General features: G+C 51.5%; 59 protein-coding genes (1 of these 59 cut by a window edge). 28 read left to right on the forward strand and 31 right to left on the reverse strand.

Annotated features, from left to right (window positions below):
• Positions 1–244: 244 nt before the first annotated feature.
• From E5987_RS00665 to mtnA, 5 genes are read right to left on the reverse strand one after another with little or no spacing between them, the layout of a single operon-like run.
• Positions 245–778, reverse strand: a complete 534-nt coding sequence (locus tag E5987_RS00665; RefSeq protein ID WP_237178667.1) for an MFS transporter — start codon at positions 776–778, stop codon at positions 245–247.
• A gap of 21 nt (positions 779–799) precedes the next feature.
• Positions 800–1,303, reverse strand: coding sequence for a hypothetical protein (locus E5987_RS00670; protein ID WP_160334156.1), 504 nt, complete (start codon positions 1,301–1,303; stop codon positions 800–802).
• 5 nt (positions 1,304–1,308) lie between these two features.
• Complete coding sequence (locus E5987_RS00675) at positions 1,309–1,572, reverse strand: hypothetical protein (RefSeq protein ID WP_160334157.1); 264 nt, start codon at positions 1,570–1,572, stop codon at positions 1,309–1,311.
• Positions 1,544–2,248 carry a class II aldolase/adducin family protein gene (locus E5987_RS00680; RefSeq protein WP_237178668.1) on the reverse strand — a complete coding sequence of 235 codons (705 nt, stop codon included), beginning with the start codon at positions 2,246–2,248 and terminating at the stop codon, positions 1,544–1,546. The genes E5987_RS00675 and E5987_RS00680 overlap by 29 nt, the downstream gene beginning before the upstream one ends.
• On the reverse strand, positions 2,202–3,296 hold the full coding sequence (mtnA, locus tag E5987_RS00685; protein ID WP_160334158.1) for an S-methyl-5-thioribose-1-phosphate isomerase: 1,095 nt from the start codon (positions 3,294–3,296) through the stop codon (positions 2,202–2,204). Before mtnA ends, E5987_RS00680 begins: the two co-directional genes overlap by 47 nt.
• A 142-nt stretch (positions 3,297–3,438) precedes the next feature.
• Here mtnA and E5987_RS00690 point away from each other — a divergent pair, with 142 nt between their 5' ends.
• Together E5987_RS00690 and E5987_RS00695 are read left to right on the forward strand one after the other, a co-directional pair.
• Complete coding sequence (locus E5987_RS00690; RefSeq protein WP_160334159.1) at positions 3,439–6,108, forward strand: bifunctional acetate--CoA ligase family protein/GNAT family N-acetyltransferase; 2,670 nt, start codon at positions 3,439–3,441, stop codon at positions 6,106–6,108.
• Positions 6,109–6,214: 106 nt separating this feature from the next.
• Positions 6,215–6,970: an enoyl-CoA hydratase-related protein gene (locus E5987_RS00695; protein WP_160334160.1), complete on the forward strand. Its 756-nt coding sequence runs from the start codon at positions 6,215–6,217 to the stop codon at positions 6,968–6,970.
• Here E5987_RS00695 and E5987_RS00700 read toward each other — a convergent pair.
• Positions 6,967–7,419, reverse strand: coding sequence for an acyl-CoA thioesterase (locus tag E5987_RS00700; protein WP_160334161.1), 453 nt, complete (start codon positions 7,417–7,419; stop codon positions 6,967–6,969). The two genes, E5987_RS00695 and E5987_RS00700, sit on opposite strands and share 4 nt — an antisense overlap.
• Before the next feature lie 152 nt (positions 7,420–7,571).
• Here E5987_RS00700 and E5987_RS00705 point away from each other — a divergent pair, with 152 nt between their 5' ends.
• The 10 genes from E5987_RS00705 (at position 7,572) to rapZ (ending at position 15,661) form a co-directional block, all read left to right on the forward strand.
• A complete protein-coding gene (locus E5987_RS00705; protein ID WP_202074509.1) occupies positions 7,572–8,300 on the forward strand; it encodes an amino acid ABC transporter ATP-binding protein in 729 nt (242 codons plus the stop codon).
• 118 nt (positions 8,301–8,418) lie between these two features.
• Positions 8,419–9,399 (forward strand): KpsF/GutQ family sugar-phosphate isomerase, encoded by a 981-nt coding sequence (locus tag E5987_RS00710; protein ID WP_160334163.1) that lies wholly within the window; start codon positions 8,419–8,421, stop codon positions 9,397–9,399.
• Complete coding sequence (locus E5987_RS00715; protein WP_160334164.1) at positions 9,399–9,929, forward strand: KdsC family phosphatase; 531 nt, start codon at positions 9,399–9,401, stop codon at positions 9,927–9,929. The genes E5987_RS00710 and E5987_RS00715 overlap by 1 nt, the downstream gene beginning before the upstream one ends.
• Positions 9,930–10,514: an LPS export ABC transporter periplasmic protein LptC gene (gene lptC / locus E5987_RS00720; protein WP_160334165.1), complete on the forward strand. Its 585-nt coding sequence runs from the start codon at positions 9,930–9,932 to the stop codon at positions 10,512–10,514.
• 96 nt (positions 10,515–10,610) lie between these two features.
• Entirely contained in the window at positions 10,611–11,204 is a 594-nt protein-coding gene (gene lptA / locus E5987_RS00725; protein WP_160334166.1) for a lipopolysaccharide transport periplasmic protein LptA, read from the forward strand.
• Positions 11,201–11,968 (forward strand): LPS export ABC transporter ATP-binding protein, encoded by a 768-nt coding sequence (lptB, locus tag E5987_RS00730; protein WP_160334167.1) that lies wholly within the window; start codon positions 11,201–11,203, stop codon positions 11,966–11,968. Before lptA ends, lptB begins: the two co-directional genes overlap by 4 nt.
• Before the next feature lie 5 nt (positions 11,969–11,973).
• Positions 11,974–13,311, forward strand: coding sequence for an RNA polymerase factor sigma-54 (gene rpoN, locus E5987_RS00735; protein WP_160334168.1), 1,338 nt, complete (start codon positions 11,974–11,976; stop codon positions 13,309–13,311).
• A 43-nt stretch (positions 13,312–13,354) separates the two neighbouring features.
• Positions 13,355–13,840: a PTS sugar transporter subunit IIA gene (locus E5987_RS00740; protein ID WP_160334169.1), complete on the forward strand. Its 486-nt coding sequence runs from the start codon at positions 13,355–13,357 to the stop codon at positions 13,838–13,840.
• A gap of 6 nt (positions 13,841–13,846) precedes the next feature.
• Positions 13,847–14,785, forward strand: a complete 939-nt coding sequence (hprK, locus tag E5987_RS00745; protein WP_160334170.1) for an HPr(Ser) kinase/phosphatase — start codon at positions 13,847–13,849, stop codon at positions 14,783–14,785.
• Between the two features lie 15 nt (positions 14,786–14,800).
• On the forward strand, positions 14,801–15,661 hold the full coding sequence (gene rapZ, locus E5987_RS00750; RefSeq protein WP_160334171.1) for an RNase adapter RapZ: 861 nt from the start codon (positions 14,801–14,803) through the stop codon (positions 15,659–15,661).
• A gap of 10 nt (positions 15,662–15,671) precedes the next feature.
• Here the strand turns inward: rapZ and mutY are convergent, their stop codons facing one another.
• Both mutY and E5987_RS00760 read right to left on the reverse strand, forming a co-directional pair.
• Positions 15,672–16,652 carry an A/G-specific adenine glycosylase gene (gene mutY / locus E5987_RS00755; protein WP_160334172.1) on the reverse strand — a complete coding sequence of 327 codons (981 nt, stop codon included), beginning with the start codon at positions 16,650–16,652 and terminating at the stop codon, positions 15,672–15,674.
• A gap of 63 nt (positions 16,653–16,715) precedes the next feature.
• Positions 16,716–18,002 (reverse strand): solute carrier family 23 protein, encoded by a 1,287-nt coding sequence (locus E5987_RS00760; RefSeq protein ID WP_160334173.1) that lies wholly within the window; start codon positions 18,000–18,002, stop codon positions 16,716–16,718.
• Between the two features lie 177 nt (positions 18,003–18,179).
• Between E5987_RS00760 and E5987_RS00765 the strand changes: the two genes are divergently transcribed.
• Positions 18,180–19,808, forward strand: coding sequence for a peptide chain release factor 3 (locus tag E5987_RS00765; protein ID WP_160334174.1), 1,629 nt, complete (start codon positions 18,180–18,182; stop codon positions 19,806–19,808).
• A 20-nt stretch (positions 19,809–19,828) separates the two neighbouring features.
• On the opposite strand, the gene hydF is transcribed toward E5987_RS00765, so the two are convergent.
• From hydF to E5987_RS00810, 9 genes are all read right to left on the reverse strand, one after another.
• Positions 19,829–21,058, reverse strand: coding sequence for a [FeFe] hydrogenase H-cluster maturation GTPase HydF (gene hydF / locus E5987_RS00770; RefSeq protein ID WP_160334175.1), 1,230 nt, complete (start codon positions 21,056–21,058; stop codon positions 19,829–19,831).
• A 94-nt stretch (positions 21,059–21,152) separates the two neighbouring features.
• Positions 21,153–21,845, reverse strand: coding sequence for a cytochrome b/b6 domain-containing protein (locus E5987_RS00775; protein ID WP_160334176.1), 693 nt, complete (start codon positions 21,843–21,845; stop codon positions 21,153–21,155).
• Positions 21,838–22,188, reverse strand: a complete 351-nt coding sequence (locus E5987_RS00780) for an iron hydrogenase small subunit (protein WP_160334177.1) — start codon at positions 22,186–22,188, stop codon at positions 21,838–21,840. Before E5987_RS00780 ends, E5987_RS00775 begins: the two co-directional genes overlap by 8 nt.
• A gap of 16 nt (positions 22,189–22,204) precedes the next feature.
• A complete protein-coding gene (locus tag E5987_RS00785; protein ID WP_160334178.1) occupies positions 22,205–23,557 on the reverse strand; it encodes a [Fe-Fe] hydrogenase large subunit C-terminal domain-containing protein in 1,353 nt (450 codons plus the stop codon).
• A gap of 233 nt (positions 23,558–23,790) precedes the next feature.
• Positions 23,791–25,134, reverse strand: a complete 1,344-nt coding sequence (locus E5987_RS00790) for a coproporphyrinogen III oxidase family protein (protein WP_202074505.1) — start codon at positions 25,132–25,134, stop codon at positions 23,791–23,793.
• Positions 25,135–25,166: 32 nt separating this feature from the next.
• Positions 25,167–27,035: an AMP-dependent synthetase/ligase gene (locus tag E5987_RS00795; RefSeq protein WP_160334179.1), complete on the reverse strand. Its 1,869-nt coding sequence runs from the start codon at positions 27,033–27,035 to the stop codon at positions 25,167–25,169.
• Positions 27,036–27,230: 195 nt separating this feature from the next.
• Positions 27,231–27,782: a hypothetical protein gene (locus E5987_RS00800; RefSeq protein ID WP_160334180.1), complete on the reverse strand. Its 552-nt coding sequence runs from the start codon at positions 27,780–27,782 to the stop codon at positions 27,231–27,233.
• A gap of 67 nt (positions 27,783–27,849) precedes the next feature.
• Positions 27,850–29,679: an ATP-binding cassette domain-containing protein gene (locus E5987_RS00805; protein ID WP_160334181.1), complete on the reverse strand. Its 1,830-nt coding sequence runs from the start codon at positions 29,677–29,679 to the stop codon at positions 27,850–27,852.
• On the reverse strand, positions 29,676–30,827 hold the full coding sequence (locus tag E5987_RS00810; RefSeq protein WP_160334182.1) for a type 1 periplasmic-binding domain-containing protein: 1,152 nt from the start codon (positions 30,825–30,827) through the stop codon (positions 29,676–29,678). The genes E5987_RS00805 and E5987_RS00810 overlap by 4 nt, the downstream gene beginning before the upstream one ends.
• Position 30,828: 1 nt before the next feature.
• Here E5987_RS00810 and rsmI point away from each other — a divergent pair, with 1 nt between their 5' ends.
• Entirely contained in the window at positions 30,829–31,737 is a 909-nt protein-coding gene (rsmI, locus tag E5987_RS00815) for a 16S rRNA (cytidine(1402)-2'-O)-methyltransferase (RefSeq protein WP_160334183.1), read from the forward strand.
• A gap of 46 nt (positions 31,738–31,783) precedes the next feature.
• Positions 31,784–32,971 carry a polyphosphate kinase 2 gene (ppk2, locus tag E5987_RS00820; RefSeq protein WP_160334184.1) on the forward strand — a complete coding sequence of 396 codons (1,188 nt, stop codon included), beginning with the start codon at positions 31,784–31,786 and terminating at the stop codon, positions 32,969–32,971.
• Positions 32,972–33,083: 112 nt separating this feature from the next.
• Here the strand turns inward: ppk2 and E5987_RS00825 are convergent, their stop codons facing one another.
• The 4 genes from E5987_RS00825 to E5987_RS00840 all read right to left on the reverse strand — a co-directional run bounded on the left by E5987_RS00825 (position 33,084) and on the right by E5987_RS00840 (position 35,419).
• Positions 33,084–33,551 carry a YbhB/YbcL family Raf kinase inhibitor-like protein gene (locus tag E5987_RS00825; RefSeq protein WP_160334185.1) on the reverse strand — a complete coding sequence of 156 codons (468 nt, stop codon included), beginning with the start codon at positions 33,549–33,551 and terminating at the stop codon, positions 33,084–33,086.
• A gap of 10 nt (positions 33,552–33,561) precedes the next feature.
• Positions 33,562–34,017, reverse strand: coding sequence for a CBS domain-containing protein (locus tag E5987_RS00830; protein ID WP_160334186.1), 456 nt, complete (start codon positions 34,015–34,017; stop codon positions 33,562–33,564).
• A gap of 152 nt (positions 34,018–34,169) precedes the next feature.
• Positions 34,170–35,030 (reverse strand): tRNA 2-thiocytidine(32) synthetase TtcA, encoded by an 861-nt coding sequence (gene ttcA / locus E5987_RS00835; protein ID WP_237178669.1) that lies wholly within the window; start codon positions 35,028–35,030, stop codon positions 34,170–34,172.
• On the reverse strand, positions 35,030–35,419 hold the full coding sequence (locus tag E5987_RS00840; protein WP_160334187.1) for a dihydroneopterin aldolase: 390 nt from the start codon (positions 35,417–35,419) through the stop codon (positions 35,030–35,032). The genes ttcA and E5987_RS00840 overlap by 1 nt, the downstream gene beginning before the upstream one ends.
• A gap of 55 nt (positions 35,420–35,474) precedes the next feature.
• Between E5987_RS00840 and E5987_RS00845 the strand changes: the two genes are divergently transcribed.
• Positions 35,475–35,666, forward strand: a complete 192-nt coding sequence (locus E5987_RS00845) for a DUF2905 domain-containing protein (protein ID WP_160334188.1) — start codon at positions 35,475–35,477, stop codon at positions 35,664–35,666.
• On the opposite strand, the gene E5987_RS13255 is transcribed toward E5987_RS00845, so the two are convergent.
• The gene (locus E5987_RS13255) at positions 35,640–36,746 is read right to left on the reverse strand and encodes a tRNA nucleotidyltransferase/poly(A) polymerase-related protein (RefSeq protein WP_160334189.1); all 1,107 of its coding nucleotides are present in this window, start codon (positions 36,744–36,746) and stop codon (positions 35,640–35,642) included. The two genes, E5987_RS00845 and E5987_RS13255, sit on opposite strands and share 27 nt — an antisense overlap.
• A gap of 20 nt (positions 36,747–36,766) precedes the next feature.
• On the opposite strand from E5987_RS13255, the gene E5987_RS00855 reads away from it, so the two are divergent.
• Entirely contained in the window at positions 36,767–37,360 is a 594-nt protein-coding gene (locus E5987_RS00855; RefSeq protein ID WP_160334190.1) for a 5-formyltetrahydrofolate cyclo-ligase, read from the forward strand.
• Here E5987_RS00855 and E5987_RS00860 read toward each other — a convergent pair.
• Positions 37,338–38,636, reverse strand: a complete 1,299-nt coding sequence (locus tag E5987_RS00860) for a tryptophan--tRNA ligase (protein WP_160334191.1) — start codon at positions 38,634–38,636, stop codon at positions 37,338–37,340. The two genes, E5987_RS00855 and E5987_RS00860, sit on opposite strands and share 23 nt — an antisense overlap.
• 115 nt (positions 38,637–38,751) lie before the next feature.
• Positions 38,752–39,945: a methionine adenosyltransferase gene (gene metK / locus E5987_RS00865; RefSeq protein ID WP_160334192.1), complete on the reverse strand. Its 1,194-nt coding sequence runs from the start codon at positions 39,943–39,945 to the stop codon at positions 38,752–38,754.
• A 216-nt stretch (positions 39,946–40,161) separates the two neighbouring features.
• On the opposite strand from metK, the gene E5987_RS00870 reads away from it, so the two are divergent.
• From E5987_RS00870 to dksA, 6 genes are all read left to right on the forward strand, one after another.
• Entirely contained in the window at positions 40,162–41,058 is an 897-nt protein-coding gene (locus E5987_RS00870; RefSeq protein WP_160334193.1) for a lysophospholipid acyltransferase family protein, read from the forward strand.
• Between the two features lie 77 nt (positions 41,059–41,135).
• Entirely contained in the window at positions 41,136–41,987 is an 852-nt protein-coding gene (dapF, locus tag E5987_RS00875) for a diaminopimelate epimerase (protein WP_160334194.1), read from the forward strand.
• Complete coding sequence (locus E5987_RS00880) at positions 41,987–42,676, forward strand: DUF484 family protein (protein ID WP_160334195.1); 690 nt, start codon at positions 41,987–41,989, stop codon at positions 42,674–42,676. The genes dapF and E5987_RS00880 overlap by 1 nt, the downstream gene beginning before the upstream one ends.
• A 7-nt stretch (positions 42,677–42,683) precedes the next feature.
• On the forward strand, positions 42,684–43,910 hold the full coding sequence (locus tag E5987_RS00885; protein ID WP_160334196.1) for a class I SAM-dependent rRNA methyltransferase: 1,227 nt from the start codon (positions 42,684–42,686) through the stop codon (positions 43,908–43,910).
• Positions 43,911–44,219: 309 nt separating this feature from the next.
• The gene (locus E5987_RS00890) at positions 44,220–45,344 is read left to right on the forward strand and encodes a CobW family GTP-binding protein (protein ID WP_160334197.1); all 1,125 of its coding nucleotides are present in this window, start codon (positions 44,220–44,222) and stop codon (positions 45,342–45,344) included.
• A gap of 181 nt (positions 45,345–45,525) precedes the next feature.
• Positions 45,526–45,975 (forward strand): RNA polymerase-binding protein DksA, encoded by a 450-nt coding sequence (gene dksA, locus E5987_RS00895; RefSeq protein WP_160334266.1) that lies wholly within the window; start codon positions 45,526–45,528, stop codon positions 45,973–45,975.
• A 58-nt stretch (positions 45,976–46,033) separates the two neighbouring features.
• Here dksA and E5987_RS00900 read toward each other — a convergent pair whose 3' ends face one another.
• On the reverse strand, positions 46,034–46,240 hold the full coding sequence (locus tag E5987_RS00900; RefSeq protein WP_160334198.1) for a heavy-metal-associated domain-containing protein: 207 nt from the start codon (positions 46,238–46,240) through the stop codon (positions 46,034–46,036).
• 108 nt (positions 46,241–46,348) lie between these two features.
• Here E5987_RS00900 and argB point away from each other — a divergent pair, with 108 nt between their 5' ends.
• Both argB and slmA read left to right on the forward strand, forming a co-directional pair.
• Positions 46,349–47,245: an acetylglutamate kinase gene (gene argB, locus E5987_RS00905; protein ID WP_160334199.1), complete on the forward strand. Its 897-nt coding sequence runs from the start codon at positions 46,349–46,351 to the stop codon at positions 47,243–47,245.
• A 12-nt stretch (positions 47,246–47,257) separates the two neighbouring features.
• Entirely contained in the window at positions 47,258–47,851 is a 594-nt protein-coding gene (slmA, locus tag E5987_RS00910) for a nucleoid occlusion factor SlmA (protein WP_160334200.1), read from the forward strand.
• Positions 47,852–47,917: 66 nt separating this feature from the next.
• On the opposite strand, the gene E5987_RS00915 is transcribed toward slmA, so the two are convergent.
• The 3 genes from E5987_RS00915 to gpmA are packed head-to-tail and all read right to left on the reverse strand — an operon-like array spanning position 47,918 to position 51,610.
• Complete coding sequence (locus tag E5987_RS00915; protein WP_160334201.1) at positions 47,918–49,444, reverse strand: S41 family peptidase; 1,527 nt, start codon at positions 49,442–49,444, stop codon at positions 47,918–47,920.
• Positions 49,445–49,495: 51 nt separating this feature from the next.
• Complete coding sequence (locus E5987_RS00920) at positions 49,496–50,854, reverse strand: murein hydrolase activator EnvC family protein (RefSeq protein ID WP_237178672.1); 1,359 nt, start codon at positions 50,852–50,854, stop codon at positions 49,496–49,498.
• A gap of 6 nt (positions 50,855–50,860) precedes the next feature.
• Entirely contained in the window at positions 50,861–51,610 is a 750-nt protein-coding gene (gene gpmA / locus E5987_RS00925; protein WP_160334203.1) for a 2,3-diphosphoglycerate-dependent phosphoglycerate mutase, read from the reverse strand.
• Between the two features lie 239 nt (positions 51,611–51,849).
• Here gpmA and E5987_RS00930 point away from each other — a divergent pair, with 239 nt between their 5' ends.
• From E5987_RS00930 to E5987_RS00940, 3 genes are all read left to right on the forward strand, one after another.
• Positions 51,850–52,284, forward strand: coding sequence for a rhodanese-like domain-containing protein (locus E5987_RS00930; protein ID WP_160334204.1), 435 nt, complete (start codon positions 51,850–51,852; stop codon positions 52,282–52,284).
• A 35-nt stretch (positions 52,285–52,319) separates the two neighbouring features.
• Complete coding sequence (gene secB / locus E5987_RS00935) at positions 52,320–52,829, forward strand: protein-export chaperone SecB (protein ID WP_160334205.1); 510 nt, start codon at positions 52,320–52,322, stop codon at positions 52,827–52,829.
• A 61-nt stretch (positions 52,830–52,890) separates the two neighbouring features.
• Positions 52,891–53,463 carry an LOG family protein gene (locus E5987_RS00940; RefSeq protein WP_160334206.1) on the forward strand — a complete coding sequence of 191 codons (573 nt, stop codon included), beginning with the start codon at positions 52,891–52,893 and terminating at the stop codon, positions 53,461–53,463.
• On the opposite strand, the gene trmL is transcribed toward E5987_RS00940, so the two are convergent.
• The 3 genes in view from trmL to E5987_RS00955 are tightly spaced (at most 31 nt apart) and all read right to left on the reverse strand, a layout consistent with a single transcriptional unit that may run on beyond the window.
• Positions 53,460–53,930 carry a tRNA (uridine(34)/cytosine(34)/5-carboxymethylaminomethyluridine(34)-2'-O)-methyltransferase TrmL gene (gene trmL / locus E5987_RS00945; protein WP_160334207.1) on the reverse strand — a complete coding sequence of 157 codons (471 nt, stop codon included), beginning with the start codon at positions 53,928–53,930 and terminating at the stop codon, positions 53,460–53,462. The genes E5987_RS00940 and trmL overlap by 4 nt on opposite strands.
• A 31-nt stretch (positions 53,931–53,961) precedes the next feature.
• Positions 53,962–54,885 (reverse strand): RNA polymerase sigma factor RpoH, encoded by a 924-nt coding sequence (gene rpoH / locus E5987_RS00950; protein ID WP_160334208.1) that lies wholly within the window; start codon positions 54,883–54,885, stop codon positions 53,962–53,964.
• A gap of 30 nt (positions 54,886–54,915) precedes the next feature.
• Positions 54,916–55,645, reverse strand: the 3' portion of a protein-coding gene (locus E5987_RS00955; RefSeq protein WP_160334209.1) for a cell division protein FtsX. 125 nt of this gene lie beyond the right edge of the window; 730 of the gene's 855 nt are visible here — the last part of the coding sequence; its start codon lies beyond the right edge, outside the window; the stop codon is at positions 54,916–54,918.

A 55,645-nucleotide genomic window follows, 5' to 3' on the forward strand; every position in this document is an offset into this window, starting at 1 on the left:
GGTTGAAAACTCTGAAGGGAGCACGTCCTCCGGAGAGTACAAACCTCTTCTGGAAATTGCCAATGACATCTGGAAATCGTGCGGCTTGGAGCCCCTGACGCGTCTTGAGAGTCACGGCTCTTTAGTTAGGAAACTTGGAAGAAACTTTAAAATCCGATGAATCGTTGAACTACGAAGTCGCTAAAATATAAAATCAGCTAAAGGCTTGGTACTCACGGGTTGTACCGCGAAATCGTTTTAAAAATCAAGGAAAAGTCGGGATAAAGAACGCGCCCTGCCACCCGACAATTTGTCCGAGTCTGGTACCCAGCGGTACGCCCATAACTGTCGCGACAATCGTGCCGCCCATGACCATCGCCAGCCCGAGCGACTGCCGTCCAAAGGGCGCCACGCGCGCCGCGAGCGGCGTCATAATCGACCAAAAGACGGAGTGCGTTACAGCCACGCAAATTCGCGCACCCATCAGCTTCTCAAAGGTATCGGCCCATAAAACTAGAAAATGGCTCAGCGCGAAGATAAAAATCAGCCATAGCAGAAGCTTTCTTCTCTCCAGCTTTGCCGTGACGATCGTCAGCGGAAGCGACAGAAGTGAAACCACCCAGGCATAAACCGTAATGATCAGACCCGTCTTGGATACCGACTCTCCGATCGACTCCGCAATATTGGGCAGCAGCCCGACCGGAAGAAACTCAGAAGTATTGAAAACAAACGCCGCAGCCAGTCCGATCGTCGGAAGCCAGGCCTGCAGTCCGAACTTGTGTCTCTGTGGTGCAGACATGCTTAGCTCTGCTTTATTCCATTAGTTCAGATCCCAATCCGAATCCCGCTGAGACCAAGGATCGATACTCAGCACATAGCGAAGCACCTTGTCATCCTTGTCGTCAAAATCAACCCACAGTGCCATTGGAAAGCCGGCTTCATCCTGATAACGATACATGTAGGTGTGTTCGCCAAGCAGCTTGTAGTGCCATGTTTCGCAGGGCCGGCCGAACATGACGTAAATGTCTTCGCTGTCCATCACTTTCGGCTTGATCTGATTGAAGTACTTCTGCTGCAGCAGCTGATCTTTGAATACCAGATGTCCCTGCGGATCAAAAATCATCAGGTAAGACCTCTGTTCCATCGGCTGCATCGAATACACAACGCGTTTTGACCCGTCCGCGAGCGTCACCTCCGAATCCGGTTTGCCAAGCTCGGAAACCGTGTGATCATAGGTGTCGTTCATCTTGATCAGGTCAGGATGCGCGCACGCCGAAAGAAAAACGATCGCGAGCGCACCCAAAAAGATTCTCAAATAATTCATCACTGTTACTTCTCCTCGTCTGACTCTTCGGTCTGCTCCGGATAGTTCGAATGCAGCTGATTCAAAAAGCCTAAATAAACCGCTTTAAAAGCCTTCTCCGAACAGCCCATCAGAACGGCATCGTCCAGCGCTTCTCTAAGCATCTCCGAGATTTCCTCGTAATTCTCATCCATGACTTTTATTTTTTCCGTACAGGATACGGGAGAGCCGTCCGGCTTTCGCCACAGACCTTTACGCTGTTCACTGATTATTTCTGCTTCTTTGGCCATAATTCTCAAACTTTTTCAGAACTTTTTTCATCTCAGCGGAGTCTAATAACTTACAGCCGCCAAGCTTCTGTATTTCAGCCCACATTCGGGCCAAATTTTCGATTTCCCGAGCCAGCCCTTCTGCCTCTTTCGCATTGGCCCCGCAGGCGACTGCTCCGTGGTGACTCAGAAGACAGGCTCTGCCGCTCTCGCCCAGTGTCTTCACGCAGCCCTCGGCGAGCGCCTCTGAACCAAATGTCGCATACGGCGCACACGGAATGCTTTCAGTTCTGCTCACCGCCGTCATATAAGTAAACGGAGGAATGCTTTCATCACGACAGGAAAGCACCGCCGCAAACGGCGAATGTGTGTGCGCAATGGCTCGCAGCTCAGGACGAGCAAGGTAAATTTCCGAGTGAAGACGCCACTCCGACGAAGGTTCGCGAAAGCCGAATGAGCAGCCGTCAGACAGGCGGACAAAGCATATATCTTTGGGCTTCAGACAGTCGTAGCTCATGCCGCTCGGCGTAATCAGAAATCCTTCTCCCTCTTCTGAAACTGTTCGGATAGAGAAATTCCCGCTGCTGTTGATGTTCAGCCCCTCGTGAGCTAGGCGTCTTGAACACTCAATCACCATACGGCGCAGTTTTTTATTGCTCGGCATCTTTTCCGTCCTTCCATATTTCTTCAAGCTCATTGGCTGCAAAAACTCCCTGATCCGTCACAAATGCAGTAATCAGCCGCGAGGGCGTTACATCAAAACCGGGATTCATAACTTTCTGCGAGCGGCTTGTAATGAACACCGAAGCAGGAAGACCATTCTCATCTGCGCCGTAAACGCGCCGGATTTCATCTCCGCTTCTTTCCTCGATTGGGATCCCGCTTCCGTCTTTCAGCGACGCGTCAAATGTCGAAACCGGAGCCGCAACGTAAAAAGGAATATTGTTGTCCGCCGCACTGAGCGCTTTGAGATACGTCCCGATCTTATTGGCCGTATCTCCGTTTGCTGCGATTCGATCTGCGCCGACAAAAACCGCGTCAATAAGCCCTTCGCGCATTAAGTGCCCGCCCGCATTGTCCGCAATCAGACTGACCGGTACGCCGCAACTGCATAATTCCCAAGCGGTCATGGCGCCCTGAAGTCTCGGTCGGGTCTCATCTGCGTAAACTTCAATCGGTATGCCTTTCTGATGCGCCGCATAAAAACCCGCAGTCGCAGTTCCCGGCCCGACCGTCGCCAGAGCGCCTGCGTTGCAGTGCGTCAAAAGCCGAACCGGACGACCGAGCTTTCGATAAAGCGCTTCGATAATGCCTAAGGCATATTTGCCGATTTTCAAACTCATCCGGCGCTCCTGCTCAAGAATACTTTCCGCTGAATCCCACGCGGCCGCTTCCCTTTGAGAAGCAGGCAGAGAAAGAAGCGCTTGCAAAACCTTATCTACCGCCCAGGCAAGATTGACTGCAGTCGGCCGGGCAGATTTAACCCTTTCGGCCGCTTCATTCAGCGCCTTATTCGAAGAGTCTTTGCTGCAGGCGAGCGCCATCGCGGCGGCCCCGGTGATGCCGATCAGCGGCGCGCCCCGAACCGCCATACTGCGAATCGCCTCACAGGCCTGCTCCTCGTTCTGCAGAGAGAGGACCGCGACGCAATGCGGAAGCGCTCGCTGATCCAGAATTTCAACGCTCCGATTAACTGAATTTATGCGGATTGTCTCCCGCTCGAGCGGCTGGCTAAGCTCAAACATGCCTTTCTCCGAATGTTTTCGTCATGAATCAGTAAAATTGTAAAGATATCCGAATATCGGAAACTGATGCGTTAATTTCTGAGAATTAACGCGCCCTGCGGTAAATTAGTCCGAATAGTCTGCGCCTAGAGAGCTCATTAAAATGGATTTCAGTCACTATTTAAACAGTCTGCTCAACCCGAAAAACATTGTCGTCATCGGAGCCAGTGAGCGGGAAGGCAGTTACGGGACCCTGATCTGGAACAATCTTCAGGCAGCGTCGCCGAAAGCCAAACTGTACGCCGTCAATCCGAAATATAAGAAGATCGGCAGCGCACGCTGCTACTCGTCCGTGACTCAGATCCGCTCTGATGCCGACCTGGTCATTATCGTCTCGCCACCTGAAACTTATCTGAAAGCCATCCCGCAGGCTGTAGAGAAAAACTGCCGCTTCATTATGCTCTGCGGAGGATTCTCAAAATCAGAGCTGACCGACGAAATCACCCGACTGATCGATGAAACCGCGGCCTCGGGAATCAAAATTATTGGCCCCCAGTCCCTCGGCTTTATCTGTCCGAGAGCCGGAATCAACGCATCCTTTTTCCCTCAGATGCCGACAGCCGGCTCCGTGGGACTCGTCAGCCAGTCGCCCGGTCTCTCCTGCTGCATGATGAACATCACAGACGGCTTCTCTTTCGTAATAGACCCCGGTTTAGAGCGCACTTTAAGCGCGGCTGATTACATCGATATGCTGGCGCACGACAATGCGACCAAATGCATCGCCCTTTACCTGGAATCGTTCTCCGAACCGAGAAAACTGCTGTCCGCTATACGAGCCGCATCGCAGAAAAAACCGGTCATCCTGCTCAAGGGAGGTCAAACTGCGGGATCGGCCGATATTGTGATCAACAACAGCGGTGCCAGAGAAGATGAAGACGGAGTGATGGAAGAGGCACTGCGCCGCTCCGGCGTATTGCTGGTCAATTCATTACGGGAACTCAATTACGCAATTCAAGTCTTCACGGCCGGACGTGAGCTAACTCAGGACACCTTATTCGGCCTCGTCAACAGCAAGGGCCTGGACTCGCTTTTGGCGGATCACGCCTATCGAAACGGACTTAAATCTGCGTCCATCGACAGCGATACCGCCCAAAAGCTCCGTGACGATTTCCATGTTTCTTTCCCGTTTGCGAATCCGATCAATGTCGGTCTCGGCGCTTCGGCTTCCGAAACCGCGGAAATCATCCGGCTGCTCCTATCGCTGCCTCAGTGCGGCGGCATGATCGCAGGTATTGTGATTACACCGGCTTTCAACCCTGAGGAGTTTACGGATCTCATCATCTCGACTGTCGAAAAATCCCGCAAGCCGTTCATCATGACCTGGATCGGCGCGGAAATTAATATGCCCGCGATCCAAAAACTTCGTGCGGCGGGAATTCCTGCCGTCTCCGATATGAGAGGCGCCTGCATCGCCCTGAGACTCCTTAGCGAGTACCGACAGTCAAAGCAGGACAGCCTTTTCGGCACCTTCTCCGTCAAGCCGATTAAAAGTGAGGACTTCGAAGGCGCGAGGAAAATCGTGCGCACAGCGGTCTCTCAGAACCATCGCCTTCTCTACGAGGAAGAAGCGAAAAAACTGCTCGCGAGTATCGGAATTGAAACGACGGCCGGCATTTCCGCCGGCTCCCTTGGAGAAGCCATTGAAGCGTCCAAAGCCTTGGGCTTTCCGCTTGCAGTGAAACTTCGAATGGACGGCCTCGTGTCAAAGAGCGAAGCGGGCGGCGTCATACTCGGCGTGCGCAGCGAACGAGAGCTCAAAAACGCTTGGAAAAGCCTTAAAGAACGAGTGGCCTCAATGTTCAGCGCGGAGGAGCGCTTCGGCGTCTTCCTCCAAAAAACATTAGACACAAACAATAAGCGAGAACTTAAAGTCGGCTTGAAGATCACTCGGCACTTCGGCCCGATCGTTTACCTGCAGGTCGGAGGCCTCTACGGACCGATCTGCGGCGCAAGTGTCTTCAGTTTTGTTCCGCTGTCGCTGAATGATGCGAAGCGGATGATCGCGCAGGAACCTTTCAAAACCTTGCTCGGCGCATATAAGGGCTTAGGCAGCTGTGATACCGAAGCGATTATTCGTATCCTGATCAGACTTTCTGAACTGGCAGTGGAAATTCCCGCACTCCGGTCCATAGAAATTGACCCTCTGCTGTGCGGACAAAGCGATGCCATCGTGCTCGATGCTCTTTGTGTCATCGGCTCCGACGAGCTTCGCTCTGACGAAAAGGCTTCTCATCTCATTCTGCCTTACCGGCGCCCGACTGAGAAAAAAGAAACCGGCAGATTCGGACTCCTGAAGTTCTGCTCCGCCTCCTTGGCAAATAAAGAGGCTTTCTTAAGCTACCTGACCTCGCTTTCGGACAACAGCCGCCGACTTCGATTCCACAGCGCGAACACTTCCCTGGAAATCGCTGCCGCATCCTCGCTCAGTTACGACCCGGACAGAACGTTCTCAATTCTTGCACTGGAAAACAAACAGGACAGAGACGAAGTCGTCGCTGAGGCGCGCTTCTCTTTGCTTCCGAACGGAGAGGATGCAGAATTCGGAATCTCTGTCCGAGAAGATAAACAGGGGCAAGGCATCGCCTCTGCTCTGATGTCAGAACTTGAGGCTGAAGCAAGGGCTCGGGGCGTTCGTTCACTCATCGGATATGTGCTCAAAGGCAACGACAGCATGGCCTATATGATGGGCAAGCGCGGCTATCGCAGAGAAACTGACGAGAACGATCCGCATGTGGATCTGTTTGTTCTGGATACGTCTGCTGACTCGAATTAGTCAGAAAACGGAGTCTTTCAGACAGTTTTAACTCAGAATAAAGAAAAATCGGCCGCGCCGCAGAACTTTGCGAAGGCGGCCTTAACGTTATTGGAGATAATTGATTATGGCTATCGTCACAACAATCGAAGGAAGCATCGCGAAGATCTCCATCGATCGTCCGGAAAAGAGAAACACACTTGACACAGAAATGTGCCGGGAACTCAGCAGACAGTTAATCGACCTCAGCGAAGACAATCGCGTTCGGGTGATCATGCTCACCGGACAGAACAACGTGTTCTGCGCCGGACTGGACATCGAGGCTCAGGTCAAAGGCGACAAGGAGCTCTTTGAGTCCTTCCGCAGAGTCATCGACGCATTGGATGCCTGCACCAAACCAATAGTAACCGCTGTTTGCGGACCGGCTGTGGCCGAGGGGGCAGCTCTGCTCTACCACTGCGATCTGATTTTCTGCGGAGAACACGCAATGTTCTCTCTTCCCTCGCTAGCTCTGGGTAAGACTCCGGAATACGGCATCAGCCTGCTTTCGGTAAAAAGCGCCGGCTACAAACTCGCCGCGCAGAAGCTGCTTCTCTCAGAACCGATCAGCGCAGCAGAAGCCGTTGCTATGGGCATTGTTAACCACATTGTCAGCGACGAGAAAGTCACCGCTGCGGCCGACGCGGCAGCTGCCCGCCTCGCTTCGCTTCCGCCAACCGCTCTGAAGGCGACAAAGCGTCTGCTCAAAGCGGCTTATCTCAGCGGATTGAGCGAGCAGCGCAAGCTTGAAACGGAAATTGCCGATCAGCTCGAAGGAAATGCTGAAACGATCGAAGCGTTTAACGCTTTCCTGGAAAAACGCAGCCCTAAGTTCGAAGACTAAAACCAAAACGTGCCCTCTTCCGGATTAGGATTAGAATCCGGATTCGGATTATCAGGACGATAAACCGGCTGAGGACGCCCGTTTTTATCGAGCGCAACAAAAACAAGCTTGGCCTCCGTCACCTTTACGATGCGGTGATTGTCCTTGTGCAGACGCTCCGCATAGACTTCTACGTCAACCGTGATGGAGGTGTTGCCTACTTTTATCACCGTCGCATAAAAAGAAACAACATCACCGACCCAAACCGGCTCTTTGAATGTGAAACTTGTTACCGCCACAGTCGCGGTTCTGCATCCTGCTGTGCGCGAAGCGATGGAAGAGCCGGCCAAATCCACCTGACTCATAATCCATCCGCCGAAAATATCCCCATACTGATTTGTGTCGGGCGGCATCGCAATGACTCGGATTGCAGGCTGTTTATCGGGAAGCGCATCGACCTGATTGGGCATTTTTTCTCCTTTTGTTTGAAATTTGCTCGAGATTGTAAAACCGAAAACGCATCAAAATTAATTCGAAGAAAGTATTCGATACGCCGCCTAGGATTACACGGCTTTCTCAGCGGTATACTTTTCTAAAAGAGAAAAGAGAGATTCAAATGCCAATGATTCAAATAGATAACGTGAGTAAATGGTACGGCGACTTTCAAGTACTGAAAAATTGCTCCGCAAAAGTAGAAAAAGGAGAAGTTGTCGTCATCTGCGGGCCCTCCGGATCTGGAAAATCGACTCTGCTGCGCACTGTCAACGGACTTGAAGATTATCAGGAAGGCCGAGTCATTGTTGACGATATCGACATCGGCGCCCCGGGAACCAACCTCACGCGTCTTAGAGCAAAAGTCGGTATGGTGTTCCAGCATTTCGAACTCTTCCCGCACCTCACTGTCAGCGACAACCTGACGCTCGCTCAGATGAAAGTGCTGAAAAGAAGCCGCGCAGAAGCTGAAAAGCGAGGTCTGGAGCTGCTTGCCCGCGTCGGCCTGGAAAAACAGGCGTCGAAATTCCCCGCACAGCTCTCGGGCGGTCAGCAGCAGCGCGTCGCCATCGCCCGCTCTCTGGCAATGGATCCTGTCTGCATGCTGTTTGATGAACCGACTTCCGCGCTTGACCCGGAAATGATCAACGAGGTGCTGGACGTAATGATCGGCCTCGCTAAGGAAGGAATGACCATGATGGTCGTCACGCACGAAATGGGATTCGCACGGAAAGTCGCAAATCGGGTTCTGTTTATGGATGCGGGAGAAATTGTCGAACAGGCCCCCGCTGAAGAGTTCTTCACGAAACCACGAAGCGATCGTGCCCAGAAATTCCTCGCAAAAATTCTGCAGCACTGAGACATACACAGCACAATTTTGCAGTCCGAGAACCTGCACAACCTTCTATAATGATCTATTCCAATAAATTACTGCCTGCGCTGATGTGAGATGGGCGGGCTTAGATAAGGAACGATCAATGAACGTGGTTTCTGAAGAAGGAATTCTGAACTTAGGCCGGCAGGTGCTGATCGAAGAGGCTGATGAAGTACGAGCTCTGGCCGACAGACTCGGAGAGCCCTTTGTCAAAGCAGTGAAACTGCTTCTTTCTTGCAAAGGAAGAGTTGTCGTCAGCGGCATCGGAAAAAGCGGCCATATCGCACGTAAAATCGCCGCGACCCTGGCTTCTACCGGAACCCCCGCTTTCTTTGTGCATGCCGCAGAAGCCGCGCACGGCGACCTGGGAATGATTACCAAAGAAGACGTTGTCATTGCGATTTCCTACTCCGGCACCTCCTCTGAACTGCTGGCGATTATCCCGACGGTAATTCGCGAAGGCGCCCCGGTTATTTCCATCACCGGCTCGGACGACAATACACTTGCCCGTGAAGCAAACGTCAATTTGAACATTCATGTCACACGTGAGGCCTGCCCGCTCAACTTGGCGCCTACGTCATCGACTACCGCGACGCTTGCCATGGGCGACGCACTCGCCATCGCCTGCTTGGACGCTAAAGGATTCGGTCCGGAAGATTTCGCGCGCTCTCACCCGGGCGGCGCACTCGGCCGAAGACTTCTTATCCACGTATCCGATCTCATGCGCCAGGGCGATCAGATGCCTGTCGTCTTGGAAAACGCTTCCGTAATGGATGCGGTTAAGGAAATCACCAAAAAACGCATCGGCATGACCGCGATTGTCGATTCGGACAACAAGGTCAAAGGAATCTTCACTGAGGGGGACCTCAGACGCCTGATCGAGAAGGTCGGAGACATCCGTTCCGTACCGATCGCTGAAGTCATGACCGCAAACCCGACAACCGTTGCCCCTTCCGCTCTGGCGGCAGAGGCGGCCAAAATACTTACATCCACGCTTCGCAACCAGCTTTTGGTCGTGGATGAAGCCGACCACCTCATCGGCGCTCTCCATGTGCACGATCTGATGACGGCAAAGGTGATCTAATGAAACTGACAGATATCGCGAAAAATATCAAACTGGTCTGCCTAGATGTGGACGGAGTCCTCACAAACGGCTCCATTGTGATTTCCGGAGAGGGAGAACTGTTCAAAGAGTTCTACGTCCGTGACGGACTCGGCATTAAATTCCTGCAGGATGCGGGAATCCAGGTCGCAATCTGTACGGGCCGCACCTCCACAATTGTGACGGAGCGCGCTAAAGAACTCGGAATAACACTTCTGATGCAGGGCCTGAAAGATAAGCGTGACGGCTTGGCAGACATATGCGCTCGCGCAGGCGTCAAGCTTTCTGAAACCGCATACATGGGAGACGATATCCCTGATCTCTGCCTTTTCCCGCTCGTTGCCCTTTCAGCCGCGCCTTCAGATGCTGTTCCTATGATCCTGAGAGAAGCTGACTGGATATCCGCTCAGCCCGGCGGCAGAGGCGCCGTCCGCGAACTCGCAGAATTCATCCTCGAGGCTCAGGACAAAATGGAATATGTCGTCCGCAAAAGATTCAACACGGAAATCTAAATGAAAGACCGCTTTATCTCTTGCATCGCTCTTGGACTCTTGGTCCTGCTTTGCGGATTAAGCTACTGGTACTCCGTCAAAGCCGAACTTGAAAACATCACGCATCTGTCAGACTTGGAGTCTCCGGACTTTATCGCCCGCGACATTACGATTACCAAGTTTGACAAGGACGGCAAAGCCAGCGCGAGAGTTTTCGCCAAAGAAGTGAAACATTATTCGGACGGACATGCCGATGCCGTTCTTCCGGAATACGCCTCCCTTAATCCGAACGAGGCTCAGGTCACAGCCAGAAGCGATACTGCCAAGATGGTGGAAGGCGGCGCCGTGATTCACTTCTATGACAATGTGGACATCCGCCAGGCCGCAAAGAACGGCTCTCCGGCAAGCAGACTTACCACTTCTCAGCTCGACGCCTACCCGGATGACAATATCTATTCGTCAGACAAACCTGCAACGCTTTATCGGGGCGAAGACACCTCCAACGGCGTCGGATTTGACTATGACAACGTGGACCGAACATTTAAACTTCGCTCCAGAGTTCAGACAACCCTCCAGCCAAACACAGTCAAGAACGTTCAGCGATAGAAAAACGCTTCTTCTGCGCCTGTCTTTTCGTTATTCTTTCTAAGACTTGTAGTAGGATACTAAGTTAACTTTGAAGTGACTTTCTTTCTGAATAAAATGAAAAAACTGCCCCTCTCCATCCTTCTTGCCTTATGCTCAGTTCTGCCGGGAATCGCTTCAGCCGAAAGCGCCGACTCGTCTCAGCCGATCCAAATTTTCTCTGACAAGTTCGATGGCGACGATGTGAAACAGGTCGCGGTCTACACCGGCGACGTGGCCGTCCATCAAGGGACCTTGGAAATCCGCGGTGCGAAACTTGTTTTGACAATCGATCCTCAGGGCTATCGCCACGCGGTTATGACGCCTCAAAAGGGAAAGCTCGTCACATTCAAACAGCGTAAAGATGAAAAAACACCCGGCGTCGAAGAATGGATGCACGGCAAGGGCGACAAACTGACGTACAACGAAAAAACCAATGAACTCACTCTGACCAACAATGCTCAGGTCTCGCGCTCGGAAAACGGCGTCATGAAAGACGAAAGCAGAGGAACTGTCATTACCTACAACATGACTACATCCACCGCTGACGTTGTCGGCAGTAAGAATCGCGGCTCAGCCGGCAGAGTATCCACTGTGATTGCGCCGCGCGACAGCAATTTCGACGCGTCTAAACCGATCGAACTTCAGCCGAGCAAAGGAATTAAGAGATGAGCGAGAAACACAGTCTGGACGGAGCAAATGTCCTTGAAGCGCTCAACCTAAAGAAAATCTACGGACAGCGAACGGTTGTCAAAGACGTCTCTCTGCGGCTGCACAGCGGCGAAGTCGTGGGACTGCTCGGACCGAACGGAGCCGGCAAAACAACTACGTTCTATATGATTGTCGGACTGGTCGCATCCAACGGCGGCCAAATCCTTCTGAACGGCGAGTCGATTCAGCACCTTCCGATTTATAAACGCGCGCGTATCGGCATTACGTATCTGCCGCAGGAAAACAGTGTATTTCGTACGCTCACGGTCGAAGAAAATATTCAGGCGATCCTGGAGCTTCAAACTAATCCGGACGGCTCTGCGCTCTCAAAGAAACAAATTAAGGAAGAACTGGACAACCTGCTCAACGAGCTTCAGATCACGCATATCCGAAACAATCTGGCTCCGACCGTCTCTGGCGGAGAAAGACGCCGTACGGAAATTGCCCGAGCGCTCGCCGCAAGACCGAGATTTATTCTTCTCGATGAGCCGTTCGCCGGCGTAGACCCGATCGCAGTTATCGAAATCCAGCGCATCGTTCACTACTTAAAAGAACGCGGCATCGGCGTCCTCATTACCGACCATAACGTACGCGAAACACTCGGCATCTGCGACCACGCCTATATCATCAGCGACGGAAGCGTACTAGCCAGCGGAAAACCTGAGGCAATCGTGGAAAATCCGCTCGTGCGCAACGCATACCTCGGCGATAATTTCTCTATGTAGGAGCTATGGCTCAGACGCTTTCACTGCAGCAGTCTCAGCGCATGGCGCTTACGCCGGAACTGAGACATGCCATATCCATCCTTCAGCTTTCAACTGCTGAGCTGACACAGCTCATTAACGAAGCAATTGATCAAAACCCCCTGCTTGAAGTCTCCGATACGAGTGAAGAGGCTGCCGACAGTTTCGACTCGGATCAGCAGCTGCGCTGGGAAGGCACCGCCTCCGATCAGGAACCCTGGGAGCGAAAAGAACATCCGGAAAGTCTGGCTGAGCATTTACTGCGGCAAGTCGGCTGTCTTTCTCTCTCGGATAAAGAAAAAAGTCTTCTTGCCTGGCTTATCGGCTCATTGGACGACAACGGTTTCCTTTCCGCGCCTATTGAACGGCTCGCAGAGGAGGCAAAGATGCCGGCCGAAATCAGGCTCTCCGATTGGAAGGCCGCTTTGAAACTGCTGCAGAGTTTCGAGCCCTCCGGAATTGGTGCCCGCGACTACAAAGAATCTCTGCTAATCCAGCTGAATCATCGCAGATTGTCAATGCAGTCTGATCCGGTAATCTGCGCGCTGGCCTCTCAAATCGTCCAAGAGCATTTGGAGCTGCTCGCGAAACGAAGTTTCGATAAAATTCGCCCGCTCCTCGGATGCGCATCCAAGGAGCTGGAAGAGGCTGTTCGCCTGATTGCCGCTCTAACACCGCATCCTGCCTCAGAATTTTCAACGGATTCTATTAACTATGTCACTCCGGAAATTCTTGTTCGCAAGACAGGCGAAGGCTGGTGCGCCGAACTGATCGAGGCTTCGCTGCCGAAAGTCAGGCTTAACCGAATTTATGCTGAGGCCGTCACCGACAGCTGTCATGACCAGCTGTGGAAAGACAGACTCCATGAAGCATCCGAGCTGATCAAAAACATCGAACATAGGCGTATCACACTGCTTCGCGTCACTCAGGCGCTCGTGCGGCGACAATCCGATTTTTTTGAATCCGGACCGCTCTGCATGCGCCCTTTGGTCCTTCGTCAAATTGCAGACGAACTTGAGCTGCACGAGTCAACCGTCTCCAGAGTCGTTTCAGGAAAATACCTGCAGTGCGCAAGAGGCGTCTTTGAGCTGAAATATTTCTTCTCTTCGCAAATCGGTGACTCCAATGAAGCGGTTTCATCAATCGCAGTCAAAAACGAAATTGCAAGACTTATCGCCTCTGAAAATCCTTCTAAACCACTCTCAGACGCGAAAATCACCGAGCTTCTCTCTGAGCGAGGGTTCTCCGCCGCACGGAGAACGGTCGCTAAATATCGCGATGCACTTGGAATCGCACCGGCTTCTCAGCGTAAAAAAATTCGCTGATTCACGTTTACAATAACTGATTGATCAAATCGAGTGACGCATTATGAATGCACTGTGCCTGCTTCTAAAGCCCGAAAATATTCTGCTTGGTATTTCACCGAGCAGTAAGAAACGTGTATTCGAACAAGCCGCTCAAGCTCTGTCGCTGATTTACCGACTGGATCGCAAGGAGGTGTTCGACGCACTCATCGCGCGGGAAAAGCTTGGCTCTACTTATCTCGGCTACGGAATTTCTCTGCCGCACTGCCGCCTTCCAAACCTAAGTCAGCCATGCGCCCTTTTCATCCGGCTGCACGGGCAGCTCGAACCCGCCCGCGCCGGAGAAGAACCGACGCACAGTCTGTTCTTTCTCTTGGCTCCGGAAGAAGCCTGCAGCGAACATCTTGAACTTCTGGCCGGCGCCGCGGAAATTTTTTCCGACGAATCCATCCGAACAAAATTATCTCAGGCCAACACTTCGGAAAAATTTTGCGAAGCTCTGAATAAATGGTGCGCTGAGAAGTACGAATCGGATAAACGTGAGAGTTAGATTTTTATGGCAACTTATCAGCAGCTCTTCACCCTCTGCAAGCGCAAGTTTGATTTCAACTGGCTCTACGGCCAGTCTCATGCGGGAGATTCGATTGAGCTCTCGCCCAACGCTGTTAACTATCCGACACTCGCAGTCGGATTCCTAAACATTATTCACCCAGATCGACTACACATTCTCGGACCGGCTGAAATCGCATTCTTTGATCAAATCGGCTCAGAATCCCGAAAGAGCTTGATCGCGAAACTTGCCTCAGACAAATCTCTCGGCTTTGTCCTCTGCGCTAACCTTAGCCTGCAGCCGGATATGGTGCAGGCGCTGATAGAACACGATCTGGTTGTTTTCAGCACTTCGGAAACGCCGGAGCGGGTCCTGACACTCGTAAGACAATACATTGTTCGCCTGCTTGCGCCAAGCTGTTCAATGCACGGCGTTTTTATGGATGTATTCGGCATGGGCATTCTCCTCTCCGGTCAAAGCGGCATCGGCAAAAGCGAGCTTGGCTTGGAATTAGTCACACGAGGACACGGTCTGGTCGCAGACGATGTGGTCGATTTCATTCAAAGAGCGCCTGATTGGGTCGAGGGATCGGCGCCCGCGTTACTTGCGAACCTCCTGGAGGTCCGTGGAATCGGTCTGCTCGACATTAAAACAATCTTCGGAGAAACTGCGGTACGCCGCAAAATGCGGCTTAACCTTGTGGCTGAACTCAAGCAGTTTGATCAGGGCGAACTCATGGAAAGACTGCCCGAGACAGAACTGTTCACCGAAGTGCTCGGACAGCCGATCAGAAAAATGATCATTCCGGTCGGCGGCGGACGAAACCTTGCCGTGCTGGTCGAAGCCGCCGTTCGAAGCGCGATCCTTCAGCTGCGGGGAATCAACACAATTGAGGAATTCTTCCAGCGGCAGCGCAAACTTATGATGGCCGAGGACGGCTTGTAAAAACGGGGACTTGAAATGCAGTTAATCTTGGTGACCGGCCTGTCCGGAAGCGGTAAATCAATCGCGCTGAAGCAGCTTGAAGATCTGGGCTACTACTGTATCGACAATCTGCCCGGTAAATATGTCGTGCCTGTCACAAAGCATCTTCATTCCGTCCGAAGAGAGCATCTTGCCGTTTCACTGGATGCACGCAGCGATGTTTCACTCTCCGAGCTCAGCCGCGATCTTGAAGATCTGGTCGCTTCCGGTGTGCATTTAAGGATACTGTGCCTGACAGCTTCAACAGATGCGCTTGTCCAAAGATATTCCGAGACCAGGCGTCAGCACCCTCTAAGCCAAGCCGACTCAGATTCTCCCGAAACGCTGGTTGAAGCGATTGAAAGAGAAAGGAAACTGCTCGAGCCGATCATGGATGACGCGCATATCATTGACACCACAGGAATGCTCCCCAACACACTGAAGCATTGGGTGCGCAGCTTCGTCAACGCCAAAAAAGGCGCCATCCTCCTCACTTTCGAATCATTCGGGTTCAAAAAAGGACTGCCGATCGCCAGTGACTTGGTCTTCGACGTTCGCTGCCTTCCTAACCCCTATTGGGTTGAAGAGCTTCGGCCGCTAAACGGAAAAGATCAGCCGGTTATCGATTTCCTCAGCAAGGAACCTCTCGTTCGAAGCATGTTCGAAGACATCCGTGGTTTTGTGGAAAAGTGGCTTCCCCACTACGAAGCACAGAATCGGCACTACCTTACGGTCTCAATCGGCTGTACGGGCGGACAGCACCGCTCCGTCTATATTTGCGAGCAGCTCGGAAAATATTTCTCCGAGCGCTGTGAGGGCGTCATTACGCGCCACCGCACGCTCGACGCCGCAAAATAATTTTTCCTGCCTAAGCAAGAAATTCCAGTAAGAACGTCTTTAAAGGCGTCGCAACAGCTGCGTTTGTCAGCTCTTCCAATGTGAACCATCGACCTTCGGGGGGAGACGAGAGCGGAACCGTACTGAGCGAAATCATCAGTTTCAGGTGCGTCAGCCGATGCGTGATGAATCCGCATTCGCGGGCGTCTGAAGGCAAAACCTGCGCCTCAGGAAGGACCCAAAGATTTTTCCAGTACCGACTTTCTCTCTTGATTAGAAGAACTTTTCCGTCCCTGACGTAGATCAGCATATGGATCGGTTCTTCCGGCACAGGAGCGCGTTTCTTTTTGGGCGGATAGCTTTCCTGAAGTCCTTCGGCACATGCTCGGCACATTTTCTGAAGAGGACAAACTTCACAGCGCGGTCTGTTTCTGACGCAAACAGTCGCGCCCAAATCCATCATTGCCTGTGCATAGGCTCTTCCCTCTTCCTTAGGCTGGATCTCTTCGGCTGCAAGCCACAGCTTCTTATCGAGTGCTGATGCACTGAGCCCGTCACCAATAAGCAGCAGACGGGATAAAACCCGTTTGACATTACCGTCTAATATCGGAGACGGAATGTCCGTACATGCGCTGCGTATCGCTCCCGCTGTTGAACGGCCGATACCTGAAAGTGTCACAAGATCCGATATCTCTGTCGGGAAAACTCCGTTGTATCGCTCTGCGACCTCCTGTGCGCAGCGATGCAGATTCTCCGCCCGACTGTAATAACCGAGCCCTGCCCAAAGCTGAAATACTTCCTCCCGGTCGGCTTTAGCAAGCGCTTTAACTGTCGGGAACCGCGACATAAATTTCAAATAGTAAGGAATAACAGTCTTTACCTGAGTCTGCTGAAGCATGATTTCAGCAACCCAGCGCGGATAAGGTTCAGTGGTTTGCTGCCAGGGCAAATCATGTCGGCCGAATTGCTTCTGCCACTCAATAATCGCTCGTGCGGGATCGCTCTTTTTCATTCAAATCAAAAAAATTAGCCGCCTCAATGAAACATCGGGCGGCTGAATAAAATTAAAAAATGATTAGGCCGACTGCTTTCTGTCTTCCATAATGAGGTTGAGCAGAATTGCGGCAAGGGTCGCTGTACCGATGCCTCCAAGTTCAAAACCGCCAATCTTCAGAGAGAAATCGCCTGCGCCGATAATCAGTGTAACCGCAGTCACGATTAAGTTCTTGCTGCTGGCAAGATCAATTTTGTTTTCAATCATGATGCGCACACCGGCAGCGGCAATAAATCCGAATACCACCACAGAAACCGCTCCGAGAAGCGGACCTGGGATAGTTTGAATGACCGCACCAAACTTCGGCGAGAAGCTCAGCAGAATCGCAAACAGACCGGCTACGGGGAAAATCAAGGTAGAGTAGACGCGGGTAGCCGCCATCACGCCAATGTTTTCTCCGTATGTGGTCACGCCGGGGCCGCCGCCGAAACCAGCGATGATAGTCGCTAACCCGTCACCGAAGAATGATCGTCCGATATAGGGATCCAGATTTCTATGCGTCATGACATTGACCGCTTTGATGTGTCCTAAGTTCTCTGCGATCAAAATAACAACCACCGGAACAATGAGGATCATCGCTTCAGGCTGGAAAACTGGAGCGGAGAAATGCGGAAAGCCAAACCAGCTGGCGTCATAAAGCGGCTGAAAATCAATCGGCTTGCCCAGACCCATTAAGTTCGTAAGGATCCAGTAGAAGATATACGCGATCACAATACCGACAAGAATCAGGAGCTTTTGCAGGAAACCGCGAAGATAAACAGCGACAAACCCCATGATCAGAACCGCTGCAGAGGCATACCACTGTTCAAAAGTCGTTGTACCCATCCCTTTTACCGCCACAGGCGCCAAATTAAGGCCGATCGTCATAACGATGGAACCCGTGACAACCGGAGGCATCAGCCGCTCAATCCATTTGATTCCGGTAAACATAACAATGAGACCGACCAAGGCATACACGACACCGCAGGCGATAACACCGCCCATCGCAACCGGAATATTCGGATTCGGTCCGCTGCCGGCATAACCGGTAGCCGCAATAACGACCCCGATAAACGCGAAACTTGAACCCAGATAACTCGGGACGTGACCGCCAACCACCAGGAAGAACAGCAGCGTTCCGATACCGCTCATGAAAATCGCAACATTCGGGTCCAAGCCCATAATTAATGGCGCTAGAACCGTTGAGCCGAACATAATCACAACATGCTGAATGCCCATGGCAAGCGTTTGGCCTAAGGGCAGTGTTTCATCAGGCGCAATAACGCCTGCCGTCTTCACGGACCATTTTGGAAAGTATGAATTTTTCATTTGATTTAACTAGATGGATGCTCCGTACATTCTAATTAATAAAGTCTTAACAATCACATTTAATACGTTCTTTTCTTCTTTTCCTGTTACGAAGATAAATAATTCCGTCGGTGCGATAATAGAGCTCTTCGAAAATTGACGTAAAATTCGTGACTTATCGATAAACAGGACAACAAAATGCCGGAGCTGAGCTCTCAAACGCAAAAACAAATTAAACGCAGAAGAACCTTCGCGATTATTTCTCACCCTGACGCTGGTAAAACAACTCTTACCGAAAAGCTGCTTCTTTTCGGCGGAGCAATTCAGCTCGCAGGTGCGGTCAAGGGACGTAAAGCCGGCCGTCATGCAACGAGCGACTGGATGGAAGTTGAAAAACAACGCGGTATTTCCGTCACCAGCTCCGTTATGCAGTTTGAGTACGACGATCACGTAATCAATCTTCTCGATACCCCGGGACATGAGGACTTCTCGGAAGATACCTATCGAGTACTGACCGCCGTTGACTGCGCAGTCATGGTTATCGATGCCGCCAAGGGCGTGGAGGCGCAGACAATTAAACTTTTGGAAGTTTGCCGTCTGCGTAAAACTCCGATTATTACGTTCATCAATAAACTGGACCGCGAGGTCCAGGACCCGATCGATCTGCTCGGAGAAATTGAAAACGTCCTCAAAATCGAGTGTGCCCCGATTACATGGCCGATTGGAATGGGAAAAACTTTCCGAGGTGTGTTCTCTCTTCTGGACAATAAGCTTGTCCGTTTCACTCCGGGCGGCGAGAAACTTAGCGACGATGTCGAAGTTATTGAGGGACTGGATAACCCGAGGCTCGATCAGCTGTTCCCGCTGGAAATCGGGAACGTCAGAGAAAGCATCGAGCTCATTCAGGGCGCTAGTGAACCTTTCTCCTTGGAACGTTTCCTTGCCGGTGACCAAACGCCTGTCTTCTTCGGCTCCGGTGTCAATAACTTCGGTGTGCAGGACGTCCTGGACGCGCTCATTCGCTGGGCTCCGACTCCGCAGCCTCGTGATGCCGGCAAACGCATGGTTGAACCGGATGAAGCCAAATTCAGCGGCTTCGTCTTCAAGATTCAGGCCAATATGGATCCGAAACATCGTGACCGCATCGCGTTCTTCCGCGTCTGCTCCGGCGAGTACAAACCCGGCATGAAGGTCTACCACGTTCGTGAACAGAAGGATATGAAGATTCCTAACGCTCTGACCTTTATGGCCAACGACCGTGTCCTTATGACCGACGCTGTTGCCGGAGATATTATCGGTATCTATAACCACGGACAGCTTCACATCGGCGACACCCTAACGCAAGGCGAAATACTCGGCTTTACCGGTATTCCTTACTTTGCTCCGGAATTGTTCAGAAGCGCACGCGCCAGAGACCCTTTCAAAGCAAAACAGCTTCATAAAGGCTTGAAAGAACTCGGCGAAGAAGGCGCGATTCAGGTGTTCGAAGATGAACTCGGCAACCTTCTTCTCGGCGCGGTCGGCGCACTTCAGTTTGAAATCGTTGCTCAGCGTCTGGCGACCGAATACAACGTCGACGCTATCTACGAAAACACTCCGATCTCAACCGCCCGCTGGCTGACATACCCGGATGAACAGACGAAAAAAGATTTTGAGCGGGAACAGGCTCTGCGCCTTGCAAAAGACGCGGAAGGCAATCCGGTGTACCTTGCGACAAGCGTATACAACCTTCAGACCACACAGAAACACTGGCCTCAGGTGACTTTCCACGTCACCCGAGAACACGGTCAGAAGCTCAAACACACCGACACGGATATTGCGATTTAATCCGATCTGCCGGGAAGCCTTTACGAAAGCGCTTCCCGTGCTTCCGGGAAGGGAGAAAGCACGCGCTTCAGTATTCCCTTTATATACGCAATCAGAACTCCGTAGTTCACGATCGGCACACCTGCCTCTCTGCACTGCCGCTGTCTGGAAAGCATCGCTCTGCGGTTGATCATGCAGGCGCCGCAGTGAATCACAAGTTTATAGTCGCTGACATCTTCCGGAAATGAGTCTCCGGTATACCATTCAAAAGACAGCTCTCCGCCGACATGCTCCTGCAGCCAGGCGGGAATTTTGACACGTCCGATATCTTCAGCCTGACACTGATGCGTACAGGCTTCCGCGATCAGAACTTTGTCTCCCGGTTTAAGTGATTCAATCGCTTTGGCACCTTCGACAAGCCCTGTCAGATCGCCCTTATTTCTTGCCATCAAGATCGAGAAAGATGTTAGAGGAATTTCCTTAGGAACGATTTTCGCAGCCTTGCCAAACACCTGACTGTCGGTAACGACAAGGGCAGGCGGAGTTTTCAGATTATCCAGCTGAGCGGCAATAAGGTTTTCTTTTGCGACAATCGCGTTCGCGTTGGCATCCAGAGTGTCTCTAAGCGCCTGAACCTGAGGCAGAATAAGTCTGCCCTTGGGCGCCGCTGTGTCGATCGGCACGCAAAACACAACGGTATCGCCCGGGTTCAAAAGGTCCCGAATGAGCGGCCTGTCTTCAAAAGCGCGCGGCGCCGCAGAGAGAATTGCCGAGCGAAGTCGGTCAAAGCCGCTTTTGTTCAGCGCGCTGACGACTATGAATTCTTCTTTAACCTCCGCCTGAAGTTTCTCAGCAATCTCGTCTGCAGACGGCACGGTATCGCACTTATTAAGAACCAGTAAATAAGGCGTTCCCAGTCTTTTGAACTCTTCAATGAGTTTTTCTTCGAATTCGGAAAAAGGGTTTGCCGCATCCATCACAATGAGCGCGACATCTGTCTTAGTCATGACTTCCCGCGTCTTGCCGATGCGCAGCTTTCCTAAATCGCCGACATCATCGATACCCGCAGTATCAATAAGCATGATCGGCCCAAGCGGCAGTAGTTCCATCGCTTTGTAGACAGGATCGGTCGTTGTACCAGCAATGTCGCTGACCAGCGCAATTTTCTGTTTCGTAAGCGCATTGATCACACTCGACTTTCCGGCGTTTCGTCTGCCGAACAAACCGATGTGAATTCGTGTCCCTCTGGGACTCTGATTCATTTCTGCCATGATAAGCACCTTGCTTGAAGAACTTTCAGTATAAAGATTAAAGCCATAAAAAAAGGGGCCGAAGCCCCTTTCTTGAAATCAATCCGACGAGAAATTATTTCTCAACGACCTTGATAACGTCACGCTGAACCCATGTGGGAGCGTGGTGTTCGGCGGCCTCGTAGGAGATGTCGCCGGAACCGATGCGCCAAATGCCTTTGAAGTGTTCCATGGAAAGGAGCGCCAGAGGAATATGAGCGCAGGTGACCATTGCTGTCACGATGAAGCTGCCCCAAACGTGGGTCATGAAGAGCCAGTAGAAGACAGTTTTACCGAGAAGAGGTGCACCCATCCAAAGCAGCCAGCCGGTGACGATGAGGTAAACAACCGCAGCGATGAAAATGAGATAGCTCATCTTCTGGCCGCCGTTGTAACGGCCCTGGGGCGGAACTTCAACCGGTCCGAAGGGGATCTTGAAGAAACGACGCGGATAGCCGCCGAAGTTTCTGAACCAAAGAATGGTGTTCTTGTCCCACTCGAGCAGGTTCTTCATCGTCACTGCGAAGCGTTCCGGAGCGAACAGAACATAGCCGATGAAGTTCAGCGTGAACAGACCGCCGAGCCAAATGTGCCAAACCATCAGAAGATTGGCTGTTTCATCGGAGATCTTGCCCATCATGTTACCGAAGTAAACGATGGCGCCTGTGAAGAACAAAGCGTACCAGCAGATCGCGTTGATAGAGTGGAATACTTTGTCGGAAGTGTGGAAGCGCAGAATACGTGCGCCTTGCATTTCAGCGTTAGACATGATGTTCGGCCTCCGTCATAGCGAGTTGAGAGCGCGGTGTGTAGTGCGTATGGTTGAGTTTGTACATTTCGCCTTCAACAGGTTTACCGTTCATATCCTTATAAACCTGCCAGCAAACATCGTTTTCATGAGAAGAAGTCAGCTTCATCTTCTGAAGACGCTTGTCATCGGCATACAAACCGGCCTGACGGTCAAGAATCACCTTATTTCTGGAAGTGATCAGCTTCGTGATCGCTGCGCCGGCAGCGACAACTGCGACCGCACAAAGACCGATAACCTTGAGGAATCCACGACGACCTAACAGGGCAGGTACATCACGTTCGGTATATTGATATTTGCTCATTTGATATTCACCCTAGTTAGAGTTTGACAGGCAGCGGAGTTGTCGGAGCGAGCCAAGCGGAACCGGCGCCCTGGAGCGGCTGACCGCCGCCGTTGACACAGCCGCCGGGGCAGTTCATAACTTCAATGAAGTGCCAGCGATCCTTGTCTTCGTTGATAATCTTCATAACTTTGTGCAGATCCTGCAGCGCGCCGTTTACAACCGCAACGCGAAGTTCGAAGATCTTTCCGCCCTGAGCTTTCAGAGGAATCGGAATAGTGGCTTCAACGAGGGAGTTGTTCATACCGCGAACTGTGATGATGTCCGGATCTTTGAGCTCTTCTCCAGAGAGAATTGCGTAAGCTGTACGCAGAGCCGCTTCCATAACACCGCCGGAGCAGCCGAAAATCGTCCCGGCACCGGTGTATTTTTCCATTGTCTTGACTTCATGAGTCTTGGGCATTGTGAGCGGATTGATACCTTTGCGGCGCAGAAGTTCGGCGATATCACGAGTGGTCAGACTGTAGTCGATATCGGGGAAGGCGGGAGTGTCTTTGGGCAGATAGCCGTGTTCCACGTTCCACTTCCATGCGTCGACAAACTCAGGACGGCTCGCTTCGTAAATCTTGGCTGTACAGGGAGTAACAGCAACCATCACGACATCGCGGGGATCCTTGTTCCAAATGTGCTTGGCAGCCCAGCTCTTGGCGAGCGCGCCGCCCATCTGAACCGGGCTCTTAGTTGTGGAAACATGAGGAATCGCAGAAGCGAAGTTAATTTCCATGTTTCTGACCCAGCCGGGGCAACAGCTGGTGAAATGCGGCAGCGGATGATGAGCCATCTGGTTCACTTCAGGGCTTCTTTCGCCTAAGCACCAGTATCTGACTTTCTTAATGAATTCCGTACCTTCTTCCAGAATAGTCTGGTCAGCGGTCTGGTTCACGTCGTAAACAGTGAAACCTGCTTTTTCGAAAGCGTTAAGCATCTGCTCGGTGCAGAGATCGCCGGGCTGGCCGCCGAATTCTTCAGCAAGCGCCACGCGAACCGCGGGAGACGGGTGAGCAACCACGAATTTCTTCGGATCGTCCAAAACCTTGAGAACGTCCTCGACGAAGGACATCTGTTCAATCGCGCCGAAGGGACATGCGCTCAGACACTGTCCGCAGCTAACGCATGCGTCATCACGAATCTTATGAATGCTGCCGAGACCGCCGGTAATCGCATCAACCGGGCAGAATTTGCGGCATGTATCGCAGCCGACACAGTTGTCTTTGTTAATCTTAATAATCCCGCGCAGTTCGCCTTTGCGGAAATTACCCTGATATTCCGGTCCGTCTTCACCGCGGCAGCCTTGCGGCGGACGGAAAGTCACTACGTTCATAGTAGCCATCTTTCAACTCCAGAGCTTGAAATGGGAAATAAAAATTTGATCCGAAAAATTCTTGTTTACGCTGTACACAAAAGTGACAGCCGGACCAATATAAAAACCTTATACATCAGTTTACGGGCTGAGTTACATCGACTCAATTGGTCTAATACGTAAAGTCTAGGTAGTTACCCTTGGAAAATGGGGAAAATAAGGGTTTATCCGATAAGACATATCTCTTAATCGGACATTTCGTCTTACATATCTGATTCTTTGAGAGGTTTTCTCAGTTCTGCGCGAATATTATCCATCGCCGAGTAAAAATCTTTCATCATGACCAGTCCCAGCAGTTTGCCTCTGTCAGTCACAATAAACTGGTTGGGATCGTCCGGATTCTCTTTAATGGCACCTGCCAGCTTCAGTCCCAGAACTTCTTTAAACAAAGCTCTATCCAGATTGACGCCGTGCACTTCTTTGAAATAGCGGCGGTTCAGACGCCCTGCGAAAAGACCTAAAAGAAGACGATACTGAAGTACATTGAACTTATCAAACGTCCGCTTTCTTTCAACACCGTTTCTTCCCGATCCGATGCGCTCGTTATAGCGTCTCAGTGAGAATGTATTCACATAAAGCGTGTCACCAAGAAAACTAAACGCTCCGGAGCCTACGCCGAGATATTCGTCGTTATCGATAACGTATTCGTCAAATCCCTCGTTGTTGGACTTGCCGAACGCCCAGCTTGAAAGCTGCGTGTAGTCATGGCAGAGCGTATCAAGAATAATTCGATACTGCTCAGCCATAATTTCCGGGGGCGCTGCGATCTTGTCCTTGACGCTGCGTTTTGTCTGGCTCGTCACCATCAGAGGATAAGTAGTAATCTGACGCGGCGACAGCTCAAGCAGTTTGGCTAAATCCGAACGAAGAACTTCGTTGGTCTGTCCGTGAAAACCGAAGATCATGTCAACGTTGCAGATCGGGAAAAGCTCCTGAGCCTTTTGGATGTAGTCGAAAACCTGCTTGCCGGTACCGAACTTATCACGCTCGGTCATCTTCAGAATTCCGTCGTCAAAGCTCTGTACACCGATCGACATGCGGTCTACTAATCCTTTAAGCATCGAAATGGACGGATCGCCCATTACCTGAGGATCCGTCTCGCAGGAAACCTCCTTGATGCCGGGAAAGAGCGTACGGGTGAGCTCGATCGTCTTAACAAGCTCATCCATCAGAACAGTTGTCGTACCGCCGCCAATATAAAGCGAAGTAAAGTTGTACCCCATGTCATGAACCGACTGTATCTCTTTGCGCAGGTTCACAAAGTATTCACGGGCTTTGTATTCTTTAAACAGAAAACGATGGAATGTGCAGTAAGAGCAAAGCGTCTTGCAGAAAGGAATGTGCGCGTACATCATGTACTGATGACCTTCCTGCGGTTTGGGAAACTCCTGAAGAATGCAGGGATCCAGAGTCAGATTTTTGTCCAGGTAGTACTGCATGACCGCTTCGGTCGCCCTCAGCATCCAGCCCGGTGCAATTGCTTCTGATTTCTCGTGCTTTGCGTTTCCTTTGTACGCAGTGCGGATCGTTTCCGTTGATTTTTCCATGATGACTCTTACTACGTTAGTTCGACCGAGAATTATAGGTTATTCGCGGCATGTGAACTTTTTTTGGCCCCCATATACATGTCATCAATCAGCGATCCGTATTTTTCGTTCATGGGCTTTCTCTTCAGCTTCAGCGTCGGTGTCAGCAGACCGTTGTCAATCGTCCACTCGTCCAGCGTAAGCGTGACATTTCGCGGCACAGCGTATGCCGGAAAGGTCCTGCAGGCCTTTTTTACCTGCTGAAGCACCGCGCTCTTGGCGCTGCTTGCGGTGAGCGAAACCTGATCCTTCGGATCCAAATGCAGCGAAGAAGCAAGAGCGCTCCACCGCTCGCAATCCAAGGAAACCAATACTCCAATATAGGGCTTCCCGTCTCCTACGGCATAGCACTGGTTCACCAAAGGAAGCGTTTCCACCGCACTCTCGATATCCACCGGAGAAATCTTTTCACCGGTCGACGTCACAATAATCTCTTTGATTCTGCCGACAATTTTCAGACGCCTGTCCTCATCAAAACGGCCCTGATCTCCTGTGTGCAGCCAGCCGTCCTCCGTAAAGGCTTCCTTGGTCTCTTTTTCGCGATTCCAGTATCCGCGCATCACCAAGTCGCCCTTAATTTGAATCTCGTCCTTGTCGCCTAAACGAATTCCGACATCCTTCAGTGCTCTTCCAACCGTGGCCGGATCGTTATCCGTTACGTTATTTCCGCTGATAATCGGAGAAGTCTCCGTCATGCCGTAACCTTGAATGACGGGAAGACCGAGTCCGCAAAACACTTTTGCCGCTTCCGGATTCAAAGATGCCCCGCCGCTGATCGCAACACGAAGACGGCCGCCGAACTGGGATTTAAGCGTCCTGGAAATTTTCCCGCCGATCAGTTTGTTCGTCACTGAATCAATCAGCGGGGGCACTGACGACGCCACCCGAATTCGATTCTTTCTGCAGAACACTCTCCAGCCGGCGTTCACTGCCGTTTCGAAAACCTTCTTGGCGACAGGACCTTTATCCAAAAGCACTTTATTGAGCTTTCCGTAGATACGCTCATATACGCGGGGAACGGAAATCAGAACATTGGGTTTGGCAATCCTGAAGTCCTCCGCCAAGTACTGAAGCGATCGATTGAAAACAATCGTAGAGCCGGTTGCCAGCGCGAGATAGTAGCCCGCCGTCCTCTCAAACATATGGGAAAGAGGAAGAAAAGAGAGGAAGATATCACCGACTTCCGGCTTCACGTGAGCAAGCGTAGAGCGAACATTGCTCGTAATGTTTTTGTGTGTCAGCATGACGCCTTTGGGTCTGCCGGTCGTTCCGGAGGTGTACACAATGCAGGCTAAATCCTGCTCGGTCGGAGAGTCCGGAAGATCGGCATTCTGAGAGGCCGACGCAAGCCAGGCCGCAAGCGCGCTGACCATACCGCCTGACGGCGCTTCATCATCGGTAATGATGACCTTCTTCAGCGCCGAAAGGTCAAATCCGGCTTCTTTAATTTTTTCCCACTTGGAAACTTTGTCGGTGACAAGAACGGATGCGCCGCTGTCCTGGAGAATATATGCGCTCGATGCGGGAGTATCAATTGCGTGCAGCGGGACCGGGACAAGAGTATTGGCCATCGCCGCCTGGTCAAAACAAACAGCATTGACGCCGTTGGGCAAAAGCATCGCGACACGATCGCCTCGCTTCAGGTTGAGAGCGGCAAAAGCTTTGCGCCAGCTCAAAACTTTTTCTCCAAGCTCGCTGTAGGTAACGGAAACCCATTCCTTTGTCGATTTGTTGAATTCCCGTAAAGCCTCGTCCGAAGGCCCTTTGCAGACCCGATTCTGGAAAAATTCACACAGTGTTGTTAACCCGTCAAGAGCCCTAGCTCGCTCTTCCTTGCTATCTGTCACGATACTATCTCCCATAATACCTGCTAGGCTAAACATAAAAATAAGTATTTAACGACGTAAAAAATCCGTGTTTACCCTAACAAATCCGCAGCGAAAAAATTTCTTCTTTTTTCGAAAAATGCGCAATCAAGCGGGTGCGGCTTGATGTCTGCCGGCAAAGGTCAATAAAAAAGCCGCTGAACGCGGCTCTCCAAGAGAGGAATGTTTCGGCTAATTGGCCGGCATAATCCTAACCTCCCAGCCGGAGCTGCACTCCGTCACGAAAGGATAAAAATTCTTGCTGGCCTGGCACCAATACATCGTATTTCCCGACGGCGCAGGTGAAACAACAACAGGTGCCGGGGCTGCAACAGGCGCAGTCACAACCGGAGCCGGAATAACCGTCGGCGCGGTCACGACAGGCGCCACCACTGGTGCTGTGTAAGTCGGTACGGCCGCAGTGACCGGATAAGCCGGAGGAACATAGCTTGGCGCAACATACGTGGGCGACAAAGCATTGCTAATGGCTCCGGCCACACCGAGTCCGAGCCCTAATGTCAAAGCTCCGCCCAAGACATCTCTGCCGAAGTGGCGCCAGGGTCCGCCGTGGTGATAGCGAGGCGGAGGGGCCGGTCGAAAACCGGGACCTCCGGGAGGAGGACCGGGACGGAAGCCCGGACCGCCGTGGCCGGGGCCGCCGGGACGAGCATCAGCAAGCGATCCGCTCAATACAAGACACATGATGGAAGCGGTAAAGACCCCTTTTAATAATTTAGATTTCATAGAGACCTCCTCTTTTGCTTCTGTTCTATACGAATAGTTTGGACTTTATCAGCCCGAAAATCTCAAATTATTTTGCAAGAGATTGTTTTTCTTCCAACTGCTCCCAGAGCTGATACTTCTGCTCAAGACAGCTGCCGACATCCGTAAGTTCGTCCCCAAGCTTCAGTTTGTCTTCCGCACTCTTTGCGGCATAGTCGGGGGACTGCATTTGTTCAATCAGCTCGTTCTGCCGTGTCTCAAGCGCTTCAATTTCCGCGGGCAGCGCCTCCAAAGCCTGTCTCTCCTTATAGGTCAATCCGCCCTTGGGCTGCCGTTTCGGCTTAACAGACTTTTCTTTCGGAGCCTCTTTTGCCGCTTCCGTCTTCTTCTCTTCTTTCCCCTCTTTTGCCCGCCAGCGCAGCCATTCTTCATAGCCGCCCGCATACGAGGTCCACTTGCCGTTCTTGTCCGGCGCAATCGCAAACGTAGCGACGTTATCCATGAACTGCCGATCGTGAGACACAATCAGTACGGTACCGGGATAACTGCTCAGCGTATCCTCAAGCATCTCGACGGATTCAATATCCAAGTCATTGGTCGGTTCGTCCATCACAAGAAGATTTGCCGGCTTGGCAAACAGTTTCGCAAGCAGCAGTCTGTTGCGTTCACCGCCTGAGAGACTGCCGACTTTGACGTTCATTCGATGCGGTGGGAAGAGAAAATCCCCGAGGTAGCCGACAATGTGCTTTTTCACTCCGCCGACTTCAACCCAGTCGGAGCCCGGCGAAACCGTCTCCTGAAGCGTTTTATCCGGATCCAGTTCCGTTCGAAGCTGATCAAAATAGGCGACTTGGAGATTGGTTCCGGGTTTGACCGTGCCCTCATCCGGAGCAACCTGCCCGAGAATAATTTTAATCAGCGTACTCTTTCCAACCCCATTGGGTCCGAGCAGTCCGAGCTTATCGCCGCGCATCACGCGCATGGTCAGATCATTAATCAGGCAGCGGCCGCCGTAACTCTTATAAACGTCAGTCAATTCGGCAACGATTTTGCCGCTTCGCTCACCTGCGTCGATGTTCAGATCAACCACACCCAAACGGTCTCTGCGGTTTTCTCGTTCAACACGCATCTTTTCAAGCCGTCTGACGCGGCCTTCATTGCGCGTGCGCCGCGCTTCAATGCCTCGGCGAATCCAAGCCTCTTCCTGCGACCACACTTTGTCAAAGTTCTGACGCGCCTTCTCTTCGTCCGCAAGCTCGGCCGCTTTGCGCGTCTGGTATTCTTCGAAATTTCCGGGATAGCGGCGCACAACGCCTCGATCAAGCTCCCATATAGAGTCAACGATACGGTTCAAAAAGGCTCGGTCATGCGTAACCGTTACCAGTGAGCGGGATTTTTTAAACTCGGAAAGAATAATCTCTTCAAGCAGCTCGATCGCGTCAATATCCAAATGGTTGGTTGGTTCATCCAGCAGAAGAAGATCCGGCTCAAGGGAAAACGCCAGCGCAAGCGCCGCTTTTTTCTTCTCTCCGCCTGATGCCTTGGACAGATCCGCATTTTCATCCAGACCGAAGCGATGCAGATATTCCGATAATCTGCTCTGCAGCTGCCAACGGTATTTACTGTCGGCAATGTCATCAAAGCGGCCGCGAAGAACAAGCGACTCCATCAGCGTCGGAGCCTCAGGAAAAAAGGGTTCCTGTTCCACATAAACCGCGTTTAAACCGTTTTGTATGTGAAGCGTTCCGTCGTCAAGTTTCTCCAGCCCGGCAAGCACTTTCATCAGGGAGCTTTTTCCTGTCCCGTTTCGTCCGATCAATCCGATTCTCTGCCCTTCTTCAACCGTCAGATCGACAGAATCAAGAAGAGGCTTGTCCCCCCAGGCCAGGTGAGCCTGCAATATCGAGATCAGACTCATAATCCTGCATCTCCGGCATCTTCGGTGAACTGCACTAAATCTTCTTCCGCGGAACCGGTCTTCGAAGGATTCACCACCGCCTTGTCAAGCTGACGAATAACACGCTGTCCGTCTTCACCGGAATAGGTCAGTCTGCCGCTCATGCTTTCCGAGAATGAAAAATCTTTGGCCCACTTCAGCCATTGCTCTCCAACCTGCCAGGCATCAATGCCCACGGCAAACATCTGCCGCTCTTCCTGACTCATCTTGTCGTACACCTTCATATAACCGGAGTAGGACGAGAGCGGAAGTTTTGTTTCTGCGGGAAGTTCAAGCGTAACCATGCCGACAAGATCATTGGCTTGGGTCTTTGCCTGCATACGATCCTGCAGATGCAGAGGACTTGTGTACGTTGTTCCGAATACGGGAAGTTCCGGCGGAATATAGGGCCTTAAAAGACTTGCCTGCTGTGCGCTCATCGCAAAGAAAACGCCTCGGAAGCTCTTTCCGCGCATTTCCTGACGAAGATAACTCAGCTGCTCAGGGGAAATACTTCGGCGTTCAGCGGACACGCCGGACTTTGCAAGCTCTCGCTCAATTGTTCGGGCAAGCTTGTCGTCATAATCGCTGCCAGTCGTGAAAATCACAAAACTCTTTGCCGCGTTCTGCTCCGAAGCAGTGTTCTCAAGCGCGATCTTAACCAGCTGCTCGGCTTCGCTTTCAACCGACATGTCCAGCGTGAGCATCAGCTCGGGGACGCGCTCCGTGTGCGCTCGATTAATCGCGACCACCGGGAGAGGAAGATAACTAAGCTCTGAAACCGCCTGCACCGCCGGCTTTGAAACCGGACCGATCGCAAGCATCGCGCCTGCGTCCGCAGCGGAGTTTAAAACATCACGTACGGCCGACGGTTCACTCAAAGTGAACTCCACCAGCTCATACTTATCCTTTACTCGCTCGTAGGCTGCCCGGATACCTGCCCGCAAAGGGGTCGTAGCCTGCCACAAAGGGCTGCCCTTCGGCGATACAATCAATGCCACTTTCTGTCTCTGCACCGCTTCATCCGTGTGCGCAGAGCCTGAACTTTCCTGAGCGACGGCATTCATCGATAAGGAAACCGCCAGGACAGCAGTTAAGCTAATTAAACGGCATCTAACCAATGAGGTCAAAATGGACTCCTCGAAACCTTGCTTCGAAATTGAAAAAATACTCGACAGCATTTCTCTTGCATCTCAGGATCTTCCCGCTCCGGCCCTTTATATCGTAGGACTGCCAATCGGCAATCTCGGCGACATCACGCTGAGAGCGCTTTGGACGCTCTCTCAGGCAGATTTCATCGCGGCTGAAGACACCCGAGAAACTAAGAAATTACTTGAGAAGTTTAATATACAGGGACGGCTCTTCCCAGTGCACCAGCACAACGAGCATGAAGGAACGGAAAAAATCCTCGAGTACCTCTCTCAGGGACTGAGAGTCGCACTGGTGACGGACGCGGGCACGCCCGCAGTCTCGGACCCCGGCTCAAAAAGCGTCGCAATTGTTCGTGAGCACGGCTATCGCGTCATTCCGGTTCCGGGCGCAAGTGCCGTTGTCACGGCCATGTCCGCTGCCGGTATGGCGCCTGAGGGCTTCGTTTTCCACGGCTTCCTTCACGGCGGTAAAAAGGAACGTCGGGACGAAATCGCCAAACTCGTTTCCGGCGGACGCACATTCATCCTCTACGAAGCGCCGCACCGTATCCTTAAACTCGCGGAAGAACTCGCCGAAAATGTTCCCGCGCAGAGAAAAATCGCCATCGCAAGAGAACTGACAAAAAAATTCGAAAATATCGAATCATTAACCGCTTCCGAATTGACTGACTGGTCAAAGCATCATGAGCCTAGAGGAGAGTATGTAGTTTTAGTAAATGCGGAAGAGAAAAATACCGAAGAGGAGTTAAGCCAGGAGCTTAGAGAATGGTTGGATAACCTTATTCCGCTGCTTCCAACTGGACAGCTTGCGGCAGTTGCCAGTAAGATTTCCGGTTTATCCAAAAAAATTATCTATAACTATATATTGAGCAAGAAAAATTCCTCTTAACCGTCGCGAGCGGTCAGGACGGAATTTCTGCAGAAGGAGATGTTAAATGTCCAGTAAGAAGAACAAGGTCGAGACACCCGAACCGAACCAGCAGGCTGCCGTTCAGCCGGAAGCTGACGAGAAAGATCCTTTCCAGACAGAGATCGAAGGAATCACGTCTTCTCCGATCACCTCAGAGGCCGAAGCCGAAACTTACGTCACCAAACAAATGACGGCCGCCGCCAATGAGCATGAAATGGCGGCTCTGATCTCGATTCTCGACGGAGAAGCTCCTGCCGACCGCAAAGCGATTCTCAAGGCTCTGGTGCAGCGTGAGAAAGTTAAAGACGCCTCTTCCAAGCCTGAACCTGTCGTTAGCGAGAACGAACTGAACGAAGACTGGAAAAACGGCGGCTATCCGTACAAAAACCGCATGAGCCGCAAGCTCTACGAAAAAGAAAAGTATCTTCTTCAGGTCGAACTTCTCAAGCTGCAGACTTGGGTTAAGGAAACCGGACAGCGCGTTGTAATCCTCTTTGAAGGACGCGATGCTGCAGGCAAAGGCGGCACAATCCGCCGCTTCATGGAGCACCTGAATCCCCGCGGCGCACGCGTGATCGCTCTGGAAAAACCGACTGAGAGAGAACTTGGTCAGTGGTACTTCCAGCGCTACGTTCCGCATCTGCCGACCGCCGGCGAAATCGTCCTTTTTGACCGTTCCTGGTATAACCGCGCCGGCGTAGAACGCGTTATGGGCTTCTGCACCGATGAACAATACCTCGAGTTCATGAGAGAATGCCCGGAATTTGAGCGTTTTCTTACAAGAAGCGGTATTTATCTGATTAAGTTCTGGTTCTCCGTCAGCCGTAAAGAACAGAGAAGACGCTTCAAAGAGCGCCAGGTTCATCCGCTCAAGCGCTGGAAGCTCTCTCCGATCGATATGGCCTCCCTCGATAAATGGGACGACTACACAAAAGCCAAAGAAGCGATGTTCCTGAACACCGACACGGTCGCCGCTCCCTGGACCGTCATTAAGAGTGACGATAAAAAACGCGCACGCCTGAACGCGATGCGCTATGTTCTGCACTCACTGCCCTACACCGACAAGGATCTTGACGCGATCGGCGCCATCGATCCGTTAATCCTCGGCCGAGCCAACACCATCTACGAAAAGGGTGAGCACAGCGATATCCTTCTTCAGCTTAGCAACAGCCTCGTCGGCGTGCAGAGAGATTCAAAGAAGAAAGGCAAATAAGCCTCTTTGTCTCTAAAAATAAAAGACCGCACCGTCACTGCACTGCGGTCTTTTTTATTGTCTAAAAACAGCAAAAGCCGCAGTACGCGGCTTGATCATAAACAGATCTGCTTTACAGCAGCTTGTAGCGTCCCATGTATTCCGCCATGGCCACGACACGACCGTCCAGACTGTAGTAGATCTCTTTGAGCGAGGGCGTCTTTTCAAACTTCAGCCAGCAGTCCGCCGCAAACGCTTTGAAATAATAGCGGTGTATTCCAATCGGCGGCTTAGGCCCTATATAGCCCACTTTCCCACGGTCGTTCAGTCCCTGAAAACAATTGGGATAAAGCACCTTTGGGTCGGCTCCTTCAGGAAGATACAGCGGAACCGCCGGCAGGTTGTAGACAATCCAATGGATAAATGTCCGCTTCGGCGCCTGCGGATCCGGCGCATCCGGATCCATGCAGACCAGAACGATCGATTTGGCTCCCTCAGGCAAATCCGTAATCTCAATCGCAGGAGAAATATCTTCTCCCTGCTGAGTGAATTTTCGAGGGATCATCCCGCCGTTGCTGAAGTTGGGACTGCTGATCAGCATATCGTCCTTCTTACGGGCGCTGAGCCTGTTCTCTTGTCTTGGAAGACTTAACCGCACGAACCACGCTGTCAAGCTGTTCGGAGATTTCTTCCACAATATTGTTGGCCGTCACAATCCCGCAGAGACGTCCGTTGTCGTCAACCACCGGAAGGCGGCGAATGCCCTGCTCTCTCATGCGGGCAAGCGCGTCAACCACTGTTTCATTGGAGTTGGCGGTGCAGACCGGAGAACTCATCACGTCATCCACACTAAGGGCCTGAACATCTTTTTCCAGCGCAACGACTTCCAGAGTAATGTCGCGGTCAGTCAGCATGCCAAGGGGATGATAGTCTTTATCAACAACGACTAAACTGCCGACATGCTGCGAACGCATTTCCTTTGCCGCATTTAAAAGCGGAGTTCCGGCAGCAATCGTTGCGACATGATGCACCGCCAAGTCAATAATCTTTAATGAGCGAGCTCTCATTTGTACCTCTAATCAAATCAACCGGTTTAGAACCCGGCTTCTCAAATAAACTCTATGTCTCATTTTTAGTTTAGCAAAGAGACAGCGCCTCTCACGCAAGTAGCGACAGTCAGCAACCCGACAGCAAAAGGCTTCTCATCGACTTGGTTTCTCTATTGTTCGTCCTCAAAAGGAGACGCTTTGAGATCCTTAAAGTCAAACAGGTTTTCATCTACCAGATGCGACGGAGCGACACGGGTAAGACTTCTAAAGATGTTTTCCACCCGACCCGGCGTCTGCCGATCCATTCGCTCGATAATCGCCTTCATTTCACGACGGCAGACGTCATCAGCGCCGCACATCTTCGGAATAACGTCATAACCATTGACACGGCACCAGCGGGCTAAATCCTTTTCTCTTAAATAAATCAGCGGACGAATGACAATATGCTCCTTCGCGTCGCTTAAAAGCTTCGGCGGCATCGCTTTCAGCCGCCCGCCGTAAAACATATTCAGCATCAGCGTGCTGACCACATCGTCCATATGATGACCAAGCGCAATCTTTGTACACTTCTGCTCACGCGCTACCCGGTAGATAATGCCGCGTCTCAGACGGGAACACAAAGAACACAGATTCCTACTGCCCGGATATTTCGACTTCACAATCGAAAAAGTATCCTGATCCTCAATGTGATAAGGAACACCGCTCTTTTCCAAATGGGCTTTCAGCCGATCCAGCGGAAAATCCGGAAGATGCTGATTCAGACTGAACGCAAGCAGATCAAAGTGTATCGGCGCTCTGCCGCGAAGACGAATCAGAGCGTCAAGCAGCGCATAGCTGTCCTTGCCGCCTGAGATGCACACCATAACTTTGTCACCGTCCTCAATCAGGTTGAAGTCGGTAATGGCCTTGGCGCAAAGACGCACCAGACGCTTCTCGAGCTTTCGGTTCTCAAACGAGAGACGCGCCGGTTTATCTTCCTGTCCGCCCTCGGACTCTTTAAACTCTACTTTCTGAAATTCTTCGGCTCCCATCAGCACTCCTTCGGTCTCTGCGAATCATCCTGCACAAAAAACTCCTCTATCCCCGCCGACTCCGCATTCGGATATACCTCAAGTTTTTCACTTCGGATGCGCAGCGCAGCAACTTCCTGATCCTTCAGCAACTCTCGGGCAATCTCCCCGATCAGCGTTTCCTGAAGATCAAAATGCCCACGCGCTATTGTCTTTTCAATCACCTGGGGAACTAAGTCATAGTTGTATACCTCGCTGAATTCACGAGGAATCCCCGGCGCCTTTCGCACATAAAGATCAACATTGAATCTTACTTTCTGGACTTTGTTTTTCTCATGTTCATAAACACCGATTTGGGCCTGAGCAATGTAATTCTTTATGATGACTTTTCTCAGCTGTCCGCTGAACATTAAATTGTCGAAAACCACAGGATGTCCTCACTGCACGGATGTGTAAAATCTAACTATGCGATGGATATTAACTATTTTTATCGGGCTCTGCGTTCTGACCTCAGCAATCCCCTGGCTTCAAAAACTCGGCATTGGAAAACTGCCGGGCGACTTGAATCTTTCTGTTTTCGGCAGAAAGATTCAGATTCCTATTGCCAGTACCATGCTGATCGCAGTTGTCTTAATGCTGATCGGCAAATTCCTTTAAGTAAGCTTCAATTGCCTTCAAAGAAGCCGCACGAATCGCCTGCGGGATTTCCTTTCTATCCTCTGCCACCTCTGCCGCGGCCTTCATATCCACACTCATAAGCGCCTCAGCGGCGCCCAGCCAAAACGCCTGATCCTTTATGGCCGAAGCGCTCTCCAAGAGCTTCATCAGAGAAGCAAAACGCTTGGGACGGCGCAGTGCGTCCTTTCGCTTTAACGACTCGAGCACCTCCTCTGCAGAACCGCTTCGAAGCTCGGCGCCATGAAGCGTTCGACTAAACTGCAACGCCAAGTCCTCATTTTCTGAAGAGACGCGTAAAAGCTTAAAGATCTCTCCAAGAGCGCTCGGATCTGTGTCGAGAAAAAGCAGCGCGAAGCGCTCCGACTCTGTATAGGAGTCATCTGCCGCATCAGTCAGATCCATCGTCTTAGATGTCAGACGCCACTTGGGAAAGGAGCTTGAGAGATAACCGCAGTCTTTCAAAACCTCAAAGAATCGTGAAGGCTTTGCCTCATGCAGCGCTTTCATGAGTTCCCGCCCGACACGCTCGGCCACGAGATAGTCCGTCTCTCCGCTTTCAACGATGGATCTGAGCAGGCGCTTCGTCTCGTCGGCGATCGTGAAATCCGGCAGCTTCGCAGCAAAGCGCGCCGCGCGCAGAACTCGAACCGGATCCTCTTTGAACGCGTCGCTGACGTTTCGAAGCACTTTTGCCTCCAAATCCCGGCAGCCGCCGTAAGGATCGGTCACATGCCCGTTCTCATCCATCGCGATAGCATTGACAGTAAGATCGCGCCGATACAAGTCCTGCTCCAAAGTGACGTTCGGCGCCGTATAAAACACAAAGCCCTTATAACCATTGCCGCTCTTGCGTTCTGTTCTCGCCAAGGCGTATTCTTCATGAGTTTTCGGATGCAAAAAAACGGGAAAGTCTTTGCCCACGGGCGTATAGCCCTGACAGATCATTTCCTCGGGCGTCGCTCCGATGACAACCCAGTCACGATCGGAGGGCCGAACCGCAAAGCCTCTTTCCTGAAGAAGCTTATCCCGTACCCAGCCGCCTACAATATATTTTTTCATTCCGAACTCTGTCGAATCCTATGCTGTCAAATAAGAAAACTGTCCGCGCCGCACTGCTCGAACAGAGAAACACACTTAAAAAATCAAACCGGTGGGCCGAACTTAATGCCGAACTTTGTCAGTCCGCAGCAGATTGGCTGAGCCGGGCGACGACTCAAACCATCGGACTCTTCTATCCTATCGGAAGCGAACCCGATATTCGGCCGGCTGCCCTTCGACTGAGCGCTGAGAAAAGCGGGCTAAAACTTTACCTTCCTGTCACGGTCGGCAAAGAAATGATTTTCCGCCAATGGCTGCCGCAGCAGAAGCTGATTCAGGGGAAATTTGGAATTCCCGAGCCGCAAAACACGGAGTGCGCCGCTCCGGATCTTCTGCTGGTCCCATGCGTCGGCGTCGATCCTCTCGGGCACCGCCTCGGCTACGGAGGCGGTTTCTATGACCGCTATCTCCAAAAGGCCGATCCGCGCCCGTTAACCGTCGGGATCTGCTTTTCACAGTTTGCCGCCGCGCAGTTTCAGACGGAACCGTTCGATGCCGCAATGGACTGGATCATTACGGAAAAAGGTGCCGTCAAAGCAGCACCTCTTCACACTATTCCTCCGCAAGCTCTCTAAGCGCTTCCTGCACCTGCTGCTCGGAAACCGACTCGGCAAGTTCATTAAAGACGCCAGTCAGCGCCGCCATTCCCTGAGCCTTAAACTGCTTAACCAGCGCTCCGGTCTCCTTGCCGGAAGCAAGGCCTCCCGCTGTCACCAGAAGATTTCCGCTGGCATCAACCAGCTTGAAGTAAAAGAGTCCGTCTTTCTCCCGATACTGCTTCACCACACACTTGCCCTTGCGCGTCTTAACTTTTTTCGCTTTATTTTCAAGAGCTCGGAATGCTCTCAGGCCGACCGCCTCACGCACCTGAGCGACGAGTTCTCTGGCCATCGGACGAATCCTCTCCACGCCTTCGATAAGAATCTTCTCTACGACTTCCGGCTCCCGCATATACATTTCATATTTTTCGCGCATAGGACCGATTTCACCGTTAATTGTGTTAAAAACGATCTCTTTGGCCTCTCCCCAGCTCAACCCTTCACGAAGCGCCTTGCGGAACGCCTCACGCTCTTCATGCGTCGCGAACGCCTCATAGAGCTGAGTCAGCGATGTGGAATCCGGATCCTTCGGCTCGCCCGGAAGTTTGGAATCCGTGACCACTTTCATAATCGCTTCTTTCAGCGCCTTCTCTCCGCCCTCAAACAAAGGAATGACATTGTCATAACTCTTGCTCATCTTGCGCCCGTCAAGACCAGGAAGAACCGCGACCTCCTCGTCAATCAGCGCCTCGGGCAGCGGAAGGATTTCTTTGCCATTGCCGTAAAGCATGTTAAAGCGAGCGGCAATATCACGGCACATTTCAATGTGCTGAATCTGATCTCTTCCGACCGGAATCAAATTTGCTTTGAAAATCAGAATGTCGGCCGCCATCAGAATCGGATAGCAGAAAAGACCCATTGTGACATTATTGTCGGGATCTTCTCCGTCGCGTTCATTCGCTTCAACCTTGGCCTTATATGCATGCGCACGATTCATCAGCCCTTTGGAAGTCAGACAGTTAAGAATCCAGTCCAATTCCAAAGTTTCCGGCAGATCGCTCTGTCGATAAAAGTGAACGCGATTCGGATCAAGACCGCAGGCAAGCCATGTAGCGGCAATCTGAATACGGCTCTTTTCAATTCGATCCGGATCCTCGATCGTCTTGATCAGGGCGTGGTAATCAGAAAGAAAATAAAAACTCTCCGTACCGGCTGCAAGACTCTTTTGAATCGCGGGACGAATACAGCCCACATAGTTGCCCAAATGAAGAGTACCACTTGGCGTAACACCTGTTAAAACTCGTACTGTCATCGATCTTTCCTTACTTCGATCTGTTTCACTGAATAGTTGGATTTTAATTAGTTGTTCGCTAAAACAGAAAGAGGCGGATTTCGTCCGCCTCCCACTGAACGCTTATCGCGAAATTTTAGTCTGCCAAGCCGGCAGCTTTGCGCAGCGCTTCTGCTTTGTCCGTTCTTTCCCAAGTGAATTCTGGCTCTTCTCTGCCGAAATGACCGTATGCGGCAGTCTTAGAGTAGATCGGACGCTGCAGATCAAGCATCTTGATGATGCCTGCAGGTCTCAGATCAAAATGTTCACGGACGAGTTCGGCAATCTTTTCATCAGGGATGACGCCGGTACCTTCGGTATAAACAGTGATATTCACAGGGTTGGCAACGCCGATGGCATAAGCGACCTGAATCTGGCACTGCTTGGCAAGTCCTGCGGCAACGATGTTCTTAGCCACGTATCTGCATGCGTAGGCAGCTGAGCGGTCAACCTTGGTCGGATCCTTGCCGGAGAAGGCACCGCCGCCGTGCGGGCAGGCACCGCCGTAGGTGTCCACAATGATCTTACGGCCGGTTAAACCGCAGTCGCCCTGAGGGCCACCGATTACAAAGCGGCCTGTCGGATTGATCAGATACTTGGTGTCGCGAAGCATTTCCGGAGGAAATACCGGCTTCACAATCTTCTCAATCACGGCTTCGATGAATTCGGGCTTCATCTTGTCTCCGTCGCTCATATCAGGCGCATGCTGAGTAGAAAGAACCACGGTTTCTACCGAGACGGGACGACCGTCAACATAACGCATCGTGACCTGGCTCTTGGCATCCGGACGCAGGTAAGGCATTTCGCCGGTTCTGCGCATCAAAGACTGCTGTTCAACTAAGCGATGAGCGTAATAAATCGGAGCAGGCATCAGCGCGTCAGTTTCGTCACAGGCGTAGCCGAACATCAGACCTTGGTCGCCGGCGCCTTTTTCCAAAGGATCGTCCTGCGCGGAATCAACACCCTGCGCGATGTCGGGAGACTGCTTGTCAAAGGCGACGAGAACAGCACAGCCTTTATGATCAATGCCGTAGCTGCTGTCGTCATAGCCGATTCTCTTCAGCGTGTTGCGAACCACTGAGGGAAAATCCACATTGGCTGTCGTGGAAATTTCGCCTGCCAGCATCACAGTGCCGGTCGTACACAGTGTTTCAGCCGCAACGCGTGCCGTCGGATCCTGTTCCAAAATGGCGTCAAGGATCGCATCGGAAATCTGATCGGCTACTTTATCGGGATGTCCCTCCGACACAGACTCGGAGGTAAAAAGATATTCTTTGGCGGATTGTTTCATGTCTTGCTGTACTCCAATAAAAATTTAACCAAAGGAGACAGCGTCGCGGAAGCACGCTTCCGGACGCTTTAGCGGAATTTCGATATCGCCCCGCAAGTTGTCCTTTAACTCGGCGAACTCAGCACTATAATCTTCGAGCATCGGCTTTTCAAGTCCAATACCCTAGCTTGGAAAGAAAATTTAGCAAATTAACATTTTTTTATCTTAAGGACTGACGTGGCGAAGAAATCTGCACTTAATCAAATCATTTCCCGCACCTGTGTCGGGATTGTGAACTCGATGGTCAGCTGGAAGCAGTCCTCGCGGACCGCTCTGGCCGATTTCCTCGGCACGGTCACCTGGTACGTGCTTGCGCGCCGACGCCATATCGCCCTTACAAACCTCAGGCTGTGTTTCCCGGATTGGACCGAAGAAAAACGCACAGCCACAGCGAAACAAGTCTTCAGGAACCTCGTGCGTGCCGCGCTTGACCACAGCGTACTGGCCAAGGGAAGCGCCGAGCAGGTACAGGCAATGGTCAAATTCACCGGAAAAGAGAAATTCCTGGAACTGTGTGATGAGGGTCCGCTTATCGTTGTCGCCCCGCACTTTGTCGGTCTGGATGCGGGCGGTATCGCAATCAATACCTTCAGACGCGGCGCTTCGCTTTATCAGACTCAGTCCAACCCCATTTGGGATAAATGGGCTTATGACGCCCGCAAGCGATTCTCCGATCCGGTCCTGATTCCAAAATCCAACTCCGCGATGAAACAAGTCATCCGTGTCATTCGTGAGCCCCTGCCTTTTTATTACCTTCCCGATATGGACCACGGAGAACGAAATTCCGTCTTTGTCCCGTTTTTCGGAGTTCAGGCCGCGACACTGCCCATGGTCTCTAAATTGGCAAAGCTGACTAAGGCAAAAGTGATCTGGGGCATCGCTGAAACAACCGACGAGGGCTACATCATGCATCTGTCGGACCCGCTTGAGAATTTTCCGACGGATGATCCCGTCGCGGACACCGAACGCCTCAATCGGGAACTCGAACAATTTATCCTCAGACATCCGGACCAATATCTGTGGACACATCGCCGCTTTAAAACGCGGCCGCAGGGAGAACCGCCTGTTTATTAGGCTGCTATTGCGAAAAATACGCGGATTGCGCTTACGCATTAGTAGAATGATGAGATTAACTATCCGTTGAGGACGCTGTGAAAATTAAATTCACGAAAATGCACGGAGCAGGAAACGACTTCGTGGTGCTTGACTGCACTGAAAAACCGTTTTCCCTCACAGAAAAGCAGCTGAGACATTTGGCTGACCGCCATTTTGGCGTCGGTGCCGATCAGATTCTGGTTGTTGAAAAACCCGATGATAACTCTGTCGACTTCAAATACCGAATCTTTAACCAAGACGGCGGAGAGGTCGAACAGTGCGGCAACGGCGCGCGCTGCTTCGTTAAATATGTCAGCCAAAGAAAACTGACGGACAAGAAAAAAATCCGCGTCCAAACGATGAAATCCGTCATTGAGCCCGAACTGCTCGATAACGGAACGGTCAAAGTCAATATGGGAATGCCGTCTTTTACCCCGGCAGACCTTCCGTTTAATCCCGCCGGACTGCCGACAAGAGAAGTAAATGGTGAGCCTCAGTGGGCAATCCGCTTCAAGGGCGAACTCTGGTGGTTCTCCGTCAGCTCAATGGGCAATCCGCATGTCACGATCATTGTCGACGACGCTGCCGGCGCGCCGGTTGCTGAGCTCGGCGCGTTTATCGAAAAACATCCGGCCTTCCCCCGTCGCGTCAATGTCGGCTTTTTGGAAATCATGAATCCCCATGAAGGCAAAGTTCGGGTCTGGGAACGAGGTGCCGGAGAAACACTCGCCTGCGGAACCGGGAACTGCGCGGCCGCAGTCACCAGCATTCACGCTCAGTTCATGGAATCACCCGTAACGCTTCACAACCGAGGCGGCGATCTGACGCTTCAGTGGGAAGGAGAAGGTGAAAACGTTGAACTTATCGGCCCTGCCGTTTACCTATTTGACAGCGAGATCGAACTTTAATGAACTACTCACTTGAAGATAATCAGAAAGCTGTCCGATTTGTCATCGATTACCTGACGGACAACCCGGATTTCTTTCGACGCCACCCCGACGTCTTCTCTCATATGAGCTTCCCGAGACAAAATCGGGAGGGTACACGCTCTATTATCGAGTGCCAGAACGAAGTTCTTCGGGCAACGCTCACGACCATGGAAGTTCGGGAAGAGGAAAATAAGCTTCGGGAAAAGGCGCTTTCAGAAGCAAAAGACACCGAATCCGTTTTGGATCTGGCAATTTCACTGCTTGCCTGCGAAGACAATATCGGACTTCCGGATACGGCACTCGAGTTCTTCAAGAATGCCTTCGACGCTTCGTACGGATTAATTCGACTTTGGCCGGCACGTCCAAATTTTGCCTTCTTCCCCTATGCGGAGCGTCTCGGACCGGAGATTGAGGAGTCCATTGCGCAAATGGAAGGCCCCTTTGCCGGGAAAAATTTTGGAGATGAGATCGCCGCATGGCTCAAGGTAGATCCGTCAGAGACGCGCGGAGTTCTTCTTCTTCCGCTGAAGAAACAGGACGGCAAAGCCTTCGGGCTTATCTGTCTTTGCGATCCCGACGAAAAGAAATTCTCCGCAGCTCAGCGGGAGCCGTTCCTCAGAGGCGCTTCCCGAGTCTGCGAGGCCGCCCTCGCTCCACTTACCGAATGAAACTCAAATGACACAGTCTATTGCTACTATTACATTGAAACCCGGTAAAGAACGCGCCCTGCTGCGCCGTCATCCTTGGGTGTATGCGACCGGAGTCGCGTCTGCATCCGGACGTCCCAAGAGCGGTCAGACCGTTCGCGTCCAGGACAGCAAAAAGAACTTCCTAGCATGGGCGGCATTCTCTCCGGAGTCCGCGCTGCGCGCCCGCTGCTGGTCCTTTAACGAAACCGACGTTATCGACGAAAACTGGATTGATGAAAAAATCCGTCTGGCGATCGCCGCAAGAGAACCTCTGCGCAGCAGAACAAACGCGATTCGTCTGATCTTTGGCGAAGCTGATTTTCTGCCCGGACTCATCGTCGATCAGTACAACAACCAGATCGTGACGCAGTTCCAGTCTGCCGGGGTCGAATACTGGAGAGCTGAAATCGGCAAATCGATCGTCAGGCACACCGGTATTTCCGAGGTCTATGACCGCTCTGACGCGGCAACACGCGCCAGAGAAGGCCTGCCAGAGCGCAAGGAAGTACTCGAAGGGAACGAACCGCCCGAAGAAGTCGAAATCGTTGAAGACGGGATCAAATACGGCGTGGATGTACGCAAAGGACATAAAACCGGCTTTTATGTGGATCAGCGCGACAACCGTCTGCTCGCCCGTAAACTTGCCGAGGCGTTCCGCCGTAAACACGGCAGGGGCCTGAGGGCTTTGAACTGCTTCTGCTATACCGGCGGCTTTTCTCTGGCGCTGAAAGCGGGCGGCGCCGACGAAGTTGTCTCGATTGACTCCTCAGCAGATGCGCTGACCATGGCTAAAGAAAATGCCAAGCGAAACGGCTTTGACGACGGCAGTATGAAATGGATCGAAGCGAATGTTTTCGAAGCGCTACGGAAATTCCGCGATGAGGGAGAGAAGTTCGATCTGGTCATTCTTGATCCTCCGAAATTCGCCTCCAGCCACCACCATGTTGAGAAAGCCGCCAGAGCGTACAAAGACATTAACCTTAACGGGCTGCGCATCCTTGGCGATGACGGCCATCTGCTGACTTTCTCATGCTCCGGCGCCATTGACGTGGACCTCTTCCAGAAAATTATCGCCGGCGCCGTCATTGACTCCAAAGTGGACGCATGGATGATTCAGCGTCTTGGCGCAGGTATGGATCACCCGCTTTTGATGACTCACCCGGAAGGAGAATACCTGAAAGGTCTTCATCTGCTCTCCAGAGGTCCGGCTTAATTCTGACAAACGCTTTTTTCAGGCTTGATAAACAAAATTTCGAGCCTGTTTTTTTGTAAAGCTCAGTGACATGGAAAATACCTAATTCGTTTAAAACACCGGCTCAATTTAAGTTTTCTCTTTCCTTAAGCCCTGAAAACTAAAGCGGCTGAATCGGTTTTCTTAAGGATTGGGACTTGTTTTAAATTTGGTTTTCTCAGCTTGGTTTTTTAACTCTTGCATTAATAAGAATGTTGCTGTATAACCCACTGTTCAAATTAAATGGCCTCAAAGATTTTTCTATTTTGTTCAAACGATTAAGGGGGAGCTATGGACAAGTTGATTCCGGTAACAATCATCACCGGCTTTCTTGGCGCCGGAAAAACGACGCTTCTCAACAGAATCCTTACTGAGGAACACGGACAGAAAATCGCCGTCATCGAAAATGAATTCGGCGAAGAAAGCATCGACAACGATCTTCTGGTTCGCAATGAGGACGAAGAAATCATCACGATGAATAACGGCTGTATCTGCTGCACGATTCGCGGTGATTTGGCTGAAAACCTTATTCGTTTAATGGAAAAGAAAAAAGAAGGCTCAGCACAGTTCGAACGCGTCATTATTGAGACGACCGGATTGGCTGATCCGGGCCCTGTCGCACAGACGTTTTTCATGGATGAAGAAGTCAGCCAATTCTATATGGTCGATGGAATCATCACCGTCGTGGACGCTCTGAACGGAGGACGTACTCTTGATGAGCAGGAGCCCGCACAGGCTCAGGTTGGATTTGCCGACCGCATCCTTCTTTCCAAGGTCGATCTGGTCGACTCGGAAATTGTTGATGATCTGTGCGCGCGTCTGCACCGCATGAACCCGCGCGCTCCGATTATCGAATGCAACATGGGCAATGTTGACATCCGCGAAGTGCTCGACATTCACGGTTTCAACCTTGACGCTGCACTCGAGCTCGACCCGGACTTCCTCAAGGAGGCTCAGGAAGAAGGCGAACACCACCATCATGGCGATCATTGCTGCTGCGGCCACGATCACGACCACAATCATGATCATCACGACCACGACGGAGAGTGCAGCTGCGGACATCATCACGAGGAGGGAGAGACATGCAGCTGCGGTCATCACCATCATCATCCGCGTCATGATGACGAAATCGCAGCGTTCGTATTTGAATCCGACAAGCCGTTCGATCCGGCTCGGCTTGACAGCTATATGCGGACTCTGACACAGGTATACGGTCCGGACATGCTCCGCTACAAGGGTGTGCTGTATATGACCGGAACCGACAGACGCATGATTTTCCAGGGTGTGCATATGCTGATGGCTGCTGATCTGGACAAGCCCTGGGGTGATCAGAAACCGACAAACAAAATTGTATTCATCGGCCGCCGCCTGCCTAAAAAGGCGATTCTGCAGGGACTCGAAACCTGCTTGGTTTAATTAACTCATCTAAAAACCGCTAGGGAGAAGAAACATGGCGACTAAACGTAAATCTGCTGCTCAAAAAGCGCTCAAAGAAGCCGCTGAGCTCGCTCCTCTTGTACAGGCCGATCAGAACGGAACGGACGCAAAAACCAGCGAAAAGGCTGCGCAGAAGGCTGCTGAGTATCTGTTAAAGACGATGGGCTCCCAGACCGGAGAAAAGATTGTCGTCGACGGAATTACTATTCCGACTCAGGCAGAACTTCTGAACATGCCTGAATCCGACTACATGAACGAGGCTCAGCAGGCTTTCTTTAAGCACCTGCTCAAAGAAAGAGAAGCTCAGCTTCGCAGCAACGCCGGCGAGACAGCCGAACATCTGCGCGAGAACAGCATTGTTCCCGATCCGGCAGACCGTGCCACGATCGAAGAAGAACATGCACTTGAGCTGAGAACCCGTGACAGAGAACGCAAGCTCCTTAAAAAAGTTCAGGAGGCGCTGCGCCGACTCGAAAACGGCGAATACGGCTGGTGTGAAGAAACCGGCGATCCGATCGGTATTCCTCGTCTTCTCGCCCGCCCGACCGCAACGCTCTCGCTTGAGGCTCAGCAGAGAAGAGAACTTCGTCAGAAGCTCTACGGCAACTAATAAAAAAACCGGGTGCCCAAAAGACATCCGGTTTTCTTTTTGTCCAAAAGTACGAAAATCAGTTCAGAGGCTGAGCAGAGTAATCTCCGGCCTTTGAAAGGGCCTCGTTGACTTTTTCCGTTGATACGGGTTCTTTAACTGTCAGAACTGCGATCGCGGGGGAAAGCGTAACTTCAACTTTTTCCGCAAGAGGTTCAAGTGCTTTCTTGACACGGGCAACACAATGCATGCAGTGGACACCGCTTAACTCAAAACTTTGTTCCATCGTTTTAGACCTCCAATAATGGATTATTCGTGTTGCGATTCTAGCGCTCCGAAGTGATACTATTCAGAACCGCCAATAACTTACAGCCCGATTTGTTGGAAGAAATCAATGACAAACCTCAGCACAAAATCCGTTCCGGCTCAGCTGAAAGCAGAGATACTGTCGGAAGCCCTCCCGTTTATCCAAAAATTTCACGGCAAAACAATCGTCATTAAATACGGCGGCAATGCAATGACCGACGAACGCCTTCAAAGAGCCTTCGCCCGCGATGTCGTTCTGCTGAAATTAGTCGGCATGAACCCTGTCGTCGTCCACGGCGGCGGCCCGCAGATCGGCGAGGCTTTAAACCGGGTCGGCAAAAAAAGCGAATTCATACAGGGTATGCGCGTCACTGACGACGAAACAATGAAAGTCGTGGAATGGGTGCTCTCCGGACAGGTACAGGGCGATCTCGTAACACTCATCAACAGCTTCGGAGGTCAGGCTGTCGGTCTTTCCGGTAAGGACGGAGGGCTCATTAAAGCCAGAAAACTTAAACTGCAGGATATTCAGGATCCCACAAAGTTTTACGACGTGGGCCGAGTCGGTGAAATCGAATCCGTTAATCCGTCCGTCGTTAAAGCTCTGCAGGATGACGCTTTCATCCCGATTATTTCTCCGATCGGAGTCGGCGAGGATGAACTTTCCTACAATATCAACGCAGACGTAGTCGCCGGAAAAATCGCAGAAGTTCTTCACGCAGAAAAGTTAGTCATGCTGACTAACACCCCGGGCGTCCTCGACAAGGAAGGAAACCTCATTACCGGTCTTTCTTCCGGAGAAATTGACGCTCTGTTTGCCGACGGAACAATCTCAGGCGGAATGTATCCGAAAATCTCATCCGCTCTTCAGGCGGCCAGAAACGGAGTCAAGGCTGTCCACATTATCGACGGACGGGTTGACCACTGCCTCCTCTTGGAAATCCTGACGCCTCAGGGTGTCGGAACCATGATCAGAGCAAATTAGCATCAAACAGAGATGGAAGAAAAGAAAAGTAAAAGAAAAACCGGCGCCGAGCGCAAACTGGAAATTCTCAGAGCGCTCGTCAGCCTGATCAGCGAGTCCGAATCCAAACACATCACAACCAAAACGCTCGCACATCGTCTCGGCATTTCTGAGGCCGCCCTTTATCGGCATTTCCCCGGAAAAGCCGAGATGTATCGAGAAGTCATTAAATACGCGGAAAATTTTATTGTTTCGTGGATCAATAAGATTGTGTCTGAAAACGCTTCCGGCTCGGATCAGGTGAAAACGCTCTATAAGCTGCTTTTATCCCTGCGCAGCGCCGAACCGGGTCTGATCTCTCTCCTGTGCGGAGAGGCGCTCGCGCTCGAAGATAAATCACTGCAGCAAAACATCAATAAGATCTACGGCTACATTCAGATCGCGTTTAAACAGTCGCTCAAACTAGCGGCCGCCCAGGGAGAAATTTCCGCTTCGGCTGATGCGGCCGAGCGCGCTTCATTTCTGCTCTCCCTGCTGCTTGGCCATTGGCTGAGATTCATCAAGCAGGATCCTTCTGAAAAAGATGCCTATACCGACTCGGAACTCGCGCTCGTCCTTGCCGGATAGAACGCTTCTGCGGCAATCAGATAACGAAAGCCCGGGCTAAACCCAGGCTTTCCGCTTAGAGAACTGTTATTTCTTAACAGGCTCCACTTTCATCTTAATACCGCTCTCAAGCTCAATCACAGAAGCTTTGGCATTTTTCGATACCTGCTCCTTGTCAACCTTCTTGAGATAATCGATCGCCTGATTCAGCTGATAATCATCAGCGTCGCCGTAACGATAGAACTTCGGACGCTTCTTCACCGTTTCAGACTTCGCCTTCACCGGTTCTACCTTTTCGGTAATGCCGGATGCATCTGTCTTCACAGGAAGCGGTGCCTCGGCCTTCTTCGGTTTTTCAGAAGCCTTCTTGGCATCTTTGGCGGCCTTATCCTCCGGAACTTCCAGATGGTTGGAGAGGTCCGCTTCGCGAATATCGAAGTCAAGGAAATTGCCTTCGGCCGTATCTTTTACTTCAACATCCGGAGAAATGCCTTTGGCCTGGATAGAGCGGCCGCTCGGCGTAAAGTAACGAGCTGTCGTCAGCTTAATCGCTGTCTTCTTCCCTTCACTGCGCATCGGAATCACGGTTTGAACGGATCCCTTACCGAAGGACTGAGTGCCCATGATCGTTGCGCGCTTGTGATCCTGAAGCGCTCCGGCAACAATTTCACTGGCGCTCGCGCTCGCGCCGTTCACCAGCACAACAATCGGCATCGTCTTGGTGACTTCAGGAAGCTTCTCCACCGCGGCGTCTTCGCGAACAACCTGATAGTCTTTCGGAGAAGTTATGTATTCCTTCTTTGCGTCTTCAATCTGCCCCTTGGTCGATACAACCAATGAACCTTTCGGCAGGAAAGCCGCAGAGACTCCGATCGCAGCATTGAGCAGTCCGCCCGGGTCGTTGCGCAGATCAAGCACCAAACCGTTCTTCAGATTGCCGCTCTTATTCAGAGACTCCAGAGCGTTAGCTAAATCACTGCTCGTTCTTTCCTGGAACTGAGAAATTCTGACGTATCCCATACCGTCGGGCAGAGGTTTGGATTTAACCGACTGAACTTTGATAATCGCTCGGGTCAGCTTGATGTTAATCGGGCCAGCAGAACCTTTTCTCAAGATCGAAAGCTCGATATTGGTATCCGGCTTGCCGCGCATCATCTTGACGGAATCATTCAGCGATTGGTCTTTAATCAGTTTGCCGTCAATCTTGAAAATAATATCGCCTGCTCGGATATGCGCTCTCGCCGCAGGCGTATCGTCGATTGGCGAAATCACCTTCACGCCGGACGGATCTGCGCTGACTTCGATACCCAGGCCGCCAAATTCTCCGGCGGTCCCTTCCTGAAGATCTTTGTAGGCTTCTTCGTCTAAGAAAGCCGAATGCGGATCAAGTCCGGACAGCATGCCGGAAATCGCTTCCTTCATCAGCTTTTTATCTTCTACCGGTTCAACGTAAAACTGCTTTACAGCCCCGTAAACATCCGTGAACTGACGGATTTCATCCAGAGGGAGTATTGAGGCTCCCTGCTTGGCTGGACCGGCCAGAGAGGCGCTGATCAAAGCACCCGCGACCATTCCGCCGGAAACAAGAAGCAATCCTCGAAACATGTTTTTCATAAAATAATTTAAGAAATCAGTTGTTCTTTTAGTAAGAGTTTAAAAAGATTATCAAAGATTTATCCATCCTGTCGGATCGATTGGTTTCCCATTGTGACGCATTTCAAAATAAAGAACCGAGACTGACCCGGAACCTTTGCCGACCCGAGAAATCACTTCGCCGCTCCTGACGGAATCTCCAATGTCCTTTTCAAGCTCCGCATTATTGCCGTAAACAGAGAAGTAACCCTTTCCGTGATCAATGATCAGCAGGTTTCCATAGCCCTTCAAATAATCAGCGAACACGACCTTTCCGCCGCGAACCGCATACACCGGCTTGTCCCCGGTTACACTGAAGAGCGTTCCCTTCCAGGTTCCCATCTTGTCGTCGCTGCCGCGTTTCTGGCCGTAACGAGCCGCAACGTCGCCCTGAACGGGCGAGATCAAACCGACCGCTGCTGTCGGCTGCACCTTCGCTGCAGCGGTTCCTGAAGAATCTGGGGCTTTGCGATGCGCAGCAGATGCGAGCGCTTTGGACTGCTTCGCCGCTTCACGCTTCTGAATATTAGTTATGAGGTTCCCCAATCTGGCCTCATCCTTCTTCAGCTTCTGCAGACTGCCTGATAGAACAATAAGTTCACGATCGAGCTTGGCTGCGGTTCTCTGCCGCTCCCTCCGTTCCTTATTCAGACGCGTCTGCTCTTCCCTTTCGGCTGAAAGCATTTTATTGAGCTTGTCGCCAGTGCGCTTCGAATCCGCCAGTGCCTTGTTCAACGCCTTTTGTGATTTTTCAAGACGCTTGATGGATTCCTGAGAACGCTTAGCCAGAATCTGCAGCATTGTTTCCCGTCTCATCGCCTGATTCGGATCGGAAGAAGCCCAACCTGGACTCTTCGTCTGCGTCTGCAGCTCAACTCTCTGCCGATTGATGCTCTCCAGCGCTCTTTGCTCAAGCGCCAATTCACTTTCCAGACTGACAACACGCCGCTTCTGTGCGCCGAGTTCGCGCTCGGCTTTGCTTCGCTGCGTACGAATCGTTCTGAGCTTCTGCCGAACGGCACGAATCTCTGTTTCGGATTTTTTCAGCTCTGACCGAATCTTTTCCCGATCCTGAGAGGTCGATTCAATCGAAGAACGAATCTTCTCAATATTGCCCTGAGTTTCCTGCTGCTGGGCGCGAGCCGCGTCAATGCTGTCCGGTACAGCTCCGACCTTCTTCGCGGCAGTGCGGCGTTTTGGAGCGCTTTTAGAAGACTTCGATGATGCCGCCTTTTTCTTCACAGCCGGCTTGATAGCATTCTTCTTTTTGACCGGAGTCTTCTGCACAGCAGCCTTCGCTGATGAAGACTGAACGGCAAAAGCGCTCGGAGCCGCCGCACACAAAGCGGCGGCACTCACGAGCGCAATGACCAGCAAAGAGCGTGCGTGCATCAAGAGTTATTTTTGAGACTTGCCCTGAGCAGCAACAGCAGCCATCTTCTGCTTAATCGCTTCCTGATCGCCAAGATAGTAGCTGCGGATCGGACGCATATTTTCATCCAGTTCGTAGACAAGAGGCGTTGCGGTCGGAACATTGACGCCAACAATATCTTTGTCGGAAACATTGTCCAAATGTTTGATCAGGGAACGCAGTGAATTGCCGTGCGCAGTAATCAGAATCTTTCTTCCGGCTTTAATGTTGGGGACGATTTCGTTTTCCCAATAGGGCACCACACGGGCCACCGTATCGGCCAGACATTCTGTGAGCGGAAGCGTATCGGGATTAACAGCGCTGTAACGACGGTCAAAACCCGGCCACATCGGATTATCCTTGGTCAGTGCGGGCGGCGGAACGTCATAAGAGCGGCGCCAGATCAGAACCTGTTCGTCTCCAAAGTTTGCCGCTGTCTCTTTTTTGTTCAGTCCCTGAAGCGCTCCGTAATGACGTTCGTTCAGGCGCCAGTCATTAATAACCGGCAGATACATCGCGTCAAGCTTGTCCAGCGCAATCCAGAGGGTGCGTACGGCGCGTTTTAAAACCGATGTATAGCAAAGATCAAATTCAAAACCTTCGGCTTTAAGAATCTCTCCGGCCCTTGCCGCTTCCTGACGGCCTTTTTCCGTCAAATCGACATCAACCCAACCCGTGAATCGATTCTCTAAATTCCACTGGCTTTCGCCGTGTCTCATCAAAACAATTTTGTACATAATCTTTCCGGAAATCGATCGTAAACCTTGATTGTATCAGTCGGGGAGGCAATAGAGATAAAGACTCGACCGCCGCAGCGAGAATAAATCGTCCTTGGCAGGCGCCTTTTTACGGTCAGTCCGCAATTTCCTATGGAATCAAAAGAATCGTTTTGATAGAATGCCTTATTTGTTTGATTGCCGGCTCCGTAAGGCGGGAATCCGCGATACCGATCGGGCTAATTTTATTTACCAACAAAATGGATTTTATTACTGAAAATATTCTGCTGATCATCACGTTTATCGGTTCAGCAATCCTTCTCGCGTTCCCTTCCTTATCCAAGTCCAGAAACGCCGGCCTTAATCCCGCAGACGTCGTAATCAAGGTGAACGATAAAAACGCTCAGCTTGTCGATGTCAGAACTCCGAGTGAGTTCTCCAAAGGAACTTTGGCAGGCTCAGTAAACATTCCGGCTGCTGACTTGATCGCCAAACTCGATTCTCTTGATAAGAATCGTCCGGTCATTCTCGTTTGCCAAAATGGCAGAAGAGCACAGCAGGCACTGAAACAGTTCAAGGGAAAAGGCTTCTCTGAGGTCTATACACTTGACGGCGGCATTGTCGCCTGGCAGGCCGCCAAGCTTCCGCTCACCGGCCTTGAAATTTCCAAACGCGGCCGTAAAGGCAAGAAATAATTAACCATCATTTAACCCTTGAAAAGGAAACAAAAATGGCAGAAAACGAAACAAACGCAGCTCCTGAAGCAGCTGCTCAGGATCAGGGCCCTCAGTTCGCTATCCAGCGTATTTATCTGAAGGACGCTTCCCTTGAAATGCCCAACGCTCCAGAGATCTTCCTTGCTCCTGAAGCGCCGCACGTCGATATCCAGCTCGAAGTTGCCCAGTCCGCTCTGAGCCAGCCGGATCTGTATGAAGTCGTTGTTCGCGCTACAGTGACCGCGACAACCAAAATCAATAACGAAGACCGAACGGTTTTCCTTGTCGAATGCAAGCAGGCAGGTATCTTCCTCATGAAAGGATTTGAAGAAGAACACAAGACAATGGTTCTCGGCATCACCTGCCCGACAACCATCTATCCGTACCTCCGCAGCAATGTCTGCGACCTGCTGACACGCGCAGGTATGCCCCCTGTTTACCTCGGCGAAATTAACTTTGAAGCCTATTTCGCTCAGAGAATGCAGGAACAGCAGGCTGCTGAGCAAGCTCATACTGCACAGTAAACGCTAATCTGCAAAGACCGCTTCCGATACAATCGGAAGCGGTTTTTTATTTTTTACTGCTATGAGAAGAAAAGATGGAAGAGAACAAATTTCAGTTGGCGTTTTTTGCGGCTCTCGAGAAGTAGAGGAGTATGACTTAACCGCTTCTGCGGAAGAGGTTGGAGAGTTGATCGCAGGCTATGGGTACCGTCTGGTATTCGGGGGCGGCAATACCGGTCTGATGAGTGCTGTCTCCCAGAGCGCTGTTGACTTTTACGCCCCTGTTGTAGGAATTATTCCGAAATTCCTAAGCTCGGTAGAGAAGCCCGCGGACAACCTCACAGAACTTATCTATGTCGATACAATGGCTGAACGTAAAGAGCGTATGTTCCTAGAGTCCGATATGTTCCTCGTTCTTCCGGGAGGCGTCGGCACGCTCGATGAGGCTTTCGAAGTCATTACCAATAATCAGCTCGGACTTTTCCGTAAACCGATCGGATTTTTTGATGTCGATGGGTACTATCAGAAAATTCATGAATTTTTCGAAACCGCTATCGATTGCGGCCTTATCAGCGATACAGTCAACGATCTCTGCTTTTTTGACAGCAACATCAAAGCGCTTTTTGAGAAACTGATAGGCGCTCTGCCGGACTAAACTCCGCCTTCGAAATTATTCTGCCGCCAAGCTTCGTAAACCGTAACGGCGACAGAGTTGGAGAGATTGAGGGAACGGTTCTTCGGCCGCATCGGCAGCCGTATCATATGCGCCGCATCAAATAAATCTCTGATCTCCTGCGGCAGGCCGCTCCCCTCAGAGCCGAAGACAAACCAGTCCCCGGGCTCGAAAGAGACGCTCTGGACTAACTGCTTCGCTTTGGTCGTCATTGCGAACATGCGGGCTCTGTCGGGCTCTTCGGCTGCCAAAAAGGCCTCAAAAGAGGGATAGACCTTGATGTCGGCATATTCCCAGTAATCAAGCCCGGCACGCTTCAGATGCTTGTCTTCAAGCGCAAACCCCAGCGGCTCGATAAGAAAAACCCGACAGCCGGTATTGGCCGACAGACGAATAATGTTTCCGGTATTCGGCGGAATCTCCGGATGGATAAGCACTATGTTGAACATGACAAACTAAACCTTTCGCATAAATGCGCCTTCACTCAGCCGCATCATCCTTCAGTTCTGACTTCAATACGGCAAACGCCTTTTTTTCAAGCTGACGAACCCTTTCCTGACTGACACCCAACTCTGCTGCCAGATCAGCCAAAGTTGCGCCTTTTTTGTCTTTGCTTTCGTCAAAAAGCCAGCGCGCCTCAATAATACGCCGCGAACGAGGATCAAGCTTCTTTACCGCTTCAGGAAGCTCTGTGCTAAGCACTTCTTCGTACCGAGCCTGCTTTAGCCTGCTGTCCGGGTCGTCCCCTTCATCAAAGAGCCAGTCCTCCGGCGCACTGTCTTTTTCCCCGCCGCTCGGTTCATCAATCACAATGTCCGCGCCGGTCATGCGCTGCTCCATCTCAAAAACTTCAGAGGGCTTCACTTCCAGCTGTTCGGCAATGCGATTTGCGTCGTCCAAACCCAACAGCTTGGTATCGTCCTTCATCTTTCTAAGGTTAAAGAAGAGCTTGCGCTGAGATTTAGTCGTCGCCACTTTCACCAGCCGCCAGTTCTTCAGAACGTAGTCCTGAATTTCAGAACGGATCCATGTCATGGCAAACGTCACTAAGCGGGCGCCATTATGCGGATTGAAACGCTTAACCGCCTTCATCAGACCGATATTGCCTTCCTGAATCAGATCTGAGAACGGAAGCCCGTAGCCTTGATACTGACGGGCAATAGAAATCACCAGCCGCAAATGCGACATGATCAGTTCGCCTGCGGCTTCCATGTCCCCTTTGTCGTGCAGCCTAACCGCTAATTCGTGTTCACGTTCAGGCGTCAGGATCGGGGCACGGTTCGCGGCCCGAATAAAATCCGCCAGCGTTCCTAATCCTGTGTCAGGAATCGCCAACGGCGTCGGCTTATAAGGAGCCAGCGCAGTGCAGGGCTTTTTCTTGGGTTCTTTGTTATCAGCAGTCATTGCCTTCAATTCTAAGCTAAAGGTTAATAACTAGAACTTCAGGGGCTTAGTCAGGGAAGCCGCGACCATTGAAGAAAAAACTGTCGCGAAAATAGTCATCAGCGCAATCAGCGCAATCACAGCGGCGCAGGTTTGTACGTCTGCAAGAAGCTTCACTTCAAAGGCTTCTTCCAAAAGGGGGATACTGCCCCAGAGCGACAGGGCCAAAAGCATCGAGCCAAATAAACACGAAAGCAGCGAAGCCCAGAAGGCAACCAGCATCTGAGGCGCACAAATCGAAAACCGCGAAGCGCCAAGCATGCCGAAAAGCCGTTGTTCATCGCTCATAAAGCTCCGCAGTCTCAGGCTGCTCTGAACGATCAGCATGGCCACTAAAAGCACAGTCGGAACCGCAAGCGCAATAATACCCAGCGCAATCGCCTCTCTGAGCGTATGACGCTTCTCGATCCACTCAAAATTCGCCGTAACTGCCTCTACACCCTTCATCTTCTTAATATCGGCGGCGTGCTCGCGCATCTCTGAAACTGAAACATCAGCCGGAAACTGAAGCGCAAGGATCAGCGGCACTTTCTTGCGAGCCTCAACCAGTTTCAAAATATCTTTTTCCAACACGTCAGCCGGCTGAATCTCTCTCATCGAAGAGGCCGGGGTGAGACTCTGAATCTTCTGTACAAGTTTTTCCGTCTCCTTATCATTCAGGGTAGGATCGATGAAAATCGTTGCCTCATCACCCATCACTCCGCGGTGCGCCTGATAAAAA

The sequence above is a fragment of the Parasutterella muris genome (assembly GCF_009767915.1).
GTDB lineage: Bacteria > Pseudomonadota > Gammaproteobacteria > Burkholderiales > Burkholderiaceae_F > Parasutterella > Parasutterella muris.

What these genes read in the sequence shown, in the direction of transcription:
- E5987_RS00825 (WP_160334185.1), bottom strand. Translation starts at nt 33,551, where the DNA reads ATGCTGATCAGCAGTCCCAACTTCAGCAACGGCGGGATGATCCCTCGA.
- E5987_RS00740 (WP_160334169.1), top strand. Translation starts at nt 13,355, where the DNA reads ATGAATGCACTGTGCCTGCTTCTAAAGCCCGAAAATATTCTGCTTGGT.
- gpmA (WP_160334203.1), bottom strand. Translation starts at nt 51,610, where the DNA reads ATGTACAAAATTGTTTTGATGAGACACGGCGAAAGCCAGTGGAATTTA.
- E5987_RS00930 (WP_160334204.1), top strand. Translation starts at nt 51,850, where the DNA reads ATGGATTTTATTACTGAAAATATTCTGCTGATCATCACGTTTATCGGT.
- E5987_RS00915 (WP_160334201.1), bottom strand. Translation starts at nt 49,444, where the DNA reads ATGAAAAACATGTTTCGAGGATTGCTTCTTGTTTCCGGCGGAATGGTC.
- mtnA (WP_160334158.1), bottom strand. Translation starts at nt 3,296, where the DNA reads ATGTTTGAGCTTAGCCAGCCGCTCGAGCGGGAGACAATCCGCATAAAT.
- E5987_RS00900 (WP_160334198.1), bottom strand. Translation starts at nt 46,240, where the DNA reads ATGGAACAAAGTTTTGAGTTAAGCGGTGTCCACTGCATGCATTGTGTT.
- E5987_RS00920 (WP_237178672.1), bottom strand. Translation starts at nt 50,854, where the DNA reads ATGCACGCACGCTCTTTGCTGGTCATTGCGCTCGTGAGTGCCGCCGCT.
- slmA (WP_160334200.1), top strand. Translation starts at nt 47,258, where the DNA reads ATGGAAGAAAAGAAAAGTAAAAGAAAAACCGGCGCCGAGCGCAAACTG.
- ttcA (WP_237178669.1), bottom strand. Translation starts at nt 35,030, where the DNA reads ATGGGAGCCGAAGAATTTCAGAAAGTAGAGTTTAAAGAGTCCGAGGGC.
- E5987_RS00775 (WP_160334176.1), bottom strand. Translation starts at nt 21,845, where the DNA reads ATGTCTAACGCTGAAATGCAAGGCGCACGTATTCTGCGCTTCCACACT.
- E5987_RS00670 (WP_160334156.1), bottom strand. Translation starts at nt 1,303, where the DNA reads ATGAATTATTTGAGAATCTTTTTGGGTGCGCTCGCGATCGTTTTTCTT.
- E5987_RS00715 (WP_160334164.1), top strand. Translation starts at nt 9,399, where the DNA reads ATGAAACTGACAGATATCGCGAAAAATATCAAACTGGTCTGCCTAGAT.
- E5987_RS00890 (WP_160334197.1), top strand. Translation starts at nt 44,220, where the DNA reads ATGGACAAGTTGATTCCGGTAACAATCATCACCGGCTTTCTTGGCGCC.
- E5987_RS00845 (WP_160334188.1), top strand. Translation starts at nt 35,475, where the DNA reads ATGCGATGGATATTAACTATTTTTATCGGGCTCTGCGTTCTGACCTCA.
- E5987_RS00690 (WP_160334159.1), top strand. Translation starts at nt 3,439, where the DNA reads ATGGATTTCAGTCACTATTTAAACAGTCTGCTCAACCCGAAAAACATT.
- E5987_RS00780 (WP_160334177.1), bottom strand. Translation starts at nt 22,188, where the DNA reads ATGAGCAAATATCAATATACCGAACGTGATGTACCTGCCCTGTTAGGT.
- rsmI (WP_160334183.1), top strand. Translation starts at nt 30,829, where the DNA reads ATGGACTCCTCGAAACCTTGCTTCGAAATTGAAAAAATACTCGACAGC.
- lptB (WP_160334167.1), top strand. Translation starts at nt 11,201, where the DNA reads ATGAGCGAGAAACACAGTCTGGACGGAGCAAATGTCCTTGAAGCGCTC.
- argB (WP_160334199.1), top strand. Translation starts at nt 46,349, where the DNA reads ATGACAAACCTCAGCACAAAATCCGTTCCGGCTCAGCTGAAAGCAGAG.
- E5987_RS00665 (WP_237178667.1), bottom strand. Translation starts at nt 778, where the DNA reads ATGTCTGCACCACAGAGACACAAGTTCGGACTGCAGGCCTGGCTTCCG.
- E5987_RS00805 (WP_160334181.1), bottom strand. Translation starts at nt 29,679, where the DNA reads ATGAGTCTGATCTCGATATTGCAGGCTCACCTGGCCTGGGGGGACAAG.
- E5987_RS00695 (WP_160334160.1), top strand. Translation starts at nt 6,215, where the DNA reads ATGGCTATCGTCACAACAATCGAAGGAAGCATCGCGAAGATCTCCATC.
- rapZ (WP_160334171.1), top strand. Translation starts at nt 14,801, where the DNA reads ATGCAGTTAATCTTGGTGACCGGCCTGTCCGGAAGCGGTAAATCAATC.
- E5987_RS00785 (WP_160334178.1), bottom strand. Translation starts at nt 23,557, where the DNA reads ATGGCTACTATGAACGTAGTGACTTTCCGTCCGCCGCAAGGCTGCCGC.
- E5987_RS00705 (WP_202074509.1), top strand. Translation starts at nt 7,572, where the DNA reads ATGATTCAAATAGATAACGTGAGTAAATGGTACGGCGACTTTCAAGTA.
- lptC (WP_160334165.1), top strand. Translation starts at nt 9,930, where the DNA reads ATGAAAGACCGCTTTATCTCTTGCATCGCTCTTGGACTCTTGGTCCTG.
- E5987_RS00700 (WP_160334161.1), bottom strand. Translation starts at nt 7,419, where the DNA reads ATGCCCAATCAGGTCGATGCGCTTCCCGATAAACAGCCTGCAATCCGA.
- E5987_RS00710 (WP_160334163.1), top strand. Translation starts at nt 8,419, where the DNA reads ATGAACGTGGTTTCTGAAGAAGGAATTCTGAACTTAGGCCGGCAGGTG.
- dksA (WP_160334266.1), top strand. Translation starts at nt 45,526, where the DNA reads ATGGGCTCCCAGACCGGAGAAAAGATTGTCGTCGACGGAATTACTATT.
- ppk2 (WP_160334184.1), top strand. Translation starts at nt 31,784, where the DNA reads ATGTCCAGTAAGAAGAACAAGGTCGAGACACCCGAACCGAACCAGCAG.
- E5987_RS00885 (WP_160334196.1), top strand. Translation starts at nt 42,684, where the DNA reads ATGACACAGTCTATTGCTACTATTACATTGAAACCCGGTAAAGAACGC.
- rpoH (WP_160334208.1), bottom strand. Translation starts at nt 54,885, where the DNA reads ATGACTGCTGATAACAAAGAACCCAAGAAAAAGCCCTGCACTGCGCTG.
- E5987_RS00795 (WP_160334179.1), bottom strand. Translation starts at nt 27,035, where the DNA reads ATGGGAGATAGTATCGTGACAGATAGCAAGGAAGAGCGAGCTAGGGCT.
- hydF (WP_160334175.1), bottom strand. Translation starts at nt 21,058, where the DNA reads ATGGCAGAAATGAATCAGAGTCCCAGAGGGACACGAATTCACATCGGT.
- E5987_RS00940 (WP_160334206.1), top strand. Translation starts at nt 52,891, where the DNA reads ATGAGAAGAAAAGATGGAAGAGAACAAATTTCAGTTGGCGTTTTTTGC.
- mutY (WP_160334172.1), bottom strand. Translation starts at nt 16,652, where the DNA reads ATGAAAAAGAGCGATCCCGCACGAGCGATTATTGAGTGGCAGAAGCAA.
- E5987_RS00830 (WP_160334186.1), bottom strand. Translation starts at nt 34,017, where the DNA reads ATGAGAGCTCGCTCATTAAAGATTATTGACTTGGCGGTGCATCATGTC.
- trmL (WP_160334207.1), bottom strand. Translation starts at nt 53,930, where the DNA reads ATGTTCAACATAGTGCTTATCCATCCGGAGATTCCGCCGAATACCGGA.
- E5987_RS00880 (WP_160334195.1), top strand. Translation starts at nt 41,987, where the DNA reads ATGAACTACTCACTTGAAGATAATCAGAAAGCTGTCCGATTTGTCATC.
- hprK (WP_160334170.1), top strand. Translation starts at nt 13,847, where the DNA reads ATGGCAACTTATCAGCAGCTCTTCACCCTCTGCAAGCGCAAGTTTGAT.
- lptA (WP_160334166.1), top strand. Translation starts at nt 10,611, where the DNA reads ATGAAAAAACTGCCCCTCTCCATCCTTCTTGCCTTATGCTCAGTTCTG.
- E5987_RS00680 (WP_237178668.1), bottom strand. Translation starts at nt 2,248, where the DNA reads ATGAGCTTGAAGAAATATGGAAGGACGGAAAAGATGCCGAGCAATAAA.
- E5987_RS00765 (WP_160334174.1), top strand. Translation starts at nt 18,180, where the DNA reads ATGCCGGAGCTGAGCTCTCAAACGCAAAAACAAATTAAACGCAGAAGA.
- secB (WP_160334205.1), top strand. Translation starts at nt 52,320, where the DNA reads ATGGCAGAAAACGAAACAAACGCAGCTCCTGAAGCAGCTGCTCAGGAT.
- E5987_RS13255 (WP_160334189.1), bottom strand. Translation starts at nt 36,746, where the DNA reads ATGAAAAAATATATTGTAGGCGGCTGGGTACGGGATAAGCTTCTTCAG.
- E5987_RS00675 (WP_160334157.1), bottom strand. Translation starts at nt 1,572, where the DNA reads ATGGCCAAAGAAGCAGAAATAATCAGTGAACAGCGTAAAGGTCTGTGG.
- rpoN (WP_160334168.1), top strand. Translation starts at nt 11,974, where the DNA reads ATGGCTCAGACGCTTTCACTGCAGCAGTCTCAGCGCATGGCGCTTACG.
- metK (WP_160334192.1), bottom strand. Translation starts at nt 39,945, where the DNA reads ATGAAACAATCCGCCAAAGAATATCTTTTTACCTCCGAGTCTGTGTCG.
- E5987_RS00800 (WP_160334180.1), bottom strand. Translation starts at nt 27,782, where the DNA reads ATGAAATCTAAATTATTAAAAGGGGTCTTTACCGCTTCCATCATGTGT.
- E5987_RS00760 (WP_160334173.1), bottom strand. Translation starts at nt 18,002, where the DNA reads ATGAAAAATTCATACTTTCCAAAATGGTCCGTGAAGACGGCAGGCGTT.
- E5987_RS00790 (WP_202074505.1), bottom strand. Translation starts at nt 25,134, where the DNA reads ATGGAAAAATCAACGGAAACGATCCGCACTGCGTACAAAGGAAACGCA.
- E5987_RS00860 (WP_160334191.1), bottom strand. Translation starts at nt 38,636, where the DNA reads ATGACAGTACGAGTTTTAACAGGTGTTACGCCAAGTGGTACTCTTCAT.
- E5987_RS00855 (WP_160334190.1), top strand. Translation starts at nt 36,767, where the DNA reads ATGCTGTCAAATAAGAAAACTGTCCGCGCCGCACTGCTCGAACAGAGA.
- E5987_RS00840 (WP_160334187.1), bottom strand. Translation starts at nt 35,419, where the DNA reads ATGTTCAGCGGACAGCTGAGAAAAGTCATCATAAAGAATTACATTGCT.